General features: G+C 72.1%; 50 protein-coding genes (1 of these 50 cut by a window edge). 23 read left to right on the plus strand and 27 right to left on the minus strand.

All coding sequences use genetic code 11. The annotated features are described in order from the left end of the window. Nucleotides 1-1,113 carry the 3' portion of a long-chain fatty acid--CoA ligase gene (locus tag BMZ92_RS14095; protein WP_245783050.1) on the plus strand. 528 nt of this gene lie to the left of the window's left edge, so 1,113 of the gene's 1,641 nt are visible here — the last part of the coding sequence; its start codon lies beyond the left edge, outside the window; the stop codon is at nt 1,111-1,113. 12 nt (nt 1,114-1,125) lie between these two features. Here the strand turns inward: BMZ92_RS14095 and BMZ92_RS14100 are convergent, their stop codons facing one another. Then, nucleotides 1,126-2,874 carry a helix-turn-helix domain-containing protein gene (locus tag BMZ92_RS14100; protein ID WP_245783051.1) on the minus strand — a complete coding sequence of 583 codons (1,749 nt, stop codon included), beginning with the start codon at nt 2,872-2,874 and terminating at the stop codon, nt 1,126-1,128. 137 nt (nt 2,875-3,011) lie between these two features. Between BMZ92_RS14100 and BMZ92_RS14105 the strand changes: the two genes are divergently transcribed. Next, nucleotides 3,012-4,415: an MFS transporter gene (locus BMZ92_RS14105; RefSeq protein ID WP_091507222.1), complete on the plus strand. Its 1,404-nt coding sequence runs from the start codon at nt 3,012-3,014 to the stop codon at nt 4,413-4,415. Nucleotides 4,416-4,426: 11 nt separating this feature from the next. Further along, a complete protein-coding gene (locus BMZ92_RS14110; protein WP_091507750.1) occupies nt 4,427-6,052 on the plus strand; it encodes a tannase/feruloyl esterase family alpha/beta hydrolase in 1,626 nt (541 codons plus the stop codon). Nucleotides 6,053-6,063: 11 nt separating this feature from the next. On the opposite strand, the gene BMZ92_RS14115 is transcribed toward BMZ92_RS14110, so the two are convergent. The 15 genes from BMZ92_RS14115 to BMZ92_RS14185 form a co-directional block, all read right to left on the minus strand. After that, nucleotides 6,064-7,521 carry an FAD-dependent oxidoreductase gene (locus tag BMZ92_RS14115; RefSeq protein ID WP_091507224.1) on the minus strand — a complete coding sequence of 486 codons (1,458 nt, stop codon included), beginning with the start codon at nt 7,519-7,521 and terminating at the stop codon, nt 6,064-6,066. Nucleotides 7,522-7,728: 207 nt separating this feature from the next. After that, nucleotides 7,729-8,589 (minus strand): SDR family oxidoreductase, encoded by an 861-nt coding sequence (locus BMZ92_RS14120; RefSeq protein ID WP_091507226.1) that lies wholly within the window; start codon nt 8,587-8,589, stop codon nt 7,729-7,731. Between the two features lie 139 nt (nt 8,590-8,728). Further along, entirely contained in the window at nt 8,729-9,508 is a 780-nt protein-coding gene (locus tag BMZ92_RS14125; protein WP_091507228.1) for an IclR family transcriptional regulator, read from the minus strand. 50 nt (nt 9,509-9,558) lie between these two features. Beyond that, complete coding sequence (locus BMZ92_RS14130) at nt 9,559-10,503, minus strand: DUF6282 family protein (protein WP_091507230.1); 945 nt, start codon at nt 10,501-10,503, stop codon at nt 9,559-9,561. Between the two features lie 22 nt (nt 10,504-10,525). Continuing rightward, nucleotides 10,526-11,518 carry a cyclase family protein gene (locus BMZ92_RS14135; RefSeq protein ID WP_091507232.1) on the minus strand — a complete coding sequence of 331 codons (993 nt, stop codon included), beginning with the start codon at nt 11,516-11,518 and terminating at the stop codon, nt 10,526-10,528. After that, nucleotides 11,490-12,686, minus strand: a complete 1,197-nt coding sequence (locus BMZ92_RS14140; RefSeq protein ID WP_091507234.1) for an MFS transporter — start codon at nt 12,684-12,686, stop codon at nt 11,490-11,492. Before BMZ92_RS14140 ends, BMZ92_RS14135 begins: the two co-directional genes overlap by 29 nt. A gap of 21 nt (nt 12,687-12,707) precedes the next feature. Continuing rightward, nucleotides 12,708-14,063 (minus strand): MFS transporter, encoded by a 1,356-nt coding sequence (locus tag BMZ92_RS14145; protein WP_091507236.1) that lies wholly within the window; start codon nt 14,061-14,063, stop codon nt 12,708-12,710. A gap of 32 nt (nt 14,064-14,095) precedes the next feature. Continuing rightward, entirely contained in the window at nt 14,096-15,007 is a 912-nt protein-coding gene (locus BMZ92_RS14150) for a cupin domain-containing protein (protein ID WP_091507238.1), read from the minus strand. Continuing rightward, nucleotides 15,004-15,399, minus strand: coding sequence for a Zn-ribbon domain-containing OB-fold protein (locus BMZ92_RS14155; protein ID WP_091507241.1), 396 nt, complete (start codon nt 15,397-15,399; stop codon nt 15,004-15,006). Before BMZ92_RS14155 ends, BMZ92_RS14150 begins: the two co-directional genes overlap by 4 nt. Then, nucleotides 15,396-16,553 carry a thiolase domain-containing protein gene (locus BMZ92_RS14160; protein WP_091507244.1) on the minus strand — a complete coding sequence of 386 codons (1,158 nt, stop codon included), beginning with the start codon at nt 16,551-16,553 and terminating at the stop codon, nt 15,396-15,398. The genes BMZ92_RS14155 and BMZ92_RS14160 overlap by 4 nt, the downstream gene beginning before the upstream one ends. Further along, nucleotides 16,550-17,206 carry a 3-oxoacid CoA-transferase subunit B gene (locus BMZ92_RS14165; RefSeq protein ID WP_091507246.1) on the minus strand — a complete coding sequence of 219 codons (657 nt, stop codon included), beginning with the start codon at nt 17,204-17,206 and terminating at the stop codon, nt 16,550-16,552. Before BMZ92_RS14165 ends, BMZ92_RS14160 begins: the two co-directional genes overlap by 4 nt. Next, nucleotides 17,203-17,934 carry a 3-oxoacid CoA-transferase subunit A gene (locus tag BMZ92_RS14170; RefSeq protein WP_177228690.1) on the minus strand — a complete coding sequence of 244 codons (732 nt, stop codon included), beginning with the start codon at nt 17,932-17,934 and terminating at the stop codon, nt 17,203-17,205. The genes BMZ92_RS14165 and BMZ92_RS14170 overlap by 4 nt, the downstream gene beginning before the upstream one ends. Further along, the gene (locus BMZ92_RS14175; RefSeq protein ID WP_177228691.1) at nt 17,931-18,713 is read right to left on the minus strand and encodes an HpcH/HpaI aldolase family protein; all 783 of its coding nucleotides are present in this window, start codon (nt 18,711-18,713) and stop codon (nt 17,931-17,933) included. Before BMZ92_RS14175 ends, BMZ92_RS14170 begins: the two co-directional genes overlap by 4 nt. Nucleotides 18,714-18,866: 153 nt before the next feature. Beyond that, nucleotides 18,867-19,349: a hypothetical protein gene (locus BMZ92_RS14180; RefSeq protein WP_091507251.1), complete on the minus strand. Its 483-nt coding sequence runs from the start codon at nt 19,347-19,349 to the stop codon at nt 18,867-18,869. Continuing rightward, nucleotides 19,346-21,679, minus strand: a complete 2,334-nt coding sequence (locus BMZ92_RS14185) for a molybdopterin oxidoreductase family protein (RefSeq protein WP_091507754.1) — start codon at nt 21,677-21,679, stop codon at nt 19,346-19,348. Before BMZ92_RS14185 ends, BMZ92_RS14180 begins: the two co-directional genes overlap by 4 nt. Here BMZ92_RS14185 and BMZ92_RS38595 point away from each other — a divergent pair. Genes BMZ92_RS38595 through BMZ92_RS14195 form a run of 3 tightly spaced genes read left to right on the plus strand, consistent with a single transcriptional unit; the run spans nt 21,663 to nt 24,518 of the window. Beyond that, nucleotides 21,663-21,791, plus strand: coding sequence for a hypothetical protein (locus BMZ92_RS38595; RefSeq protein WP_281245173.1), 129 nt, complete (start codon nt 21,663-21,665; stop codon nt 21,789-21,791). The two genes, BMZ92_RS14185 and BMZ92_RS38595, sit on opposite strands and share 17 nt — an antisense overlap. 40 nt (nt 21,792-21,831) lie before the next feature. Beyond that, entirely contained in the window at nt 21,832-23,055 is a 1,224-nt protein-coding gene (locus BMZ92_RS14190) for an MFS transporter (RefSeq protein WP_245783053.1), read from the plus strand. Further along, nucleotides 23,052-24,518 (plus strand): amidohydrolase family protein, encoded by a 1,467-nt coding sequence (locus BMZ92_RS14195; protein WP_091507255.1) that lies wholly within the window; start codon nt 23,052-23,054, stop codon nt 24,516-24,518. The genes BMZ92_RS14190 and BMZ92_RS14195 overlap by 4 nt, the downstream gene beginning before the upstream one ends. Here the strand turns inward: BMZ92_RS14195 and BMZ92_RS14200 are convergent. Next, nucleotides 24,445-25,851: an amino acid permease gene (locus BMZ92_RS14200; RefSeq protein WP_091507256.1), complete on the minus strand. Its 1,407-nt coding sequence runs from the start codon at nt 25,849-25,851 to the stop codon at nt 24,445-24,447. The two genes, BMZ92_RS14195 and BMZ92_RS14200, sit on opposite strands and share 74 nt — an antisense overlap. Nucleotides 25,852-25,996: 145 nt before the next feature. Here BMZ92_RS14200 and BMZ92_RS14205 point away from each other — a divergent pair, with 145 nt between their 5' ends. Beyond that, complete coding sequence (locus tag BMZ92_RS14205) at nt 25,997-26,452, plus strand: Fur family transcriptional regulator (protein WP_091507259.1); 456 nt, start codon at nt 25,997-25,999, stop codon at nt 26,450-26,452. Beyond that, a complete protein-coding gene (gene katG, locus BMZ92_RS14210) occupies nt 26,449-28,725 on the plus strand; it encodes a catalase/peroxidase HPI (protein WP_091507261.1) in 2,277 nt (758 codons plus the stop codon). Before BMZ92_RS14205 ends, katG begins: the two co-directional genes overlap by 4 nt. A gap of 66 nt (nt 28,726-28,791) precedes the next feature. Here the strand turns inward: katG and BMZ92_RS14215 are convergent, their stop codons facing one another. Next, nucleotides 28,792-29,535: an AraC family transcriptional regulator gene (locus tag BMZ92_RS14215; RefSeq protein ID WP_245783054.1), complete on the minus strand. Its 744-nt coding sequence runs from the start codon at nt 29,533-29,535 to the stop codon at nt 28,792-28,794. 63 nt (nt 29,536-29,598) lie between these two features. Here BMZ92_RS14215 and BMZ92_RS14220 point away from each other — a divergent pair, with 63 nt between their 5' ends. Beyond that, nucleotides 29,599-30,150: a TIGR03086 family metal-binding protein gene (locus BMZ92_RS14220; RefSeq protein WP_091507263.1), complete on the plus strand. Its 552-nt coding sequence runs from the start codon at nt 29,599-29,601 to the stop codon at nt 30,148-30,150. Between the two features lie 2 nt (nt 30,151-30,152). Here the strand turns inward: BMZ92_RS14220 and BMZ92_RS14225 are convergent, their stop codons facing one another. Next, a complete protein-coding gene (locus tag BMZ92_RS14225; protein WP_091507266.1) occupies nt 30,153-32,375 on the minus strand; it encodes an FUSC family protein in 2,223 nt (740 codons plus the stop codon). Nucleotides 32,376-32,965: 590 nt separating this feature from the next. On the opposite strand from BMZ92_RS14225, the gene BMZ92_RS14230 reads away from it, so the two are divergent. Further along, nucleotides 32,966-36,544 carry a discoidin domain-containing protein gene (locus BMZ92_RS14230; RefSeq protein ID WP_177228692.1) on the plus strand — a complete coding sequence of 1,193 codons (3,579 nt, stop codon included), beginning with the start codon at nt 32,966-32,968 and terminating at the stop codon, nt 36,542-36,544. Here BMZ92_RS14230 and BMZ92_RS14235 read toward each other — a convergent pair. Next, nucleotides 36,525-37,337 carry an alpha/beta hydrolase family protein gene (locus tag BMZ92_RS14235; RefSeq protein WP_091507759.1) on the minus strand — a complete coding sequence of 271 codons (813 nt, stop codon included), beginning with the start codon at nt 37,335-37,337 and terminating at the stop codon, nt 36,525-36,527. The genes BMZ92_RS14230 and BMZ92_RS14235 overlap by 20 nt on opposite strands. A gap of 192 nt (nt 37,338-37,529) precedes the next feature. Next, nucleotides 37,530-38,279 (minus strand): IclR family transcriptional regulator, encoded by a 750-nt coding sequence (locus tag BMZ92_RS14240; protein ID WP_091507270.1) that lies wholly within the window; start codon nt 38,277-38,279, stop codon nt 37,530-37,532. A 167-nt stretch (nt 38,280-38,446) separates the two neighbouring features. On the opposite strand from BMZ92_RS14240, the gene BMZ92_RS14245 reads away from it, so the two are divergent. Genes BMZ92_RS14245 through BMZ92_RS14285 form a run of 9 tightly spaced genes read left to right on the plus strand, consistent with a single transcriptional unit; the run spans nt 38,447 to nt 46,629 of the window. Further along, complete coding sequence (locus tag BMZ92_RS14245) at nt 38,447-39,706, plus strand: MFS transporter (RefSeq protein WP_091507273.1); 1,260 nt, start codon at nt 38,447-38,449, stop codon at nt 39,704-39,706. Beyond that, a complete protein-coding gene (locus tag BMZ92_RS14250) occupies nt 39,703-40,404 on the plus strand; it encodes an alpha/beta fold hydrolase (RefSeq protein ID WP_091507274.1) in 702 nt (233 codons plus the stop codon). The genes BMZ92_RS14245 and BMZ92_RS14250 overlap by 4 nt, the downstream gene beginning before the upstream one ends. Then, nucleotides 40,401-41,147, plus strand: coding sequence for an SDR family NAD(P)-dependent oxidoreductase (locus tag BMZ92_RS14255; RefSeq protein WP_091507277.1), 747 nt, complete (start codon nt 40,401-40,403; stop codon nt 41,145-41,147). The genes BMZ92_RS14250 and BMZ92_RS14255 overlap by 4 nt, the downstream gene beginning before the upstream one ends. Before the next feature lie 23 nt (nt 41,148-41,170). Beyond that, on the plus strand, nt 41,171-41,758 hold the full coding sequence (locus BMZ92_RS14260) for a nuclear transport factor 2 family protein (protein WP_091507280.1): 588 nt from the start codon (nt 41,171-41,173) through the stop codon (nt 41,756-41,758). Further along, entirely contained in the window at nt 41,746-42,585 is an 840-nt protein-coding gene (locus tag BMZ92_RS14265; RefSeq protein ID WP_091507283.1) for a sugar phosphate isomerase/epimerase family protein, read from the plus strand. Before BMZ92_RS14260 ends, BMZ92_RS14265 begins: the two co-directional genes overlap by 13 nt. Next, nucleotides 42,582-43,451, plus strand: a complete 870-nt coding sequence (locus tag BMZ92_RS14270) for an intradiol ring-cleavage dioxygenase (protein WP_091507285.1) — start codon at nt 42,582-42,584, stop codon at nt 43,449-43,451. Before BMZ92_RS14265 ends, BMZ92_RS14270 begins: the two co-directional genes overlap by 4 nt. Next, entirely contained in the window at nt 43,448-44,509 is a 1,062-nt protein-coding gene (locus tag BMZ92_RS14275) for a maleylacetate reductase (RefSeq protein ID WP_091507287.1), read from the plus strand. The genes BMZ92_RS14270 and BMZ92_RS14275 overlap by 4 nt, the downstream gene beginning before the upstream one ends. 18 nt (nt 44,510-44,527) lie before the next feature. After that, on the plus strand, nt 44,528-45,874 hold the full coding sequence (locus BMZ92_RS14280) for an MFS transporter (RefSeq protein ID WP_091507289.1): 1,347 nt from the start codon (nt 44,528-44,530) through the stop codon (nt 45,872-45,874). A gap of 14 nt (nt 45,875-45,888) precedes the next feature. Then, on the plus strand, nt 45,889-46,629 hold the full coding sequence (locus BMZ92_RS14285) for an SDR family NAD(P)-dependent oxidoreductase (protein ID WP_091507292.1): 741 nt from the start codon (nt 45,889-45,891) through the stop codon (nt 46,627-46,629). On the opposite strand, the gene BMZ92_RS14290 is transcribed toward BMZ92_RS14285, so the two are convergent. Both BMZ92_RS14290 and BMZ92_RS14295 read right to left on the minus strand, forming a co-directional pair. Next, a complete protein-coding gene (locus BMZ92_RS14290) occupies nt 46,616-47,485 on the minus strand; it encodes an alpha/beta fold hydrolase (RefSeq protein WP_091507294.1) in 870 nt (289 codons plus the stop codon). The genes BMZ92_RS14285 and BMZ92_RS14290 overlap by 14 nt on opposite strands. A 51-nt stretch (nt 47,486-47,536) precedes the next feature. After that, a complete protein-coding gene (locus BMZ92_RS14295; protein ID WP_091507762.1) occupies nt 47,537-48,487 on the minus strand; it encodes a LysR family transcriptional regulator in 951 nt (316 codons plus the stop codon). Nucleotides 48,488-48,607: 120 nt separating this feature from the next. Here BMZ92_RS14295 and BMZ92_RS14300 point away from each other — a divergent pair, with 120 nt between their 5' ends. Further along, nucleotides 48,608-49,477, plus strand: a complete 870-nt coding sequence (locus BMZ92_RS14300) for an alpha/beta hydrolase (RefSeq protein WP_091507297.1) — start codon at nt 48,608-48,610, stop codon at nt 49,475-49,477. Beyond that, nucleotides 49,474-50,871 carry an MFS transporter gene (locus BMZ92_RS14305; RefSeq protein WP_091507300.1) on the plus strand — a complete coding sequence of 466 codons (1,398 nt, stop codon included), beginning with the start codon at nt 49,474-49,476 and terminating at the stop codon, nt 50,869-50,871. Before BMZ92_RS14300 ends, BMZ92_RS14305 begins: the two co-directional genes overlap by 4 nt. Here the strand turns inward: BMZ92_RS14305 and BMZ92_RS14310 are convergent. Then, the gene (locus tag BMZ92_RS14310) at nt 50,825-51,655 is read right to left on the minus strand and encodes a helix-turn-helix transcriptional regulator (RefSeq protein ID WP_091507302.1); all 831 of its coding nucleotides are present in this window, start codon (nt 51,653-51,655) and stop codon (nt 50,825-50,827) included. The genes BMZ92_RS14305 and BMZ92_RS14310 overlap by 47 nt on opposite strands. 101 nt (nt 51,656-51,756) lie before the next feature. Between BMZ92_RS14310 and BMZ92_RS14315 the strand changes: the two genes are divergently transcribed. Next, on the plus strand, nt 51,757-52,509 hold the full coding sequence (locus BMZ92_RS14315; protein WP_177228693.1) for an SDR family NAD(P)-dependent oxidoreductase: 753 nt from the start codon (nt 51,757-51,759) through the stop codon (nt 52,507-52,509). A 4-nt stretch (nt 52,510-52,513) separates the two neighbouring features. On the opposite strand, the gene BMZ92_RS14320 is transcribed toward BMZ92_RS14315, so the two are convergent. The 3 genes from BMZ92_RS14320 to BMZ92_RS14330 all read right to left on the minus strand — a co-directional run bounded on the left by BMZ92_RS14320 (nt 52,514) and on the right by BMZ92_RS14330 (nt 56,604). After that, complete coding sequence (locus BMZ92_RS14320; RefSeq protein WP_091507306.1) at nt 52,514-55,264, minus strand: helix-turn-helix transcriptional regulator; 2,751 nt, start codon at nt 55,262-55,264, stop codon at nt 52,514-52,516. A gap of 135 nt (nt 55,265-55,399) precedes the next feature. Continuing rightward, on the minus strand, nt 55,400-56,155 hold the full coding sequence (locus tag BMZ92_RS14325) for an MBL fold metallo-hydrolase (RefSeq protein WP_091507308.1): 756 nt from the start codon (nt 56,153-56,155) through the stop codon (nt 55,400-55,402). A 20-nt stretch (nt 56,156-56,175) separates the two neighbouring features. Further along, the gene (locus BMZ92_RS14330) at nt 56,176-56,604 is read right to left on the minus strand and encodes a nuclear transport factor 2 family protein (RefSeq protein ID WP_091507310.1); all 429 of its coding nucleotides are present in this window, start codon (nt 56,602-56,604) and stop codon (nt 56,176-56,178) included. 93 nt (nt 56,605-56,697) lie between these two features. Here BMZ92_RS14330 and BMZ92_RS14335 point away from each other — a divergent pair, with 93 nt between their 5' ends. Next, nucleotides 56,698-57,306 (plus strand): TetR/AcrR family transcriptional regulator, encoded by a 609-nt coding sequence (locus BMZ92_RS14335; protein WP_091507765.1) that lies wholly within the window; start codon nt 56,698-56,700, stop codon nt 57,304-57,306. Nucleotides 57,307-57,318: the final 12 nt, after the last annotated feature.

Here is a 57,318-nt window from a genome sequence, read left to right on the forward strand (position 1 = left end):
TTCGAGGACGCTTTCACGCTCGCCGACGAGAACCTCGCCGCCGGGCTCTGCTACACCTCCGGCACGACCGGCTCCCCCAAGGGCGTCCTCTACAGCCACCGTTCGACGGTCCTGCACTGCCTCGGCACCCTCGCCGCCGGCTTCATCGGCCTCTGCGAAAGCGACGTCGTGATGCCGATCGTGCCCATGTTCCACGCCAACGCCTGGGGCCTGCCCTACGGCGCGATGATGACGGGCGCCGCCCTGGTCCTCCCCGGCCCGTCGGCGGAGCCCGCGCACCTGCTGGGCCTGATGGAGGCCGAGCGCGTCACCGTCGCGGGTGCGGTACCGACCGTGTGGACGAGCCTGGCGCCGCACCTGCGGGCACACGACTTGAGCGCCACGCGGTTCCTGCTCGGCGGCGGTTCCGCCGTTCCCACGGCGCTGTCCGAGACCTACCGCGCCGCGATCGGCGTGCCCATCACGCATTCCTGGGGGATGACGGAGGTCAGTCCCGTCGGGGTCATCGGCGGCACGCGCACCCAGCACCGCGACGCGACGGAGGAGGAGCGGGTGGCGGTGCGGTCCGCGCAGGGCCAGCCCCTGCCGCTCGTCAACATCCGCATCGTCGACGTCGAGACGGGCGCCGAGCTGCCGCGCGACGGGAAGGCGGTCGGCGAGCTGCAGGTGGCGGGCCCGTGGGTGGCGGGCGGCTACTTCCGGGTGGACACCCCGGAAAGCTTCACCGAGGACGGCTGGCTGCGCACGGGCGACCTGGCCACCATCGACGCCGACGGGTACCTGCGGCTGGTGGACCGGATGAAGGACCTGATCAAGTCCGGCGGCGAGTGGATCTCCTCGGTCGAACTCGAGGCCGCCATCTCGTCGCACCCCGACGTCGTCGAGGTCGCCGTGATCGCCCGCCCCGACCCGCGGTGGATGGAGCGCCCCGTCGCCTACGTCGTGCTCCGCGACGGGAGCACCGCCACGGCCGGCGAACTGCGGGCGCACATCGAGCCGATGGTCGCGAAGTGGTGGCTGCCGGACGACTTCGTGTTCATGGCCAAGCTGCCCAAGACCGGGACCGGCAAGCTGTCGAAGGCCAGCCTGCGGGACGCGCAACGCATCGCTTGAGCGACAGTCCACTCAGGACTGTGTGCTAGTCCTGAGCTGGTGGAGCCGGAGCCCCAGCCGCAGCTCCAGGTCGTTGCCCTGGCGCCAGTCGGGACCGAGCACCGCGCCGACGCGGTCCAGCCGCTTCAGCAGCGTGTTGACGTGGACGTGCAGGGCGCGGGCGGTCGCCGCGACGTTGGTCTGGTTGGCGTAGTAGGCGCTCAGCGTGTCGACGAGGTTGGTGCCCCGGCGCCGGTCGTAGTCGAGGAGCGCACCGATCGTGTCGGTGAGGAAACGGTCGAGCTCCCCCACCCGGTCGGGGTCGAAAACCATGGCGTACAAGGCATAGCGTCCGGTGGCAGCACCGACGTCGGTGTGCCCGACCGCCCGCATCACCGCCGCGCAGCGACTGGCCAGCGAGAACGCGCGCGCCCAGTCGTGGCCGGACGTCCGCTGCCCGGCGACGACGACGGGCGCGCCCAGTGTGCGGCGGAGCCGTTGGTGCACCTCCCCGGCGGTCCGGTCGGCGTCGTCGCCGGGGAGGATCATCGTGGCCCTGCCGAGGTGTTCGCCGGCCAGCCCCGCGCGGTCGCGGGCGATGTCGTGCAGGTGGCGCGCGAGGTCGGTCGACGGCACCGCCGGGCAGTCGGCGACCAGGACGAGGTCCAGCCGGTCGACGTCGATGTTGCGCGCCCTCGCGCGGGCGCGCTGAGCCGGGCTGATCCCGGGGCTGCCGAGCATGAGCTCGGTCAGGAGCTCCCCGCTCAGCCGCTCACTGGCCTCGGCCACCGCCTGTTCCTTGAGGATGAGCAACCCGAGGATGTGCGTGGCGCGTTCGACCGTGCGCAGGTCCATGCCGTCCGGGGCGTCACCCGTCGCCTTGCGGCACCACACCAGCGCGCCGAGGTAACTGTCGCCGGCCTGGATCGAAGCCACACTGCGGGCGATGCCCGCGCCGTCGACCGCGGTGGTGCAGCGGCCCGTGCGCCGCGCGTCGCGCACCAGATCGGTCAGGTCGGCTCCCGTTGGGGTGCAAGGGTTCGACACGGAATTCCGGCGGGCGACGGCGGCACCGGCGCGGTCCAGGAGCGTGACGTCACCGCCGAGCTGGTCAGCGAGGAGCTGCGCGACGTCGCCCGGTGACCCGCCCTCCAGCACCACGCCGGTCAGCGCTTCGTGCAGCGCCTGCGCCCGCTCCATGACGGCCATGTGGTCCTCGATCCGCCGGTACGCGATCTGCAGGTCCCGCAAGGCTTTCCGGCTTTCCTCGTAGAGCCGGGCGTTGTCGAGCGCGACCGCGGCGTGGTCGGCGAACGCGGTCAGCAACGCGATCTCGTCCGCGCGGAACGAACGCTCGGAGCGGTCCGCGGCGAACAAGGCGCCCACCGCCTCGCCCCGGATGACCAGCGGCACGCCGAGCAACGCGACGAGCCCCTCGGTGGTGACCAGGCGGTCGAAGTCCGGGTCGTGGTCGATGATCGTCGCGGCCGCGTAGTCCCGCACCCAGTGCGGGCTCCGCGAGGCCAGCACCTTGCCGCCCAGCCCCACCCCCGCCGGGATGCACGCGGCGAGGAAGGACGCGGAGATCGTGCCTTCCGAGGCCCTGGCCGACAGCCTGCCGTCCTCGCCGACCAGCGACAGGTAGGTGAAGTCCGTGCCGATCAGCTCGTGGGCGTGGTGCACGATCGACTGCAGGACCTCGTCGAGCTCGCCCAGCGCGGTGAGCGACTTGGCCGTCGCGTACAACGACGCCAGTTCACGCTGCCGCCGGTCGTCGGCCACGATGCCTCCTTCTGGAGGTGGGCGAAAAGCCCACCGGAACGCCGGGAGTTGTGGATGGTCCACACCTCAACCGCAGCCTAGCGGCGCCATACCATGACCGCCATCACTTGCCTGCGCTACCAACGAAGGCGGCACCCATGGCATCCCCACGCACGCAACCCGAAGGCCAGTCAGGCCAGGCCGAAACCGGTCCTCCGCCGGTCCGGCGCCGGGCCTCCCGCAAACTGCTCGCGGCAGGACTGGTCGGCAGTTCGATCGAGTGGTACGACTTCTTCCTCTACGGCACCGCGGCCGCGCTGGTGTTCCCCAAGGTCTTCTTCCCGCACTCCTCCGCACTGACCGGCACGCTCCTCGCCTTCAGCACGTTCTGGGCGGGGTTCGTGGCGCGCCCGGTCGGCGGCGTGCTCGCCGGGCACCTCGGCGACAAGTACGGCCGGAAACCCGTCGTGGTCGCCTGCCTGGCGCTGATGGGGGCGGCGACCTTCCTGATCGGCTGCCTGCCCAGCGCGGCGGCGGTCGGCGCGCTCGCCCCGTCGCTGCTGGTCACGCTCCGCTTCGTGCAGGGCCTCGCGGCAGGCGGCCAGTGGGGCGGCATCGTGCTCCTGCTGACGGAGTCCGCGAGCCCGAAACAGCGGGGCTTCGCCGGCACGTTCGGGCAGACCAGCGTGCCCGTCGCCGTGATCATCTCGAACCTCGTGTTCGTCGCCGCCAGCGGTCTCATGCCGGACAGCGCGTTCCTCAGCTGGGGCTGGCGCATCCCGTTCCTGCTCAGCGTCGTGATGTTCGCGGTGGTGCTCTACATCCAGACCAAGGTGGAGGACACCCCCGAGTTCCGCGAGCTGCAGCGGGAGGTCGCCAAGCCCGACGCACCGGTGGTGCGGGCGCCGCTGGCGCAGGTCATCCGCCGCAAGGGCGGCACCATCCTCCTCGGCTGCGGGCTGCTCTCGGCGACCAACAGCCTTTTCTACGTCAGCATTTCCGGGCTGCTGAGCTACGGCACGGGCAAGCTCGGCCTGCAGCGCAACCCGTTGCTCGCGGTCGTGCTGGCCGCTTCCGTGGCGATGCTCGTGACGATCCCGTGGTCGGGGCACCTCTCGGACAAGCTGGGCCGCCGGCCGCTGATCCTGATCGGTGGCCTCGGGGTCGCCGCGTGGGCCTTCCCGTACTTCGGGCTCGTCAACACCAAGTCGCTGCCGCTGATCTTCGTCGCGGTGGCGGTGGGTTTCGTGTTCCAGTGCCTCACCTACGGCCCGATCGCGAGCTTCCTCGGCGAGCTGTTCGCCCCGAACGTCCGCTACTCGGGCGCGTCGCTGTCGTACCAGCTCTCGGCCATCATCGTCAGCGGTGGCACGCCGTTCCTGATGACGGCGCTCATCGCCGAGACCGGGAGCACGGTGGCGGTCGCCGCGTACATCATGGCGATGGGGCTGATCACCTTCGTCAGCGCGTGGTTCCTGCCCGAGACGAACCCCGCCGAGGTGCGCGCCGATCCGCTGGCCGTGCCCGGCACCCACCTCTACGACGGGAAGGGGCTGGCGTGAGCGGCACCAGGATGCGCCGCCTCGGCGTGGTGGCGGCCGTGGTCCTGTCGGCGGCCGCCGTCGTCCCCGGCGCGGACGCCACGACGGCTTCGGCGACACCGGTCTGCGGAGGTCTGGACCACCTACGGATCCCGGCGTCGGTGATGAGCCTGCCGACGACCGGCGGCCAGGTCGAAGCGGTTTCGGTCAAGACGAGCGTCGTCAGCGGCCAGACCGTCCAGTACTGCCAGGTCGACGCGGACCTCTTCCCCGTCGATCCGGCCGCGCCGCACATCAAGATGCGCGTCGCCCTGCCCTACGGGTGGAACCACAAGGCGCTGATGTTCGGCGGTGGCGGGTACAACGGCACCATCCCCGACCTGGCGTCGAACGTCCCGTTCGGGCCGGCGGACCAGCCCGCCCCGCTCGCCCGCCGCTACGCGACCTTCGCCAGCGACTCCGGGCACCAGCAGAACCCGGCGGTCCCGCCGTCTCTGGATGGTTCGTTCGGCGTGAACGACGAGGCGGTGCGCAACTTCTCCGCCGGGGACGCGCTCAAGAAGACGCGTGACGCGAGCCTGTTCCTCATCCGGCACGCCTACCACGCGACGCCCCACGAGATCTACTTCGCGGGCGGCTCGACCGGCGGCCGCGAAGCCCTCAACGTCGCGCAACGGTGGCCGGACGCCTTCGACGGCGTCATTTCCGGGTATCCCGCATGGAACAACCTCGCCGAGGTCCTCGATCTCGGCTACCTGACGCAGGTCCTGTCCCGGCCGGGCGCCTTCCCCGGTCCCGAAAAGCAGACCCTCCTCTACAACAAGGTGATCGACGCGTGTGACGGTCTCGACGGGCTCAAGGACCGGGTCGTCTCCAACCCCGACGCCTGCCGGTTCAACCCGCGCACGCTCCGGTGCCCGGGCGGCGCCGACACCGGACCGGGCTGCCTTTCGGACCCGCAGATCGACGCCGTGATCGCCATGTCTACGCCGTTCCGGTGGCCGTACCGGGTCGCCAGCGGCGAAACGCAGTACCCGGGCTTCCCGTTCCTGTCCGGGGCGGACATGAGGACCCCGTTCCTCGGCTTCGGCACGACCGCGCCGGCGAACCCGATGCCGGTGACGAGCGGCTACGGCATGCAGTACTGGGATCAGTGGGTCAAGTACTTCCTGACCAGGGACCCGCAGTACAACTCGCTTGACCTGGATCCCCGTAATCCCGGGAAGTGGCTCGGCCGGATCAGCTACCTGTCCACGATCCAGGACCGCAACAACGCCGACCTGCGCCCGTTCGCCCGCGCGGGCGGGAAACTGCTGCTGCTCCACGGCGCCGCGGACGAGCTGGTCTCCCCCTTCGCCACGAACGACTACTACGAGCGCGTGCGTGACGTGGTGGGCCCGGGGCAGACCCGCGGGTTCCTGCGGTACTACGTCGTGCCCGGGGCGAACCACGCCAACTTCGGCACCCCGGCGTTCGCGGCGGGCTGGGACTCGCTCACCGCACTGGAACGGTGGGTCGAAAAAGGACAGTCACCGGTGAACCCGGTGGTGACCGACCTGGCCCACAACCGCACCCGTCCGCTGTGCGAGTTCCCGGCCTGGCCGCGCTACCGCGGCGGAAACCCGGACAGCGCCGCGAGTTTCACCTGCGCCCGCTGAAGAACCGGAGATCAGGAGCCGACCTGCGCGGGCTCACGCTCGTGCAGGAAGGCGCCCTGTTCGCGGAGTTCCTGGCGGATCTCGCCGACGTCGAGCGCCCGGGGCGCGACCCCCGACCGCGCGGCGAGACCCGCCGCGGTGCCCGCCGCGTGCCCGGTCATCCAGCACTGCGGGATCTCCCGCATGAACGCCTGGGTGGTGGCGTCGCTGGCGACCACACCGTCGAGGCGTTCCGGCACGAGCGCGCGGTAGGGCACGGAGATCGTCGGGAACTTCTGCGAAGGCGACGGTGACACGCCGATCTCGTCGGGGTGCCGCACCCCCGCCCGCCATTCCTCGGCGGTCATGGGGTGCAGCCCGGCGAGGCGGCGGGTCATCCGCACGCCGATCTGCGGTGCGGCGAGCATGATCCAGGCGTTCTCGAACCCGGGTGCCTCCCGGCGGAAGAAGTCCAGGTGCGCCACCATGCGGCGGCGCGATTCCAGCTCGACCGTGCTGAGGTCCTCGACGTCGAGCCCGCTGTAGCCGGACATGCGCGGGCCCATGAACACCACGACGTCGTCACGCCAGCCGACGTGCGGGGTGTCGAGGTAGCCGAGCAGCTCGCGGCCGCGGTTCATCAGGTCCTGGTGCGCGGAGGGGTTGTCGCGCTTGAACTCCAGCCACCGCTGGAAGTCCACCCCGGTCCAGGTGAAGGCGGTGTTGATGCAGTGCTGGACGTTGCCGCCCGTGCCGTCCTTCCGCGCGTCGGTGACGAAGGCGCCGCCGGCCTGGGCGACCACGTCGAGGTCGCCGGTCGCGTCCACGACGACCTTGGCGAGGATCGCGCGGCGGCCCTGCTTGCTCTCGAAGATCATGCCCCGGACGGCGCCGTCCTCGGTGATCGCGGCGACGGCCCAGGAGTGCAGCAGCACCCGCACCCCCTCGCCGACGAGCAGCTCGTGGGACACGATCTTGAGCCACTCGGGGTCGATCATCGGCGAGCGGCAGACGGTGTCGCGGAACGCGGAGAGCCGCTCGCGCCAGTGCGCGACGTGGCCGGGGTCGGTGGAGCCCCACAGCTCCGGCCCGGGCCCGGCGACGGCTCCCTCGGGCAGCCGGTCGAGCAGCTCGGCGCCGATGCCCGCGATGACGGGGGTGCCGCTCCAGTCGGTCATCCGGTCGATCCAGATGACCAGCCCGCCCGCGGAGAGGCCGCCGAGGTCGCCGTACCGCTCGACGAGGGTCACCCGCTGCCCGAGCCGCGCGGCCGCCACCGCCGCCGCCGTACCGGCCGGTCCCCCGCCGACGACGAGGACGTCGGTCTCCTCGTGCACCGGGATCTCCCGCGCGGGCTCGGTGATCGTGGCGACGGAGGGCGCGGCCGGGGCCGGCGAATGCGGCCGGTCCGCCAGGCCGCCGTCGGTGAACAGGGGCCTGGTGGTGGAGAAGTAGCTCTCGGCGTCGCGTTCGCGCTGCGGCTGGTCCATTCCCCCTTCGTAACCAGCGGCGGGCAGCGGGGTCAACGGAATGTTTGCCGTGCGGAAGTATTTTTTTTCAGGGCGCGGTGGACGCCGCCGACCAATCGCGGCTCCGGCGATGGTGGATGGGGCGGCGCCCCAGGCCGCGAAGTCCGCGGCGCTCGCCGCCCGCCCCGGCGGCCCAGCCCGGGCTGCCGGGGACGGCGCCCCACCCCCTCAGGCCGCGAAGTCCGTGGCGCCCGCGGTCTCCGCGGTGGCGTCCAGGTTCTCCCGCAGGGCTTCGACCTTCGCGGTGGCGTAGGCGTGGGCGTCCGAGCCGAGCAGCTGGCGCAGCGGGCCGCCGCCACCACCGACGACGCGCCCGATGATCGCCTCCGCGCCCTTCACCGGGTCGCCCAGCTGGGTGCCCTGCAGCTTCAGGTGGTTCTCCGTCATCTCCCGCAGGGCCGGGTACGCGTCCGTCGTCTCGGTGGGCAGCGCGAGGGAGTCCCTGGTGAGGAAGTCCGTGCGGAAGTAGCCGGGCTCCACGAGGGTCACGCCCACCCCGAAGCCGCCGACCTCCCCGGCGAGCGCCTCGGTGAGGCCCTCCAGCGCGAACTTGCCCGCGCAGTACAGCCCCCACCCGGGCATGGCCGTCAACCCGAGCACCGAGGACACGTTCACGACGTGCCCGCCGCGCTGCCGCCGCAGGATCGGCAGCGTCGCGCGCAGCACGTTCCACACGCCCACGACCTGCACGTCGAGCATGTCACGGACATCGCGGGCAGTCGTCTCCTCCACCGCCGCGAGGAAGCCGTAGCCCGCGTTGTTCACCACCACGTCGAGACCGCCGAAGCGCTCGGTGGTGCGCTGGACGGCCTGCCGCACCTCCTCCTCGTCACGCAGGTCCACCCGAAGCGGCAGCAGCCGCCCGGTGTCCACCCCGTCGCCGAGGGCCGACACCAGCCGCTCGGTGGACCGGGTCGTCGCGGCGACCTGGTCACCCCGCCGCAGCAGCTGCCGCACCAGCTCCAGGCCGAGGCCACGGGAGGTGCCCGTCACGAACCAGGTCGCGGGTCGATCCGCCGGAAAGCTCATGGTCGTCCTTCGCTCACGATTTCGCTGACACGCCACCGGGTTCTCCGCGGTGACGTGCTTCCAGCTTGATCGACCACGACTCGCCGCGGGGCCGCATCTCGCGCCCTCCGCTGCCTAGGACTCGCAGGTCCAGGCGGGCTCAGTCCGGTTCGGTGAGCGCCGCGCGGCGGGTGTCCCCGCCACCCAGTTCCTCGGTGATCGCCCTGGCGGCGCGCAGCAGCGCCTCCTCGGTGTCCACCGCCTGCTCCGGCAGGGACGACGTGGTGCCCACCAGGGCCACCGTGGCGGCCACGTCGTGCTCGTCGAAGACGGCCGCCGCCAGCACCACCCCGTCGATCGCGGGCACCGCGATCCGGCTCAGCCCGCGGGCCCGGCACGCCTCCAGCTGGCCTTCGAGCTTCGCCCGCGCCTCGGCCGGGATCCCGCCGAGGTACCGCTTGACCCGCTCCTCGTCCCTGAACAACGCCATGAACAGCCGCGTCTGCGCCGAGTCGGGGCCGAGCGTCGACCCGATCCGCACGGTGATCAGGATCGGGTGCGTGCCGGCCTCGGACACCAGCGACACCACCGGACCGGACGCACCCCACAGCGACAGCACCACCGACAGGCCGGTCTCGACCGACAGCGCGTCCATGTGCCGCGGGGCGACGTCCAGCACCCGGCGCTGCCCCTGCGCGACGGCGCCGAGCTGCAGCAGCAGCCTGCCCGGCATGTACGCCGTCGCGTCCCCGGGCGCGCGCTCGAGGATCTCGTCCAGCACCATCGAGCTGAAGTAGCGGTGCAGCGTGGTCCGGTTGAGGCCGATGCTGGCGGCCGCCTCCGCGACCGTGACCTGGGGCTTGTTGAGCGTGAACAACCGCAGGATCTCGGCGAGGCGGTGCACCGCCTGGATGTCCCCGGTGCCGCCCCCGCTCGTCACAAGCCCACTCCCTCACGTCGGTCCACGCGAGTCGGACTATACCGAGCGGGTCAGCGCTCCAGCAGCTGACCGGCGTTGCCCCCCGTCATCGCCTTGATGTCGTCGTGCCCGACGCCCTCGTCCAGCAGCGCGCGCACCATCCGCCGGTAGGCGGTGACCGGCAGCGGGTTGCCGCGCTGCCCCAGGTCGGAGGAGAAGATCGTGTGCGCGGGGCCGGCCTCCCGGTAGAACTCCGCGATCCTCGCGAAGGGCCGTTCCTGCGGCTCCCGCCCGGTCAGCATCGCCAGGCAGTGCTCGACGAAGGCGCCCTGACGGCACCACTTCCCGATCCGCTCCGGCTCGGCGCCGAGCACGAAATCGGGGTGGCTGATCACGATCCGGCTCACGCCCGCTTCGAGCGCGGCCGGGATGAGCACGTCGATCTCGGCGGCGGGCAGGTGCCCGCAGTTGAGGATCGCGGACTCGGCGGCGATCACGTCGAGGATGTCGCGCGCGGCGGCGTTGAGCCCACCTTCCTCGTCGACGACCGTGATCGGTTCGTTCTCCCGCAGCGGGACCCCGGCGACCGGGAACCCGCTGTGGTTGTGCGCGTGGAACTCCAGGTGCGCCCGCGACGCGATGGTCGGGAACCACACCACGCGCCCGCCCATCCGCAGTGCCAGTTCGACGGCGTAGGGGTTGAGCCCGCCGACGGTGCGGTTGAGCGCGATCCCGCCGTACACCTTCACCGGCACGTCCGCCAGCCCGGCCTGCTCCAGCGCCAGGATGTCGGTGACCATGCTGTGGTGGTGCGATTTCGCCACCAGCGCGCGGAATCCGGCCGTCGCCGCGTCCCTCGCGGCGTCCAGGATGGACATCCGGCGCGGGAAGGGGCTGGGGCCGGGGTGGGTGTGCAGGTCCACGGCGCCGGTGAGCAGCTCGTCCACCTCCGGGTCGGGCCGCAGCCGGTCCGCGTCCAGCTGCGGGTCCAGGAGTTCGCTCACGGTCTGGGTCATCGGTTGTCCTCGTTTCGATCGGTCATTTGACGGCCAGTGCGTTGGGCGGGGAACCGACCCCGCCCACCAGGTTCAGGGGTTTGGCGGTGAGCAGGAACTCGTACGCGCCGTCGGCGGCGCAGTCCTCCGCCAGCTCGTCGAGCTTCCACAGCTCGCCGATGACCATGCCGAGCAGCGCGATGAGCGGGCGGTGCATCATGCCGTTGTGCGAGGGCCCGCGGGGCGGCGGCGGTTCGTCCGGGTCCACCCAGCCCGAGCCGGGGTCCACCGGGAAGGCCTCCAGCCCGCCGTTGTCCGCGGCGGCCAGCGAGATCCGGTGGTCCCACAGCCAGGCGAGCATCTCCTCGGACTGGTGCAGGCCGGGGCTGCCGGAGCGCGCGGCCCGCCGTTCCGGCGTGCTCGCGAGCCAGTGCTCGGCGAAACCGGTGCGCAGCAACAGGATGTCACCGGGCCGCACAGCCACGCCGAAGTGCTCCGCCATCGAGTCCAGTTCGGACGGTGTGATGCCACGCGGGGCGTCGGGCGCCAGCGGTTCGCCGAGGTGGTCGAAGTACCGCACGGCGTCGAGCAGGATGCCGCGGCCCACGAGGCCCTTCTCCGCGAGCAGCTGGATGCCCAGCGCGGGCGTGCCCACGTCGATCTCGCTGTCCGCGACGCCGCCGTAGAAGCCGTGGCGCGGGTGGCGGATGTGCCGCAGACCGTCCACTTGGGACGTTGACTGCAGGTAGAACGAATCCAGCCAGTCGTCGCGGTGGTTGGGGTTGTTGGAGAAGATGTGGTGCTCGGTGGGCGGGCGCGTGCCCGCGAGGCTGGGCACGAAGGTGTTCAGCGGGTAGTCGAGGTTGAACACCCGGCCGCGTTTGACCAAGGCCGCCGCGGCGCGTGCCGTCTCGGGCGTGAGGAAGTTGAGCGTGCCGAGCTGGTCGTCCCGCCCGAACACGTGCCAGGACGAGCCGGGTGGCGCGTCGGTGCGGGCGCGGAGCTGCTCATACCGGGGAGCGTTCTCGGGTTTCATCGGCCCTCCTGGTGCGGGCCCCGCGTGCCCACGGCAGCAGCAGCGGGACGGCGACGGCGTTGAGCACGAACAGCGCCAGGTACGCCAGCGGGTAGTCGTGCGAGACCGAGTACAGCTGCCCGAGCACCAGCGGCCCGGCGGCGGACCCCAGGCTGGTCCACGTCTGGAAGCGCGCGAACTTGCCCGCGAACTCGCCGATCCCGAACAGCTCCACGATCACCTGCGAGCGGATGAGGATCGTGTTGCCCAGGCTCTGCCCGATCAGCACGGCCCCGAGGAACAGCACCCAGCCCGCCGGCGCGAGCCCGACGAGGGCGACCCCGGCGGCCTGCGCGCAGAAGCTGGTCATCGTCCAGCGGTGCAGGCCCAGCCGCCGGATCCCGGCGCTGCCGAGCCAGCGCGAGGCCACCGCGGCCGCGGTGGCGACGGAAACCGCCAGCCGCGCGCCGGTGAAGTCCCGCGACATCCCGGTCGCCACGAGGTACGAGGTCGCGCCCAGCTGCGAGGCGCTGACCAGGCTGAACGCCAGCACCAGGGGCCAGTGGGCGGACAACCTGCCCGGCGGCGGGGCGGGCCTCGCGGTGGGCGGCTGCCATCCGGCCGTCGCCCACCCGTTGAGCACGAGCGCCCCGCAGGTGATCACGAGGAACCCCGCCGCGATCACCAGGAACGACGAGGCCACGACCGCCTGCGTGGTCAGCAGCAGGGCCAGCACCGGGGACACCAGGATGCCGCCCGCGGAGGAGCCGGACGTCGCCAGCGCCATCCCCGCCGAAGGCCTGCCCTCGAAGACCCGCACCAGCACGGTGGTGCCCACCACGACGAGGCCGCCGTTGAAGATCGCGCCCAGCACCGCGAACGCGCCGATCACGACCGGGCCGCTGGGGGACAGCCCCATCGCCGCGATGGCCGCGGCCCCGCCCAGGACCGCACAGCACAGGACCAGGTTCGGCCGGTGCCGCCCGTAGCGGCTGAACACCGGCCCCGTCACCGCGCCCACCAGGAAGAACGCGGTGCTCGCGAGGGACAGCTGCGCCGCGCCCACCAGCCCCGAGCGCAGGAACGCCGCCAGGTAGATCGGGATGCCGTACACCGCCACCCCGCTGCCCGCGGTCTGCAGGACGAAGACGGCGATCGCCACGGGCGTGGTGTTCCGGTCGGAGCGCATACCTGGCCTTCACGGGAGACGTCACGACTGCGCCACGGCCTTCTCGCCCACCGTGTTCAGGTCGACCCCGCGGGTCTCCGGGCCGGACCGGACGGCCAGCAGGATGAGCAGGCCGCCGAAGGCCGACAGGATGCCCGCGGTGTAGGCGAAGGGCACGAGTTTCGACAGCCAGAGCTGGTAGTAGGAGAAGAACGCCGGGATGATGACGGCGGTGCTGTAGGCGACGCCCCAGCCCGAGGACCGGACGGCGGTGGCGAAGCGTTCGTTGATGTAGGCGGGCAGCACGCCCAGCGAGCCGACGATGAACACGTTGGTCAGCGAGGCCAGCACGGTCAGCTGGAGCCAGCCGTGCACGTGCCCGCCGCCCATCAGCGTGAGCGTGACCGGGGTGAGCACGACCGTCGTCGTGGCCGCGATGTAGAGCGCGCGCTTGCGGCCGATGCGGTCGCTCAGCCAGCCGTAGAACAGGTAGGTCGCCATACCGGGCCAGGCGTTGATCAGCTGCGTGTGCGCGAGGTCGGAGGCGGTGAACCCCTTGTTGGACAACAACAGTTGCGGCATGACGCTGCCGAGCATGTTCACCGCGAAGAAGACGCCGGTCATGATGACGTAGGACTGGACGAACGCGCGGCCGGAGGCGCCGCGGAGCATGTCCCGCAGCGGGGACTTCGTCGTCGCCGTCTCCTTCCACACGTCGGAGTCCTCGACCCGCCGCCGCAGGAACCACGCGACCAGCCAGGACAGGACGGCGCCGATGAGGAACGGGATGCGCCAGCCCCACTGCACGTAGGGCGAGTGCAGCCCGGCGTTCGGCGCGAACACCAGCACCAGCGTGGTGACCACGGCGACCACGAACGGGCCCCCGCTGGCCGAGCACTGGATGAGGGCGCCGGTGAACCCGCGGCGGCCCTTCGGCGCGTACTCCAGCGCCATCGGGGTCGCCGCGGTGTACTCGCCGCCGAGGAAGATGCCCTCGATGAACCGGAGCCCGATCAGCAGCGCGGTCGCCAGTCCCGCGCCGACCAGCTCGGCGCCCGGCAGCAGGGCGATGAGCAGGGAGATCGTGCCGAAGCCGTAGATGGTGATCGAGCCGACCTTCCGCCGGCCGATCCGGTCGGCGAAGTGGCCGAACAGCAGTGCCCCGACCGGCCGGCCGAGCAGGGTCGCGGCGAAGGTCATGCCGACGAACACCGACAGCTGGCTCGGGGACAGGTTGGCCTGGAAGTAGACCATCGCGGGCAGCAGCGAGGTCGAGGCCACGTAGATGGAGTAGGAGTCGATGGCGAAACCGGCCCAGGCGCTGGTGATGGCCCGTCGTCTGCGGGCCCGCAAGCCGGTGTCGGCGGTGGTGGCCGGGACGTCGGTGTTGGAGGACATGGCGGTTCCCTTCGGCGCTGAAGGACGCGGGGTCAGCCGCGGGGTGCGGGGTAGTCGTCGGCGTTGAGCACCCAGCCGAGCTGGGCGGAGAAGTCGGCACGCGGACCGGCGAAGATGTCGATCAGGTGGTTCGCCCCGGACCCGATCGCCTGGGACGTGTGCACGGTCGGCGGCGGGATGATCGTCACCGACGGGCTGCCGACGCGGACGTGGTCCTCGGGCCGCCAGGTCGTCGCGTCGGTGCCCCACGGGGTCTGGATGTGGTGGATGTACGTCCCGGCCACGACGAGGCTGCACTGCTCGAAGTCGTCGTGGAAGTGCGGCGACAGCTTGTGCGGGTCCCTGGGCCCGTGGCCGGGCTTGAAGAAGTTGACCATGAACGCGCGGGTGCGGAAGAGGCGGCCGAAACGCCCCGGCTGGTCGGGCACGTCGGCCATCCGGTAGGTGCGCCAGCGGTAGCCGCCGACGGGTTCGGGCCACGGTTCCAGCGGTGCGACGTGCGGGTGCGGCTCGGCGTAGGAGTCCGCATTGGACGCCCGCTTAGCCCACTCGTCCTCGTCGGACTGCAGCAGCTGGACGATCGGGCCGCTGCCCGTGCTGACGATTTCACTGCTCCCCGGCGGGATGACGACCAGCGCGGGTCCCGTCACCGCGTGTGTCTCACCCCCGGAAGCCCCACGCAGCGCGCTGTTCTCGTCGATCAGCAGCACGACCTGTTCACTGGCCAGGTCCGCGGACCAGATGAGGTCGCCCGGCGCCGGTTCGGTGTGGATGAGCACGAAGTTCTGGCCCCGCACGAGCCACTGCCTGCTGCCCGCTCCGGTGGTCACGTCGGGGAGCGTGACCGAGAAGTCGAGGAACTCGGGTGCGGCGACCGGGCCGCCGGGTTTGCCTCCGCTGCTCTGCGACAGCGCCGAACGCGGGTCGTCCTTGGCGTACGTCATGCTTCCTGCCCTTCGGGTTCGAACCTCAACCGCACTTTCCCGTCCTGCGCCAGCCCACCGCTGAACCGGACCGGATCGCCCACCCGCAGCGTCTCCGGGTCCTCGACGTCTACATGCGACAGAACGCGTGGGCCTTCCGCCAGCTCGATGTAGGCGATGACGAACGGATCCCGTGCGGCGTACTCGCCCTGGCCGCGGCGGTTGATGGTGTAGGAGTAGACCGTTCCTTCGCCGGAAAGCGCTTCCCAGGCGAGGTTCGCGGACATGCAGTGCGGGCACCGGGCCCGGGGGTACCAGATCAGCGTGCCGCAGTCCGCGCAGCGCGGGAGTTCCAGCCTGCGCTCAGCGAGACCGGCGGAAAACCGGTCGAGTACGGGGTCCTGGGTGCTCATGCGTCCTCCGCTCCCAGCAGCAGGGTGGCCGCGGCGGTGCGGAACCCGAGGTTGCCGCCGTGGCCCTGGACCAGCCCGATCCGGCAGTCCGGCACCTGGACCTCCGGCGCCGCCTCGCCCCGCAGCTGGCGGACCGCTTCGATGGTGCGGATCATGCCGCCCCGGAAGTCCGGGTGGTTGTTGCACAACCCGCCGCCGTCGGTGTTGAACGGCAGCAGGCCGTCCGGCCCCTGGAGCGTGCCGCCGGTGACGAAGGCACCGCCCTTGCCCTTCTCGCAGAACCCGAGGTCCTCCAGGCTCATCAGGACCGTGATGGTGAAGGAGTCGTAGATCGACACGTAGTCCACGTCGCGCGGGGTCAGCCGGGCCTCGGCGAAGGCCCGCGGACCGGACGCCGCCGCCCCGGTGTACGTGAGGTCGATCCGGCCCGTTTCGCTGTGCTTCACGGTTTCCCCGTGCCCCAGCACCTTGACGGTCCGGCCCGGCAGGCTCCGCGCGACGTCCTCGGACACGACGACGAGCGCGCCGCCGCCGTCGGTCGTGATGCAGCAGTCCAGGCGGTGCAACGGGTCGGAGATCAACGGCGAGCCGACCACGTCCTCGATCGTGACGGGCTTGCGCAGCACGGCGTTCGGGTTGTACTGCGCGTGGTGGGCGGCCGCGACCTTGATCTCCGCGAGCTGCTCGGACGTGGTGCCGTACTCGTGCATGTGCCGCCGCGCTGCGAGCGCGTACCCGGCGGGCACGGTCACGCCGTAACCCGACTCGTAGGGGTGCTCGGGTCCGGGTGCGCCACCGGAGGTGCCTCCGCCGGACAGGGGCAGCCCTGCCATCGCCACCAGCGCGACGCGGCACTTGCCCGCCGCGACCGCGGCGACGGCGTGGCCCACGTGCATCAGGTAGGACGCGCCACCACCCTCGGTCACGTCCACATAGGACAAGCCCGTGAGCCCGAGGTAGTCGGCCATCGCGACCGAGCCGAGCCCGGGCACCTCGGAGCAGAAGAAGCCGTCCACGTCCGCGATGCCCAGCCCGGCGTCGGCGAGCGCGCCGTAGGCGACCTCGGCGAGCACCTGGGGCACGGTCCGGTCGGGGATCTTGCGTCGCGGATGTTCGTAGGCACCGGCTATCCGCGCCGTCGCCGCTCTGGTCATGCGGGTACTCCTCGGGTCTGCAGGTCGATCCGGTAGGTGGCTTCGGTCAGGGGGACGAGGTCCTCCGGGGTCACGCCGGGAGCGCATTCGCGCAGGGTCAGGACGCCATCGACGAACTCGAAGACGGCCAGGTCGGTGTAGACGCGGTCGACCACTCCACGCCCGGTGAGGGGGAACGTGCACCGCTTGCGCAGCTTGGGATTTCCGCGTTTGTCGAGGTGGGTCATCATCACCCAGACGCGGCGGGCGCCGACCGCGAGGTCCATCGCCCCGCCGACACCGGGGTTGCCACCGGGCACCAGCCAGTTCGCCAGGTCACCGTTCTCCCCCACCTGCAACGCGCCGAGGACGCACAGGTCCAGCCGCCCGCCACGGGCGATGGCGAAGGACAGCGACGAGTCGAACGACGCGGCGCCGTCGAGCAGGGTCACCGGGTTCTTGCCGGCGTCCGTGACGTCCGGGTCCGGCTCCCCGGCCGGTGCCGGGCCGACGCCGAGGAGCCCGTGCTCGCAGTGGTACAGGATCTCCTTGCCGGGCGTCGGTTGTTCCGGCAGCAGCAGGGGCGCGCCGATGCCGACGTTGACGCACCAGCCGTCCTCCAGGTCGTCCGCCACGCGACGGGCGAGTTGCGCCCTGCTCAGCCCGGCGGTCATCGGGCGAGCTCCAGCGCGGTCGCGACCACGTGGTCGACGAACGGACCGGGCAGGTGGACGTCGTCGGGGTCGAGCGTGCCGGTGTGGTCGACGTGATCGGCCTGCGCGATGGTCGTGCGTGCGGCCATCGCGGCGAGCGGGTTGAAGTTGCGGGCGCCGAACCGGAACCTGAGGTTGCCGTAGCGGTCCGCCCGGTGTGCCTTCACCAACGCGAAATCCGGGCGCAGCGGGGACTCGAAAACGTAGGTGCGGCCGTCGATCACCCGGCTTTCCTTGCGGGGCAGCAGTTTCTCCGGCTCACCGTGCTCGCGGTAGCGGACCACGAAACCGCCGTCGGCCAGCAGCGTCCCCGCCGCGGTCGGCGTGTAGAACCCGCCCAGCCCGGCACCGCCCGCCCGCAGACGCTCCGCGAGCGTGCCCTGCGGCACCAGCTCGATCTCGACCTCGCCGGAAAAGTACCGTTCGAAGAAGGCAGGGTTGACCGGGAACGAACAGGAAAAACGGCGCACGCGGTTCTCCCGCAGCAGCCTGCCGATGCCCCGCTCACCCGGCAGGCCCTGTCCCCCGTTGTTCGCGATGACGTGCAGATCGCGCACGTCCCGCTCGCACAGCGCGTCGATCAGGTCGACGGGTACCCCGGCCTGGCCGAAGCCGCCGATCGCCACCACGGCACCGTCGTGCACACCGTCCACAGTGGCCGCCGCGTCCGGGCGGATCTTGTCGATCACCGGACGCCCGCCGGCTCGGCGACGGCTTCGCGGGCCTGCGCGAGGGTGCGGCGCGCGGCACCCGAGAGCATCCCGGTGTCGTTGCCCACCAAGAGGAACCGGCACCCCTGTGCCGCCCGCAGACGCAACTGCTCCTCGCCCTGGACCACCGTGCCGACCGGGACCCCGGCGCGGACCGCCGCCTCGATCGACCTGGTCACGGCCTCGTGCACCGGAGGCGAACCGCCGGGCACGCCCATGCTCAGCGAAAGGTCGCCGGGGCCGATGAACGCGGCGTCCACCCCGGGCGCGGCGAGGATCCCGTCGATGTCCTCGACGGCTTCCCGCTCCTCGATCATCGCGACGCGCGCGACGTCCTCCTGCCCCGTGCGCACGTACTCGGCCGGTCCGCCGTCGAGGCTGCCCCACAGCCCGGCCCGTGCCGCGTAGCCCATCCCCCGCGTTCCGGCGGGCGGGAACAGGAACTGCTTCATGGTCGCTTCCGCCTGCGCCGCGTTGGAGACGTGCGGCACGAGGATCCCGGCGGCGCCCGCGTCGAGGTAGCGCTGACCGTCGCCGTAGCCGTGGTCGGTGATGCGCACCAGCGGCGCGACGTTCAGCCGGGAGTAGACGACCACCAGCGAGTACACGTCGCGGACCGAGAGCAGGGCGTGCTCGGTGTCGATCACGACGAAGTCGAAACCCGCGGCGCCGATGATCTCGGCGACCTCGAGGGCGGGGAGCTTGACGAAGGTGCCGATCAGGGGCGGTCCGGGCGACTTCAGCAGCTGCTGGAACACGATCATCTCCCTTGATGCGCCAGTTCGTTATACGAACAGGCTGTTCGCGATATGAGGAGGATCGCATGAATCACCCCGCCAGGCAAGGACGGGTGCGGGTGCCGGACAGGCACGAACTACGGAGGTGTCAGGGAAATGTCCGACCGGGTGCGGTCAGCTCGTCAGCACCTGCGGGGACAGCTGCTTGAGCATCGCGTTGGTCCACTTGAGCTGCCGCAGGGTCTGCGGGTGGCAGCGGCTCGCGAGCGCCAGCAGGTCGCCGTCCTTGGCGGCCTGCGCGCCCTGGGCGAGCAGCTCCCAGTCGAGCGAGACGCCCGCGCACGCCCGGTGCAGCCGCCGTAGGTCGGCCAGCAGCAGGAGCCCCGGCTCGGCCCGGGAGCTGAGCAGGTCGCTCACGGCGGTGCGCACCGGCGCGAGCGGGCCGGACGTCTGCCGCACCTCCGCCGACAGCTCCACGTCGTACGAGCGGGCCGCGTCCGCCAGTGCGCGCACGTGGTCGCGGGACCAGGCGGCGAGGTCACGGGCGACCTGGGAGACCTCCGGCTCCGCGTGGTGCCGGTCGGAGACCTTGAGCAGGTCCCGCACCAGCGCCTTCTCCGCGCGGTGCAGCTCCCGCAGCGCGAGCCCGAGCTTCATCGCTCTCCCCCGTCCGCACTGGCGATCGCCGCGGCGGCCGTCTTGAACAGCGGCTGCTTCGACACCGGGTCCCAGTCGGTCCTGGTCAGCTCGTTGGCGGCGCGGTGCCCATCCTGACCGGCCGGGTCGCCGGTGTCCCAGTAGCCGTAGTGGAACGGCAGGAACAGCACGCCTTCGCGGATTCCGCCGATCCGCACCCGCGCCCGCACCACACCGCGTGGAGTCGTGATCTCGGCGAGTTCGCCTTCGGTGAGATCGTGCTTCGCGGCGTCCACTTCAGACACTTCGACCCATGATTCCGGAGCCGCGTCACGGAGTTCGGGCGTGCGACCGGTCTTGGTGCGGGTGTGGAACTGGTAGATGGTCCGGCCCGTGATCAACGCGAAGGGGTATTCGGCGGACGGCGTTTCGTGCGGCTCGACGTATTCGGCGGCCTTGAGCATCGCCTTGCCGTCGGGGTTGGCCGCGCGGTACTCCTCGGGCTCCGCGGGCGCACCGGTGATCAGGTCCCGGCCGTAGGCCTCGCAGTAGTCGGGGTGGGCGAAGAACTTCCCGTCCGTGTACAGCCGTTCAGTCCCCTCGGGACGCTCGGGCGTGCACGGCCACTGAACCCCGCCTTGGCGGAGCTTCTCGTACGACAGTCCACTGTAGTCACACGGCCGTCCGGCGCTCGCGCGTTTCCAGGCTTCGAAAGCGGATTCCGCGTCGTGCCACGCGGGGAACGGCTGCCCGTCCTTGTCACGGAAGTCCATGCGGCGGGCGTAGTCGAGCCAGATGTCCAGGTCGGGTTTGGCTTCCCCTGGCGGTTCCACGGCCTTGTCCGACAGGTGCACGGTGCGGTCGGCGTTGGTGAACACGCCGGTCTTCTCACCCCACATCGCGGCGGGCAGCACGACGTCGGCCAGCTCGGCGGTTTCGGTGCGGAACGCGTCCTGCACCACGAGGAACAGCCGCTCCTGTGACAGCACGGAGCGGATCCGCCGCAGCTCGGGCAGGGACACCGCCGGGTTCGTCGCCGACACCCACAGCATCCGCAGCGTGCCGTTCTCGGCGTAGCGGAAGATCTGCATCGCGTGCGTGGGCGAGGAGTAGTGCGGGATCTGCAGCGGATCGAGGTTCCACAGCTCCGCCAGTTCGGCCACGTGGGCGTCGTTGGCCCAGTTGCGGAAGCCGGTGAGATCCCCGTCCGCGCCGCATTCCCGGGTGTTCTCGGCGGTGGGCTGCCCGTTCATCTGCAGCACCCCGCACCCGGGCTTGCCGAGCATCCCCCGCAGCAGGTTCACGTTGTTGACCTGCACGGCGGCCGCGGTCGCCTGCGCGGACTGGTAGAAGCCCTGCAACACCGTGCACAGCAAGCGCTCGGCCCGGCCGAGGAGGGCGGCCGCCTCGCGGATCCGCTCCGGGGCGACACCGCAGATCTCCGCGACGCGCTCGGGCGGGTAGTCCGCCACCAGCGCGGCGAGGTCGTCGTAGCCGACGGTGTGCTCGCGGACGTAGTCGTGGTCGACCCATTCGTGGGCGATGATCTCGTGCAGCAACCCGTTCATCAGGGCGACGTTCGTGCCCGGCAGCGGGGCGAGGTGGACGGTCGCCGCACGCGCGACCGGGGTGTCCCGAGGGTCCACGCACAGCAGCGCGGGCGGCTCGGGCCCGGCCAGCCGGTCGAGGATGCGCATCCACAGCACGCTCTGCGTCTCCGCGACGTTGTGCCCGAACAACGCGATGACGTCGGCGTGGTCCACATCGGTGTAGGAGGCGGGCTGCCCGTCGCAGCCGAAGGTCTCCTTCAGCGCGGCCGCGGCTGTCGCGGTGCACAGGCGTGTGTTCCCGTCGAGGTGGTTCGTCCCGATCGCCCCGTGTGCGATCGCGGCGAGGGTGTAGTACTCCTCGCAGAACAGCTGGCCGCTGGTGTAGAAACCGAGCGCGCCGGGCCCCTGCTCGGCCAGCAACCGCTTGCTGCGCTCGACGACCAGCCCCATCGCCTCGTCCCAGCTCGCCTCGGTGAGGCGGCCGTCGCGCCGCACCAGCGGCACGGTCAGCCGGTCGCCCGCGTTGTTCGCCTGCCAGCCGAAAAGGTCCTTCACGTCGAGCCGGCCGTGGTTCACCCGGTCATCGGCCCGGCCGCGGACTCCGACGATCCGGCCGTCCTTGACGGCCAGCTCCATGCCGTCGCCGTTGGAGTGCAGGACCGCCGCCGTCGGCACCCACCGGTCGACGTCCTCCTCGGACAGTCCCTCCGCGAGGTGCGAGTCGACGCGCACGGGCCACCGCTCCCCCGGCCCGTAAGGCGTACGGCGCCCCCACGGTTCGGCGATGACGTCCCGGCTCACGTCGGTGTCGTACCCGCGCGAACGGCTTCCGAAACCGGACGGCTTCGTCCGCACGACCGAAAACCCGCCGATCTCCGGTGACGACCGGACGAACCACGGGCACGGTTCCTGATCGGACAATGCTTCGATCCCCTGCGGCGGAAGGAGTGCCTTTGAGCCCCGACAACACCGTCCGGCGGACGGGCCGGACCACGGTCGCCCTGCTCGCGGGTGTCTACATCATCGACTACATCGACCGCGTGATGATCGCGATCGCGCTGCCGCTGATCGGCGCCGAGTTCGGGCTGAGCCACACCGGGCAGGGGCTCGTCGTGTCGGCGTTCGCGATCGCCTACCTGCTCGGCCAGCTGCCGGGCGGCCTGCTCGCCGACCGGGCCGGTGCCCGCCCGCTGCTGGTGATCTCGCTGCTGGCGTGGTCGGTGTTCACCGCCGCGACCGGGCTCGCCCCCGGCCTGGTGGTGCTGCTCGTGCTGCGGGCGCTGTTCGGGCTCGCCCAGGCCCTGTTCCCGGCGGCGTCGTTCAAGGCGCTGGCCGAACGCACCACCCGCGAGGCACGCAGCGGGGCCGCTGGGCTGATCCTGGCGTCGAACAACGTCGGCGCGGGGCTCGGGCCCCTCGTCGTCGCGCCACTGGTGGTGCTCGCCGGGTGGCGGCACACCTTCTGGATCGTCGCGGCGGCCGGCCTGGTCGTCGGGCTCGCGCTGTGGAAGCTGCTGCCCCCACCGCTGCCCCGTGAGCTGACGGAGCCGGACGACGCGCCCGCCGCCTCGGTCGGGGTGTCGGTGGCCCTGCGCGACGGGCTCGTGCTGCGCTGCGCGCTGATGTTCGCCTGCTACAACATGCTGAACTACGGCATGATCACCTGGGTGCCGTCCTACCTCGTCGAAGCGAAGGGGATGTCCCTGGTCTCGGCGGGCGTGTCGTCGGCGATCCCGTTGCTGGTCAACGCCGTCGGGGTGATTGTGGGCGGCTGGCTGATGAGCCGCTGGTTCGACCGCAGCGCCCGGCGGCTCGTGGTGCCCGCGCTCGTGGTCTCGGCCGTCCTGCTCGTCCTGATGCTGCGAGCCGGGTCCACGACGGCCTTCACCACGTTGCAGACGCTGGCGATGTTCGTCAACGGGCTCGCGGCGATCGGCATCGTCGGCCTGCCGCTGCGGGTGCTGCCACGGGCCGTCGTCGGCTCGGGCATGGGGGCGGTCAACACGGGCGGCCAGCTCGCCGGGGTGCTCGCCCCGCTCGTGATGGGCTGGCTCGCGGACCGCTTCGGGTTCGGGGCGGCGTTCGGTTTCCTCGCCGCGACCACGCTCGCGGCGGCGCTGATCTCGCTGGTCACGCGCCAGCGGCAGGCACGGCAGGTGAAGGAGGCGGTTTCGTGACCACGCACGATCTGGTCATCAGGGGCGGCAGGGTGATCGATCCCGCCTCGGGCACCGACGCCGTGCTCGACGTCGGGATCACCGGCGGAACGATCTCCGCCGTAGCGTCCGGTTTGGACGGTGCGACGGTGCTCGACGCCCGCGACCGCGTGGTGGCCCCGGGTTTCGTCGACCTGCACAGCCACTGCGACGACATCCCCGGGCTGCGGCTGCAGGCGCTCGACGGCGTGACCACGGCGCTCGAACTGGAGGTCGGCAGGCACCCGGTCGCGGCGGCGTACTCCCGGGCCGCGGCTGCGGGACGCCCGGTGAACTACGGGTTCTCGGCGAGCTGGGGCGCCGCACGGCTGGAAGTCGTCGGCGGGGTACCGGCGACGAGCACGCTGCGAGACGTCGCGATCGCGATGAACGTGCCGGAATGGCAACGGGAAGCGCCTCCGGCACTCGTCGGCCGCGTCATCGCCCTCGTCGAGGAGGACCTCGCGGCGGGTGCGCTGGGCATCGGCATCCCGATCGGCTACGCACCCCGCGTCGCGCCCGCCGAGTACGTCGCCGTCGCCGCGGCGGCGGCCCGGGCGGGCCGCCCGACCTACACGCACGCACGCGACCTCGTGGAGCAGGACCCGGAAACACCGATCGACGGCGCCGAGGAGGTCGTCCGCGCCGCGGGCGAGACCGGGGCGCACATGCACTACTGCCACGTCAACAGCACCTCCGGGTGGCACCTGGACCGCGTGCACGCCACGATTTCCCGCGCGGTCGCGGCCGGGGCGCCGGTGTCCACCGAGGCCTACCCGTACGGCACCGGGATGACCGGGATCGGCGCCGCCTTCCTCGCGCCGGAACTGTTGCCGCGCCGCGGGATGACGCCGTCGTCGATCCAGCTCCTCACCACCGGACGCCGGATGGCCGACGCGGAAGAACTGCGCCGCGCCAGGGCGGAACACGGCGACGAGTGGGCGTTCGTGCACTTCCTCGACGAGTCCGACCCCGCCGCCCACGAACTCCGGATGAAGGCCATGGTGTTCGGCGACACGGCGGTGGCGTCCGACTCGCTGGAGCCGGTGTGGCGGGGCGGTGCACGGGACCCGCTGACGTGGCCGCTGCCGCCGGAGGTGGTGAGCCACCCGCGGACCGCGGGCACGTTCGGGCGGACATTGCGGCTGCTGGTCAGGGAATCCGGCGCGCTGACCCTGTCCGAGGCGATCCGCCGGTGCAGTCTCGTCCCGGCGGAGATCGCGGCGCACGGGGTTCCTGCCATGGCGCGCAAGGGCCACCTCCAGCCGGGCGCGGACGCCGATGTGGTGGTGTTCGACCCCGCGACCGTCACCGACAACGCGACCTACACCGACACCGTGCGGCCCACCACCGGCTTCGACCACGTGCTCGTCAACGGGGAGCCGGTGGTGCGGAACGGTGTGCTCGACCCGGCGGCGCTGCCCGGCCGCCCCGTGCGCGCCTGACGAGCGGGTACAGCAGGAGGATCACCGCGAGGCTGAGCACGCTCAGGTACAGCTGGGACCGCGCGTCGGCCACGAACAGCATCGACACCACCACGGCGAGGGCTCCGGCGAGGGTGACCCACGTCAGCCACGGGTAGCCCCACATCCGCAGTGTGAGCCGCTCCGGGGCCTCCGCTTCGAGCCTGCGGCGCATCCGCAGCTGCGAGCCCGCGATGATGACGTACACGAACAACGCCACCGCGCCGGCCGAGTTGATGATGAAGTAGAAGACGGTGTCCGGCGCGACGTAGCTCATCACGACAGCGACGTAACCGACCACAGTGGACACGAGGATCGCCTTCCACGGCACGCCGCGCTTCGTGGTGTCGGCGATCCATCGCGGCGCCCACGCGTGCCGCCGCAACGCGAAGAGCATGCGTGAAGCCGTGTACAGGCCGGAGTTCAGCACGGACAACGCGGCGGTCAGCACCACGACGCTCACGATGGTTTCCGCGGCGGGGATGCCGAACCGCCCGAACGCGGCCGCGAACGGGCTCGTCCCGCTCGGCACGTCCCGCCACGGCGTGATCATCACGAGCAGCGCCACGGAACCGACGTAGAACAGGATCACCCGCCAGGCGGTGGTGGTCGTCGCCTTGGTCACGGCCTTCGCGGGCTCCTCGGACTCGGCGGCGGCGATCGTGACGATCTCCGTGCCGAAGTAGGAGAAGATCACGATGACCACGCCGTGCACGACGGAGAACCCGCCGGTGGCGAAGAACCCGTCGAGCGCGATGTTGCCCGCCGAGAACGTGCCGTGCGGCCACCAGCCCAGCACGAACAGCGTGCCCAGCACCAGGAACACCACGATGGTCGCGACCTTGACCGACGCCAGCCAGAATTCGGTCTCGCCGAACGAACGCGCCGAGACGAGGTTCGTGCCGGTCAGCAGCAGCATCAGCGCCAGGGAGAACACCCACTGCGGCACCGCGGGCAGCCAGCCCACGAGGATCTTCGCCCCCGCGACGGCCTCGAACGCCACCACGCCCACCCAGAAGTACCAGTACAGCCAGCCGATGGTGAACCCGGCCCAGCCGCCGAGCGATTCGCGCGCGTACTCCATGAACGAGCCCAGCGCCGGGGACGCGGCGGCCATCTCCCCCAGCATGCGCATCACCAGCACGACCAGCAGGCCGCCGAGGGCGTAGGACAGCACGGCCGCGGGGCCGACCGTGTGGATCACGGCACCGCTGCCGATGAACAGGCTCGCGCCGATGATGCCGCCGAGCGCGATCATGCGGACGTGCCGCTGGCGGAGACTCGAGCGGGGTGCCGCTCCGGCTTCCTGGCTCATCCGTCCGATGGTGGCAGGGTCGGCGACTACCGGGAAAGTCCTTGACACAAAGCCGCACTGAATACGTCGTTATACGCCGATAACGCGCCACCCGACCGCGTGGCGAAACTTGATTTGTTCCAGACAACTGGTCTAGGGTCGTGGCGTGACGGCGGACTTCGAGGAGCAGCTGCGGGCCGTCTCGTTGCGCGTGACACGGCCACGGCTGGCGGTGCTCGCGGCGCTGCGTGACCACCCGCACGTCGACACCGAAACGGTGATCGCGCTGGTGCGGGCCGAACTCCCGTCGGTGTCACACCAGGCGGTCTACGACGTCCTGCGGGCGCTCACCGACGCCGGGCTGGTGCGGCGCATCCAGCCCGCCGGCGCGAACGCCCGCTACGAGACGAGGGTGGGGGACAACCACCACCACGTCGTGTGCCGCTCGTGCGGCGCCATCGCGGACGTCGACTGCACCGTGGGGCACGCCCCCTGTCTCACCGCCTCGGACGACCACGGTTTCATGATCGACGAGGCGGAGGTCGTCTTCTGGGGCACCTGCCCCGACTGCGCGGCCGAAACCACCCCCAATGATCAGCGAGCTCGGAAGGCAAGCAGATGAGCGACTCCCAGGACAACACCCCCTCCAGCGCACAGGGGGTGGACAAGAAGGCCGCGGCGGGCTGCCCGGTCGCGCACGACTCCGTCACCTCGCACGGCAGCGAGAGCGAGAACCCGGCGATCAGCTCGCCGACGCCGAAGTCCGCGGGCCGCCCGCGCACGAACCGCGACTGGTGGCCCAACCAGCTGGACCTGACGGTGCTGCACGCGCACTCGTCGAAGTCCAACCCGCTGGGCGCGGACTTCGACTACGCCAAGGAGTTCGCCAAGCTCGACGTCGAGGCGCTCAAGCAGGACATCATCCAGGTCCTGACCACGTCGCAGGACTGGTGGCCCGCCGACTTCGGCCACTACGGCGGCCTGATGATCCGCATGAGCTGGCACTCCGCGGGCACCTACCGCATCCACGACGGCCGCGGCGGCGCGGGCGACGGCGCGCAGCGGTTCGCCCCGCTCAACAGCTGGCCCGACAACGCGAACCTGGACAAGGCGCGCCGGCTGCTGTGGCCGGTGAAGCAGAAGTACGGTCAGAAGATCTCGTGGGCCGACCTGCTCGTGTTCGCGGGCAACGTCGCGCTGGAGTCCATGGGCTTCAAGACCTTCGGCTTCGGCTTCGGCCGCGTGGACACCTGGGAGCCCGAGGAGATCTACTGGGGCCCCGAGGACGACTGGCTGGGTGACGAGCGCTACGTCACCGACTCGGAGATGGTGCCCGAGCTCGGCGCCACCGAGATGGGCCTGATCTACGTCAACCCCGAGGGTCCCCGCGGCAGCGCGGACTTCCTCGCGGCGGCGCACTTCATCCGCGAGACCTTCGGCCGGATGGCGATGAACGACGAGGAGACCGTCGCGCTGATCGCCGGTGGCCACACCTTCGGCAAGACGCACGGCGCGGCCGTCGCCGACGACCACGTCGGCCCCGAGCCCGAGGGCGCCCCGCTGGAGGCGCAGGGCCTCGGCTGGCTGAGCACGCACGGCAGCGGCAAGGGCCCGGACACGATCACCAGTGGCCTCGAGGTGACGTGGACCGACAAGCCGACCGAGTGGAGCAACCGCTTCTTCGAGATCCTGTTCGGCTACGAGTGGGAGCTCACCACGAGCCCCGGCGGCGCCAAGCAGTACGTCGCCAAGGACGCGCCGGAGATCATCCCGGACCCGTACGACCCGAACAAGAAGCACAAGCCGACCATGCTCACCACGGACCTGGCGCTGCGCTTCGACCCGACGTACGAGAAGATCTCCCGCCGGTTCCTGGAGAACCCGGACGAGTTCGCGCTGGCGTTCGCCAAGGCCTGGTACAAGCTGCTGCACCGTGACATGGGCCCGGTCAGCCGCTACCTGGGCCCGTGGGTCGCCGAGCCGCAGCTGTGGCAGGACCCGGTGCCGCCCGTCGAGGGCGAGCTGGTGAGCGAGTCCGACATCGCCGCCCTCAAGGCGAAGGTGCTCGACTCCGGCCTGACCACCGCACAGCTGGTGTCCACGGCGTGGGCGTCGGCCGCGAGCTTCCGGTCCACCGACAAGCGTGGTGGCGCCAACGGGGCCCGCATCCGCCTGGAGCCGCAGCGCAGCTGGGAGGTCAACCAGCCGGAGCAGCTGGCCCCGGTCCTGGAGAAGCTGGAGAGCATCCAGCGCGAGTTCAACGAGGCCGGCGGCGCGCAGATCTCGCTCGCCGACCTGATCGTGCTGGCGGGCTCGGCGGCCGTCGAGAAGGCCGCGCGGGACGCGGGCGTCGAGGTGACCGTGCCGTTCCACCCGGGCCGCACGGACGCCAGCCAGGAGCAGACCGACGTCGAGTCGTTCAAGGTCCTGGAGCCGCGTGCCGACGGGTTCCGCAACTACCTGCGGGCCGGCGAGAAGCTCCAGCCGGAGGTGCTGCTGGTCGACCGCGCCTACATGCTCGACTTGACCGCGCCGGAGATGACCGTCCTCGTCGGCGGCCTGCGGGCGCTCGGGACGAACCACGGCGGTACCCAGCACGGTGTCCTCACGGACAAGCCGGGCGTGCTCACCAACGACTTCTTCACCAACCTGCTCGCGCCGGGCACGCGGTGGAAGGCGTCGGAGACCGAGGAGAACGTCTACGAGATCCGTGACGCGGCGACGGACGAGCTGAAGTGGACCGCCACCCCGGTGGACCTCATCTTCGGCTCCAACTCGCAGCTGCGGGCGCTCTCGGAGGTCTACGCCAGTGACGACGCGCGTGAGAAGTTCGTGAACGACTTCGTCGCGGCCTGGACCAAGGTCATGGAGCTGGACCGCTTCGACCTCGCCTGATCGGGCACCACGGAGGCACGGGCCCGGCCGGTCCCCCGCGACCGGCCGGGCCCTTTCGCGTCCCCGTCAGTAGCGCCGGGCGTACCAGGTGGGCGGCTCGCCGAACAGCGAACGGAAGTCGCGGACGAAGTGGGCCTGGTCGGCGTAGCCGAGGTCGGCCGCGAGCGTGGCCCAGTCGACGTCGCCGCCCGCCGCCATGCGCTCGGTCACCTCGTGCAGGCGGTACCGGCGGATGACCCACTTCGGCCCGATGCCGACGTACTCGGCGAACAGCCGCTGCAACCCGCGCACGCTCAGGCCTGCCCGCTCGGCCAGCTCCTCCACGCGGGTGATGCCCGGCTGGTCCGCGACGAGCGCGACCGCGTCGGCGGCCGCCGTGGCCCGCGGATCCGGGGCGGGCAGGCGGGCCAGCAGGAACTCCTCGACCTCGCCGACGTCCGGATCACGCGGCAGGTCCGGGCCGAACACCTCCTCCGCCGGGACGACGCGGTCGGTCAGCGTCGAGACGGACGCGCCCAGCCACGGCCGGAAACAGCCGGGCCGGAACGCCACTCCGAGCACGTGCCCCACGCCTTCCAGCACCCGGACCTGGTGACCGCCGGCGACGCCGTTGACGTAGGCGCGGCCGTCGTGGAAGGACAGGTGCACGTTCGGGTAGGGCACGATCTTCTGCCGGTACGGCTCCTCGTAGTCCCAGTCCACCACCCAGTACCGAGCGATCCACGGCCGCAGCGCCGCGCACGGCTCGGGGTAGCCGAGCCGCTGGTACCTCGCCCACGCCCCGCCCAGCTCGCGGGCATCCCTTTCCACGGCAGCGGATTCTATGTCGCGTTCGTTCAATACGCGCCCGCCGCCGCGTCCTAACCTGCGGGCATGTCCGAAATCTCCACCGCGGCCGCTGCCCTGGCCACCGTCGTCAGGGGCATCCGGCCCGAGCAGCTGACCGGCCCGACGCCGTGCACCGAGTTCGACGTGCGTGCCCTCCTCGGTCACCTCGCCCACTGGGCCCCGTCGCTCGCCGGCGCGGGCCGCAAGCAGACCGTCGAACCCTCCGAAGTAGACGATGACGACCCGCGAAATGTCTTGCTGGACAGGGTTTCCGACATCGTCGCGGCCTGGGATACGCCCGGCTCACACGAGGGCAGCACCCACATGGGCGGGCCGACCGAGATGCCCGCCGCGCTGGTGGCCGACATGGTCCTCGGCGAGCTGGTCGTCCACGGCTGGGACCTCGCGCGGGCCACCGGCCAGCCCTTCGAGCTGCCCGAGGACCTGCTGAAGCGCCTGCACGACGGGGTGCTGGCGCACGCCGCCCAGGCCAGGGAGATGGGCGTCTACGGGCCCGAGGTCCCCGTCCCGGCCTCTGCGTCCACTTTGGACCGTATACTCGGCCTCACCGGGCGGAACCCGGACTGGGGCAGCTGATTTCACCGCCACCACGGCCGGTGGCGCAGGTCGGCGACGAGCATCGCGGGCGGGACGAGCTCCTCCAGGCGCCCCATCAGGTGCCGCAGGTGCTCCCCCACCCACAGCGCGCAGTGCAGGTCGTCCACCTCCGCCCCGGCCGCCCGCGGATCGCGGAACTCCGGCGGCGCCAGCACCGGCACCGCCCCGTGGTCGGTGCGGTCGAGCCGCGACGCGAGGTGGTCGTACCACGCCGCCAGCTGCCCCGCCTGCTCGGAGAGCTGGGTACGGAACCGGTCGGGCCCCGCCTCCGGGTTCGGCAGCCCCGCCAGGGAGTACGCCGTGAGCCGCGCCCGCATCGTGCCCGCGACGAGCCGCCACAGGTCGTCCTTCGGCAGGCGTTTCGAGCCCTGTTCGGCCAGGAACCCGCGCAGCGCGTCGTCGAGCCGGACCCCCGCCGCGATCGCCGGCCCCGGCTGCGGTTCCGCGGTGCGCAGGCCCAGCGCCCAGTCCACCGACTCCGCCAGGTACGCCCCGCCCGCGCGCAGGGCGTCGGCCAGGTCGTCGGCCACCACCGAGGCCGCGCCGCGGGGCCAGAACACCATCCCGACGACGAAGCTCACCGCGCAGCCCAGCGCGACGTCCTCGATGCGCACCACGCCGATCTCCCACCCCGCCGGGGCGAGGAGGTTGAACAGCACCGACACCACGACGGTGAACGCCGCCTGCCCGGCCGCGAACGGCAGGGCACCCGGTGCGTAGGACGCCACGAGCACCGCGATCGGCAGCGCGATCCACAGCGCGCCGGGGCCGGTGCCGATGACCAGCAGCAGCACCGCACCGACGACGAACCCGACCACCGTGCCGAGGAGCGCGCGCAGGGCCGTCGCTCCCGTCGCCGCGGCACTCGTGCGCAGGACCGACAGGGTGCCCAGCACCACCCAGAACCCGTGCTCGACGCCCGTCAGGTCCGCGACGGCGACCGCTGCCGCCAGCGCGAGCGCGCCCCGCACGCTGTTGAGGAACCACACCGACCGCAGGCTCGCGTGCCGCGAAACCACACCCGCCGCGGCCACCAGCCCCGCCAGCCGCCGCTCGCCGAGCGCCTCGGTTTCGAAGGTCTCGCCGTACCAGCGGCGCCGCGAACCCGGCACCGCCGACGGATCGGCGCGGTGGGCCGCGATGAGCGCGTCCGTCATCGCGGAGTGCGCCGCCACCGCCGCCGTGCGGGCGTGGAAGGACAGGTGCACCGCGTCGGCGTAACCGTCCCCGTCGCTGTTCAGGCGCCGCAGGTATTCGACGCTCTCGCCGAGCTGCCGCTCCAGTGGTTGGAGGTCGACCCGCACGACACCGTCGTCCAGCAACCCGCCGATCTCACGCAGCACCGTCGCCGTTTCGGCGAGCAGTTTCCGTTCCACGCCGGGAATCGCGCTCAGGTCGCGGTACTCGCCGACGCTGTCGATGATCACGTAAGCGCACCATTCGAGGAGCCCGACGAGGCTGTCCATGGCCTGGTCCGGGGTCGCGAGGCCGGTGGGGCGGTACGGCGTCGAGGTGAACGTCGTCTGCAGCTCGTGCTTGGCTTCCACCACGGCCGTGCGGACCGCGGGATCGCTGTCGCCGGCCAGCGCCGCGTCGAGCTGGTCCGCCAGCGCCCGCGCGCACCGCGCCGCCGCTTCCCGCAGCGCGAAACCCGGTGCGCGGGGCGAGAACAGCAGCACCGCGGCGGTGCCCGCGACCGACGCCAGCCACCACCCGCCGAGCCGCGCGGGAACCTCGGCGAGCGTGCCGGGAGAGGCCGCGGGCAGCACGTACGCCAGCAGCGCCGCCGTCGCGCCCGAGGCGGCGTTCGGCCCGGCGACCCCGGCGAACAGCACCGCGAACGCCACCGGGACGGTCATCAGGGAGGCGAGCAGGACCGACCCGTTCACGGCCGTGCCGATCACGATCAGCACGCTGCTCGCGAGCGCGAGACCGAGGTGCGCGCGCAGCTTGTCCTGCCACCGCCCGCCGAACGACGCCAGCACCAGCGTGGCGAAGCCACCGAACGCGGCGAACGTCGCGACCTGCAGATCGCCGAGGACGAGGTAGCCGAACGCGAACAGCCCCGGCACGACAAGGGTCGACCGGACCGCGCGCATCGCCGCCGGGCGGGACCACCCCGGCAGCCACGAGGGCCTGCCCCTGCCCCCCACCGCCAACGGAAGTCGCCGCCGGAGCACCACCGTCGCCGAGCCGCGAGTCATCGCCTGATGATAGGGCGGCGCAGCACGCGCGTCACCGCCTCAGCGCGCACCCGGGTCTGGTCCGGATGCCGTGCCCGGCCGGATCTCGCCCCCGTCGCGCCCGGATCTCGACCGCCCTCGGCGCCCGGCCTTCGCGCCCGCCTCCCGTGCCCGGCCCCGTGCCCGGCCGGATCTGGCCCGCCTCCCGCCTGGCCGCATCTCGCCCGCCTCTCGCGCCCGGATTTCACCCGCCCTCAGCGCACGGCCTTCGCCCACGACCTTCGCGCCTGCCTCCCGTGCCCGGCCGGATCTGGCCCGCCTCCCGCACCACCCGCATCCCGCCCCGCCTTCGCGCCCGCGCCCGTCCCGCCCGGATCCCGCCCGCCTTCCGTGCCCGGCCGGATCTTGTCCGCCCTCCGCGCCCGCTCCCACCCGGATCTCGCCCGGCCTCCGCACCCGCCCACATCTCACCCGCCCACATCTCGCCCGCCCGCCCCGCCCGGATCTTGTCCGGATTCCTGTCCTGCTCCGCCCGTTGACCTTCCGGGCGCGAACGCAGAAGCTTCCTGTCAACGTTGTCAGTGGCTTGTCGATGGGGACAGGAGTTGTCGATGACGCAGGACTCCAGCGGAATTTCGCGGCGGAACGTGTTGTCCGCGGGCACCGGGCTGCTCGCCGGGTTCGGGGTGCTCGGGCTGGTGCCGGAAGCGGCGGCGGCCGCCCCGGCACCCGGGGGCGCGAAGACCGATCTCGCGTTGTTCCGCCCGGTCACCGTGTCCTCCACCGACTACGCCGCCACCCCCGCCGAGTTCGCCGTGGACGGCCTGGCGCAGGTCGGCGTGCGGGGCTCAGGCTGGCGGGCCGCGCCGGGGGACGGCCAGTGGATCGTCGTGGACCTGCAGGGCCGGTGCTTGATCAGTTCGGTCGTGCTCACGTTCGAGGCCCAGCCGGGCGACCCGGCGATCGACCTGAGCGCGTCCCGCAGCCACAGCACCGGTTTCGAGGTGCTGTCCAGCTACGCCGTGTCGTTCGACCTCGACGTTTCCCCCGACGGCCGCACGTGGCGGACGGTCCACCACACCGACAACGGCACCGGGGGCGTGGTCACGATCCCGCTGACCCCGGCCGTGCCCGCCCGCTGGGTGCGCCTGTCGGCCTCCCGCCGCTCGACGACGAACCCGTTGGGGATCAACGGCTTCCAGGTGTACGGCACCAGCACGGAGGCCCGGCCCGCGGTACGCGGCTGGACCAGCTGGCCGGTGCGGCAGCGGGACGACGCCCCGGACCTCTCGGTCGCCGACGACGGCACCGTGCCGCTGGAGTCCGGCTGGGTGCTGACCATGGCGGACTGGGCGCCCAGCGACGACGGCGCCGTGCTGTCCGGCACCCCGGTCGACACGCGCGGCTGGCTGCCCGCCACGGTGCCGGGCACGGTACTCGCGTCGCTCGTGGAGCAGGGCCAGCTGCCCGACCCCGTGTCGGGGATGAACAACATGCACGTCCCGGAAGCGCTTTCCCGGCACGACTGGTGGTACCGGCGCGCGTTCCGCCTGCCGCGCGGACTGGACACCTCGCCGGGCCGCCACGTGTGGCTGGAGTTCGACGGCGTCAACCACGAAGCCGAGATCTGGCTCAACGGAGCCCATGTGGGCGATCTCGCGCACCCGTTCGGCCGCGCCGCGCTCGACGTGACCGCCGCCCTGCGCCGCACCGGTGACCAGGCCCTCGCGGTGAAGATCTCGCCCCCGCCACACCCCGGCAGCCCCAGCGACAAGGGGCCCGACGGCAGCGCGTGGAAGGACGCGGGCGGCACGATGTTCGAGAACTCGCCCACGTACCTCGCGGTGTCCGGCTGGGACTGGATGCCCGCCGTGCGCGACCGCGCGTCGGGGATCTGGAACCACGTGCGGCTGCGCTCGACCGGCGCGATCGTCCTCGGCGACGCGCGGGTGGACACCGTGCTGCCGAAGCTGCCGGACACGAGCGTCGCCGAGGTGACGGTCACGGTGCCGGTGCGCAACGCGGGAACCGTGACGCAGCGCGTGAACGTCACCGCGGCCTTCGCGGGCAAGTCGCTGACCAGCACCGTCACCGTCGCGGCAGGCCAGCGGACGGAGGCAGTCTTCTCCCGGGTCCGGATCGACCGGCCACAGCTGTGGTGGCCCAACGGGTACGGCGATCCCACACTGCACGACCTCGTGCTGACCGCCGCGATCGGGCGGACCGTGAGCGACCGGCGGACCCTGCGGATCGGGCTGCGGCAGATCGGCTACACCTACGACCTGCCCGTGGTGATCTCCGACAGCCGCGCGGAGCAGACCGTGGACTTTCCGCGGCAGCAGGCCCGGTACGTCCGCATGCAGGGCGACCGGCGGGCGACCAACTGGGGTTTCTCGCTCTGGACGATGTCCGTTGTGGACAGTGCGGCACCCGGGACGGACCTGGCGCAGGGCAAGACCGCCACGGCCTCGTCGGTGGGAGACGGCAACCCGCCGGAGAACGCTGTGGACGGCAACCCGTCGACTCGGTGGTCGTCGCAGTACCAGGACGGCCAGTGGCTCCAGGTGGACCTCGGCGAGGCCGTCGGGTTCGACCGGGTCGTGCTGACGTGGGAGACGGCGTACGCGCAGACCTACCGCATCCAGGTGTCGCAGGACGGCAACACGTGGACGGACGTCGCGTCGGTCGACAACACGCCGAAGCCGCTGACGATCTTCGTCAACGGGGTCAAGGTGTTCTGCCGCGGCGGCAGCTGGGGCTGGGACGAGCTGCTGCGCCGCATGCCGCCCGAGCGCGTGGACGCCGTCGTCGCGATGCACCGCGACATGAACTTCACGATGATCCGCAACTGGGTCGGCTCCTCCTACCGCGAGGAGCTGTTCGAGGCGTGCGACCGGTACGGGATCCTGCTGTGGAACGAGTTCTGGGACGGCTGGTCGACGGATCCGGCCAACCACGACGTGTTCCTCGCGCAGGCCGAGGACACCGTGCTGCGGTACCGGCACCACCCGTGTGCCACGGTCTGGTTCGGCTGCAACGAGGGCACGCCGCCCACGGTGCTCGACAACGGGCTGCGGGACATCGTCACGCGGAACACGGACCTGCTCTACCAGGGCAACTCGGCGAGCGGCGTGATCACCGGTGACGGGCCGTACTTCTGGCTGGATCCGAGGATGTACTTCACCGGCCAGGCCACCGGCGGCAAGGCCGGGTTCTGGAGCGAGATCGGGCTGCCGACCGTGTCCGTGGTCGAGAGCATGCGCAACCTCGTCGGCGAGGGCGACCCCGGCTGGCCGATCGGCGGCCCGTGGTTCCTGCACGACTGGTCCACGCAGGGCAACCAGGGCGTGCAGGGCTACCAGGGGGCGATCGACGCGCGGCTCGCGCCGTCGACGAGCCTGGACGAGTTCTGCCGGAAGGCGCAGTTCGTCAACTACGAGAGCATGCGGGCGATCTTCGAGGCGTGGAACGCCAAGCTGTGGCAGGACGCGACCGGGGTGCTGCTGTGGATGTCGCACCCGGCGTGGCACAGCACGGTGTGGCAGACCTACGACTACGACCTGGACGTCAACGGCAGCTACTACGGGGCGCGGAAGGGCTGCGAGTCCCGGCACGTGCAGGCGGACCTGTCCACGTGGCAGGTCAAGGCCGTCAACCACACCCCGCAGGCGCTGACCGGCGTGACCGTCACCGCGCAACTGTACGGTTTGGACGGAGCACCGATCGGTGCCCCGTCGCGCCAGGTCCTCGATGTCGCCCCGATTTCGACGACCGCCGCGTTCACGGTGCCGTTCACCGACGCCCAGCCCGACCTGCACCTGCTGCGCCTGACGATGACCGACGGGCGCGGGACGGTGCTTTCGGAGAACACCTACTGGCGGTACCGCGCGGACACGGCGATGCGGGCGCTGAACCAGCTCGCGCGGACGAGCCTGTCGGTGGACTTCCGGTCCACAAGGGACGGTCACGTGGCCACGATCCGCAACACCGGCCGCACCGTCGCGGCGATGGTGCGCCTGTCCCTGCGGGAGCGCAACGGCGTCGACCGCGTGCTGCCGACCCTCTACGGGGACAACTACTTCTGGCTCCTGCCGGGGGAAAGCCGCGTGGTCACGGTGTCGCCGCGCCGCCCGGTCGACCACCCGAAGCTGCGCGTGGAGGCGTACAACGTCACGGCGAAGGTGGTGTGAACCACCGCGTGAGGATCTCGTCCACCGCCTTGGCCGTGGGCAGCTGAGGAGCCGGTTCCAGTCCCGGCTCCTCGGCCAGCGGGTGGGCGAGATCCGGCACCGTGACGAGTTCGACGGTCTCCGGGTTCGCGTACCGCGCGCGCAGGGCGCCGACCAGCGCGGCGGCGTCCGCCCGGAGGCCGGGGTGGTCCTGTTCCCCGCTCACGAGCAGCAGGGGCGGCTCCCCCGGGAACTCCCCCGCGGCGAAGTCCAGTTCCCGCGCGACCTCTTCGGCTTCGGCCGTCCACTCGTACGGCTTCCCGGCGATACCCTGTGTCATGGCCACGGCTGTGCGGACTCGCACGGCGGGGTTGACGAGGGCGACGGCGCTCACCGGGATCTCCCCCGTGGCCAGCACCCGCAGCGCGACGGTCCCGCCGAGTGAGGCGCCGAGGATCGCGATGGGCCCGTCGTCGACGGGAAGTTGCCGGCGCAGCGCGGAAAGCGCGGCGGGGAACTCGGCGGCCGCCTGCCGCGCGACGGGGGCGAGGAAGGCGAGGAGCGCGTCCCGGCGGACGAGGTCGAAGACGGCGTCGAACCCGCCTGCGGGAGTGCGCGCCCCGGACATCGGCATGCCGAGGTGCACCCGCCACGCCGGCACCCCGGTCATGGGCAGCGCGGCCGCGAAGGCGGCGTCCGTGCGTGGCGCGGACAGCATGTGCCAGGTGACGAGCAGCGGCGCGGGTCCGTCGGCGCGCCCGGGTGGGAGCGCGGTGAACGGAACCCCCGCGGCGGTACCGGTGATCGTGTCCACGGGCTCACGGTAACCGGCGGACCGGCTCGCGCGGCCCCACTTTCGCCGACGGCGGAACGGGATCGCGCCGCACTGCCGCCGCAACCGCTCCACCGGCAGCCGAACCACCCCACACCGCGCCACCGACGCACCCCACCACCGCGAACCGCCTCACCCGCCCCAGCGCGCGAACCCCGCGACCGCGGCGCGCCCTCACCCCGTCCACCGCGCGATGCCCAGCGCCGCTGCCCGCACGGCCGGGGCGAGCCGGTCCACCGCGGCCCGGGAGTGCGCCACGATGCCGAGCGCGGCGCGGACCTTGCCGTCCAGCCCGAGCACCGGGGCCGCAACGGACACCGCGCCCAGCGTCATCTCCTCGTAGCAGTACGCGACCCCCGTCTTCCGCACCTCGGCGAGCGCGGCGGCGAGCCGTCCCGGCTGGGTGATCGTGTGCGGGGTCATCCGCGCCAGCCCGGCGTCCGCGACCGACCGGAGGAGTTCCTTGTCCGAAAAGGCCAGGATGGCCTTGCCGACCCCGGTCGCGTGCAGGGGCAGGCGGCCGCCGATGTGCGTCATCGTCGGCACGGCCTTCGAGCTGGAGATCTTGTCGATGCACAACGCCTGCGTGCCCTCCAGCACGGTCAGCTGGATGTTCTCCTGCGTGGCCTGGAACAGGTCGTGCATGAACGGCAGCGCCGCCTCCCGCAACCCCCGCTGCCGCGGCGCGAGCGAGCCGATCGTCCACAGGCGCATCCCCACGCGGTAGCGGCCGTCGTCGAGGCGTTCCAGGCCGCCCCACGCGCACAACTCGCCGATGAGCCGCCGAGCCGTCGACACAGGCAGACCGCTGCGGGTCGCGACCTCCGTGAGCGACAACGCCGGGTGCGCCACGTCGAAGCAGTCGAGAACGCTCAGCAACCGCCGGGAAACCGTCTGCCCAGGGGTGTTCGTCCGGCCCGCCACCTCCGCAATGTAGCCGCGATTGCCACTGGATGGCAACGAGCGCTGGTGCGGGCCGGTGATCGCCCCGCAGGATCGGGGCCCGGCAGGGAAAACTCAGCGGAACAAGGAGGTTCTGGGATGTCGGCACGTCAGGCAGGCCGCGAAACTGCCACTGGGCGGGAAAGCCGGTGAGCGGGTTCTGGGCCCGGCAGGGCATCGTCCCTCACCTCCGCTGGGGGTTCGTGGCGCTCACCCTGTTCATGATCGGTGACGGGATCGAATCCGGGTTCCTCTCGCCGTACCTGGCCGAGCACGGTTTCGGCGCCGGGCAGACGTCGCTGCTGTGGAGCGTCTACGGGTTCGTCGTCGCGGTCGCGGCGTGGCTGTCGGGCGCGCTCGCGGAGGCCTTCGGACCTCGCCACGTGATGCTCGCGGGGTTCGCGATCTGGGTCGTCTTCGAGGTCGCGTTCCTCGTCGCGCTCGCACAGGGGAACTTCACGGTCATGCTGCTCGCGTTCGGCGTCCGCGGCCTCGGTTACCCGTTGTTCTCCTACGGTTTCCTCGTCTGGGTCGCGACCGACACGCCGGAAGCCGCGCTGGGCAAGGCGGTCGGCTGGTACTGGTTCTTCTTCGTGCTCGGGCTCGGGGTGGTCAGCTCCTACTACGCGGGCGCGGTCCTCCCGGTGCTCGGGGAGTTCGGGACACTGGCCTCGTCGCTGGCGTTCATCGGAGTCGGCGGGCTCCTGCTGCTGTTCCTCGTGAAGGCCCGCAGGCCCGCCCCGGCCGGGCTGCGCAGCAGTCTGCGCTCCGTCCTCGGCGCGTTCACGATCGTCGTGGAACGGCCGAAGATCGGGCTCGCCGGCATCGTCCGGGTGATCAACACCCTGGGGTTCTACGCGTTCGTCGTGTTCCTGAGCACGTTCATGGTCCGGGACGTCGGGCTGTCCACGCCGCAGTGGCAGACGGCCTGGGGCACGCTGACGTTGACCAACATCCTCGCCAACGTGGTGTTCGGCTACGTCGCCGACCGCATCGGCCGGGTCCGCACCGTCGCGTGGTTCGGCGGGCTGCTGTGCGCGCTGAGCGTGCCCGCCTTCTACTACGTCCCGCAGCTGGCGGGCCCGAACTTCTGGGCGATCCTCCTGGTGGCGGTCGTCTACGGCGCCGGGCTGTCGGGTTTCGTCCCGCTGTCGGCGATCGCGCCCGCACTGGCGCCACACCGCGTCGGCGCGGCCATCGCGATCCTCAACCTCGGCGCGGGGGTGAGCCAGTTCCTGGGCCCGGTCTCGGCCGGGCTCGTCGGGCCCCTGGGCGTGGCCGGCACGCTGTGGCTCATCGCCGGGCTCTACGTCGTCGGCATCGTCCTCACCCACTGCCTGCGGGAACGACGTGCCACAGAGGATCACTCCACATCGGACAAGACTCTGACCGGAAGGACGGCAGCATGACCACCTTCGTCCTCGTGCACGGGATGTGGCACGGCGGCTGGGCCTGGGAGCGCGTCGCGTCGCTGCTGGAAGCGGACGGCCACCCGTGCGTGGCGGTCACGTTGCCCGGCAAGGACCGCGCCCCGGGTGACCCGACGTTCCGCGGGCACTGCGACCACCTCACGGGTGTCCTCACCGGGATCGACGGTGACGTCGTCCTCGTCGGGCACTCGTATTCCGGGGCGCTGCTCACCGAGGTCGGTGCCGCGCCGAACGTACGCGCGATGGTCTACGTGAGCGCGTTCTGCCTCGAACCCGGGGAGTCGGTCGCGTCCGTCAACGACGCCGAAGCCGGTTCCGAGGCCGGGAAGGACGACATCCGCCAGGTCGGCGACTACCTGGTGATCGACCCGGACACCGCGCGCAACGCCTTCTACCACGACTGCGCGCCGGAGGACGCGGCTTACGCCGTCGAACGCCTCACGCCCGAGCACGCCGGCACACGGGTGGCGGTGGTCTCGCGGGCGGCGTGGCGGACCGTTCCCTCGCATTTCGTCGTGTGCACGCTGGACCGCGCCTGTACACCCGAGGTCCAGCGGATGATGGCGGCGAGGACGCACTCGTGGAGCGAACTGGAGGCGAGCCACTCGCCGATGCTGTCCATGCCCGACGCGGTGGCCCGCACGATCGTCAAGTTCGCCGGGGAGCACGTCGCATGAACGCCCCCGTCGCGATCGTGACCGGCGGGGCCGGAGCACTGGGCAAGGCGATCGCCTCCGTCCTGCTCGGCGACGGTTTCCGGGTCGCACTGCTGGACCGGCAAGGGACGGAGCACGCCGCGGCGGCGCTGGGCGGCGAGGCCCTGCCCGTCCAAGCCGACGTGACCGACGACGAGTCGGTGCGGGCCGCGGTCGAGCAGGTGAACCGGACGTGGGGCCGGGTCGACGCGCTCGTCAACAACGCAGGCATCGAGCCCGCGCACTCGCTGGCGGACGTGGCGCCGGACACCTGGCGCGCGACGCTGGAGGTCAACCTGACCGGGCCCGCGCTGATGATCAAGCACTGCGTGCCGTGCTGGCGGCGGCAGGGCGGCGGGCGCGTCGTTTCGATCGGCTCCCGGGTGTGGCTCGGCGGCGGCTGGACACCGGCGTACTCCGCGTCGAAAGCCGGCCTCGTCGGGCTGACGCGGGCCGCGTGCCAAGAACTCGGGCCGCTCGGGGTCACGGTCAACATCGTCGCGCCGAGCTTCATGCGCACCCCGTTCAACACGCAGAAGGCCGGCGACGGGCTCCTGGCGGAGCACGCCGGGCGGTTCGCCGCCGCCTCGCCGCTGGGCAGGCTGGTGGAACCGGCGGACGTGGCGAACGCCGTGGCGTTCCTCGTCTCCGACCGGGCCGCGGCCATCACCGGCGAGGTGCTGCACGTGGCCGCGGGCACCCAGCTCGCCCCGGCCGTCCATTGAGTACAGTGAGGAGATTTACCAAGGTGGGGAACAACTTCGAGGACAGGCTCGCCGTGCGCGAGCTGGTCGAGAACTGGGCGGTGTGGCGTGACGCCGGGGACTGGGAGCGGTTCGCCACCGTGTGGCACCCCGAGGGCTGGATGAGCGCGACGTGGTTTCACGGCCCGGCGGCGGAGTTCATCGCCGCCAGCAAGGCGGGGTTCGAGCGCGGCGTGAGCATCCTGCACTTCCTGGGCGGGCACACCGCGGACATCGAGGGCGACCGGGCCGTCGCCCAGACGAAGATGACGATCAGCCAGCGCGCCGCGGTCGACGGCGTCGAGGTCGATGTCGTGTGCACCGGCCGGTTCTACGACTTCTGCGCCCGGCACGAGGGGCGGTGGAAGATCGTGCGCAGGCAGCCGATCTACGAGAAGGACCGGCTCGACCCCGTCGATCCGGCCGCCGAACTGGTGCTCGACCAGGAGCTGCTGAACCGGTTCCCCGTCGGGTACCGGCACCTGGGCTACGTGCAGACCAAGGCCGGGTTCACGGTCAGGACCGGGCTGCCCGGTCTGACCGGTGAGGCGGTCGAGCGGCTTTACGACGAGGGTGCGAAATGGCTGGTGTGACGGAGAAGTTCCTCAACTGCAGCGCGAACACCCTGCGTGCGGCCGATCTGCCGACGCGGGTTTCGGCGGCGGCCTCGGCCGGATTCGCCGGGATCGGGCTGCGCGTGCGCGACTACCTCGAAGCGGACATGGCCGACGAGGAGATCCGCGACCTGCTGGACCGGCACGGGCTGCGGGTGCTCGAGTTCGAGCACAACTGGGACTGGGCCCTCGGCGTGGATCCCACGGAGGAGGCCATGCTGCGCTTCGCCGGGCGGATCGGGGTGCGCCACCTCAACGTCCCGATGTTCGCCGAGCACCCGCTGTCCGATCTCGTCGAGCCGTTCGGGGCGCTGTGTGACCGCGCGGCGGAGCACGGCGTGCTGGTGGGGTTCGAATTCCTGCCCTACAGCCACGTGCGCACGATCGGCGAGGTGTGGGAGGTGGTCACGGCGGCGGGCCGCCCCAATGCCGGGATCACGCTGGACCTGTGGCACTGGTTCCGCTCCGGCGCCCGTGTCGAGGACCTGGCCGGTATCCCCGCTTCGGCGATCACCACGGTGCAGCTGTGCGACGTGCGTGCCGAACCCGGGCCCGACCTGACCGAGGAGGCGCGGCACCGCCGCCTGCTCCCCGGGCGGGGTGCCGGGAACACGCGGGAAGTGCTGACCGCACTGCGGGAGCACGGGGTCCGCGCGCCGGTGTCGGTCGAGGTGTTCTCCGACGACCTGGACGCGCTCCCACCGGCCGAAGCGGCGCGGCTCGCGTTCGACGCGGGCGCCGAGGTCCTCGACGCCACCGGTCTGCCCGCCCCGTCCTGGACCACGAACCTGGAGGGTGCCCGGTGACCGGCTTCTCCGAGGAGAACTCGGCGCAGGTCGTCGCCGAGAGCTTCGCCGCCACCCCCGATCCACGGCTGAAGCAGGTGTTGACGAGCCTCGTCGAGCACCTGCACGCGTTCGTCAAGGACGTCGAGCCCAGCGAAGCGGAATGGCAGCAGGCGATCGACTTCCTCACCGCCACCGGGCACAAGTGCGACGACACGCGGCAGGAGTTCGTCCTGCTCTCCGACGTGCTCGGCGTGTCGATGCTGGTCGACGCGATCAACAACCGGAAGTCCCCCGCCGCCACGGACACCACCGTGCTCGGCCCGTTCCACCTGGTCGACTCCCCGCCGCGGGAGCTGGGCGCGAACATCTCCCTGGACCACAACGGCGAACCGTGCGTGTTCGCCGGGCAGGTCCGCTCCTCCGACGGGACGCCGCTGCCTGGGGCACGCGTCGACGTGTGGCAGGCCAACGGGGCCGGGTACTACGACGTCCAGCAGCCCGGGGTCCAGCCCGAGCGCAACCTGCGGGGGTTGTTCACCACGGACGAGCACGGCCGGTTCTGGTTGCGGACCGTCGTGCCGCGCTACTACCCCATTCCCGACGACGGCCCGGTCGGCCGCCTGCTCGCCGCGACCCGGCGGCACCCGAACCGGCCGGCGCACATCCACGTCATCGCCGAAGCCGCCGGGCACGCCCCGCTGACCACCCACGTGTTCGTCGAAGGCAGCCCGTACCTGGACTCCGACACGGTGTTCGGGGTGAAGGAGTCGCTGATCCGGCCGGTCACGACCGTCGACGACCCCGGACGCGCGCGGCACTACGGGACCGCGAACCCGTTCCGGCTCATCGAGTTCGACGTGGTCCTGGACAGGGTGGCGTCGTGAGCCTCGACTTCGTCCACGAAACCCGGCCCGGCCGGGTCGTCTTCGCGGTCGGCGCGCGGCACCGGCTGCCCGAGGAGGTCGATCGCCTCGGCCTGCGCCGCCTGCTCGTCGTGTCCACCCCGGAACAGGCCGCGCTCGCCGCCGAGCTGACCGCCCCGCTCGGGGGCCGGGTCGCCGAACCCCACCCGCACGCCACCATGCACGTGCCGGTCGCGGTCGCGGAGCGGGCCGTCGCGCGTGCCCGGGAAGCCGGTGCCGACGGCTGCCTCGCCGTGGGCGGGGGCTCGGCGATCGGGCTGGCGAAGGCGGTCGCGAAGGAGACCGGGCTGCCGATCGTCGCGGTGCCCACGACGTACGCCGGGTCCGAGATGACGCCGATCTGGGGCCTGACCGGCGCCGACCGCAAGACCACCGGCCGTGATCCGCGCGTGCTTCCGTCCACAGTGGTCTACGACCCCGAGCTGACCGTGACGCTCCCGCCCGGGCTGTCGGTCACCAGCGGGATGAACGCCCTCGCGCACTCCGCCGAGGCGCTCTACGCGCCCGACTGTTCGCCGGTCACGGCGCTCGCCGCGGCGGATTCGGTGCGGGCCCTCGCCGCCGCCCTGCCGCGCGTGGCCGCCGATCCCGGTGACCTGGAGGCCCGCTCGGACGCCCTCTACGGGGCGTGGCTCGCGGGCACCGCGCTGGGCTCGACGACGATGTCCCTGCACCACAAGCTCTGCCACATCCTCGGCGGCACCTTCGACCTCCCGCACGCCCAGACCCACACCGCGGTACTCCCCCACGTCCTCGCCCTCAACCTGCCCGCCGCGCCCCGGGCGCGGGCCGCGCTGGAGCACGCGCTGGGCACGGAGAACCCCGCCGCACACCTGTTCCGGCTCGCACGGGACCTGGGCGCGGAGATGTCGCTCAAGGCAATGGGCATGCCGGAGGACGGCGTGGAAACCGTTGTCACGCAAGCGTTCGCCGCACCCTACGCCAACCCGCGCCCGGTCACCCGAACCGATCTGCGGCGTCTGCTCGGCGACGCACTCGCCGGGACCGCACCCGCCTGACTGTCCAACGGAGGACACATGCCCACTCTCGACCTGCGCACCGTCATCGACCGGCACGGCGTCGGCGGCCTGCAACGCCGGGTCCTGCTGCTGTGCCTGGGAGTCACGACCCTCGACGGGATCGACGTCGCGATGGTCAGCTACCTCGGGCCTTCGCTCATCGCGGACTGGCACATCGGCAAGGCCCAGCTCGGGCCCGTCGTCACCAGCGGGCTCCTCGGCCTGGCGCTCGGTTCCCTGATCGCGGGGCCGCTGGCCGACCGGCTCGGCCGCCGCAAGGTCATCCTCGCCTCGCTCGTCTTCTTCGGGCTGATGAGCGCGGCGACCGCGCTGAGCACAAACATCCTGTGGTTCTCGGTCCTGCGCGTGCTCACGGGGTTCGGCCTCGGCGCCGCGCTGCCCAACGCCACAACGCTCGTGTCCGAATACGCCCCTTCCCGGCGGCGCAGCCACCTGATGGCGCTGACCTACTGCGGGATGACGCTGGGCGGGGCGGTCGCCGGGTACCTCACCAGCCTGTTCGTGCAGGTCGCGAGCTGGCACTGGGCACTGGTCGCGGGCGGGGTCCTCCCGCTCGCCTACGCCGTCGTCGTCGCCGCGGCCCTGCCCGAGTCACCGAAGTTCCTCGCCCGCCGGCCCGGACGCCAGGCGGAACTGGTCGCGCTGATGAACCGCGTGGTGCCCGAGCGGTTCGGCGCGGACACCCGGTTCTCGCTCGACGAACCCGCCGTCGCCGCGCGCGTCCCGGTCGCCGGGCTGGTCACGCGCCGGTTCCGGCTCGGCACCCTCACCATCTGGACCGGGTTCGTGTGCGCGTTCTTCATCGTGTACCTGATGAACAGCTGGCTGCCCATCCTGATGACCGACGTCGGTTTCTCGCTGACCGCCGCCGCGACGATGGGCCTGCTGCTGCAGGCGGGCGGCACGCTCGGGAACCTGGGCATCGGCTGGCTGATGGACCGCTTCGGGCTGCACCGCACCGTAGCCGTCGCGATGAGCTGCGCCGCCGTGATGCTCGTCCTCGTCGCACTCGCGCCCGCCCACGTGCTGGTCCTCGGCATCCTGATCTTCGTGCTGGGCATGTTCACCAACACCGTCGGCACGGCCTTCCCGATCCTGTCCGCCGCCTTCTACCCCACGTCCATCCGCGCCACGGGGACCAGCTGGGCCACCGGTATCGCGCGCTTCGGCGCCATCGGCGGCGCGGCCGCCGGCACGGTGCTCGTCGCCGCCGGACTGCACTACCGGCAGGTCTTCCTCGCCCTGCTCGTGCCCGCCGCGATCTGCGTCGTGGCGGTGGCGGTCAAGGGCAGGCACACGTCCACAATGGAGCGAGCCGCGGAACGCGCGCCCGTGATCCGGTGAAAGGAACCACATCCATGCGACTGCACGACAAGATCGCCCTCATCACCGGCGCCGCCGGTGGCATGGGCCGCGCCACGGCCGAGGCCTTCGCCCGCGAGGGCGCGACGGTGTTCATCGCCGACATCCTCGACGACGAGGGCACCACCACGGCCAAGGAGATCGGTGCCGCGGGCTACCTGCACCTCGACGTCACCGACGAGACGTCGTGGACGGCCGCGATCGAGGAGGTCACGAAACGGTCCGGGCGGCTCGACGTGCTGGTCAACAACGCGGGCATCAGCGGCACCTTCGACCCCGACCTCACCAGCACGGAGTTCTTCGACCGGCTCATGCTGGTCAACGCGCGTGGCGTGTTCCTCGGCATCAAGCACGGCACCGCCGCCATGGCCCGCACCGGTGGCGGCTCGATCGTCAACCTCTCGTCCATCTCCGCCTCGATCGGTCAGCCCGGCGTGCACCTCGGCTACGGCGCGTCCAAGGCCGCCGTGAGGTCCATGACGCGCACCGCCGCCGTGCACTACGCCGACGCCGGGATCCGGGTCAACGCCGTCGCCCCCGGCATGCTTCCGCCGATGCGCACCTCCCGCGGCTCGGCGGACCCGGTGTGGCGGGCGGAGCAGATCGACGGCGTGCCGATGAAGCGGGCCGGGGAGGTGCGCGAGGTCGCCGACGCCGTGTTGTTCCTGGCCAGCGACGAAGCCTCTTATGTGACGGGCGTGGAGCTCCTCGTCGACGGCGGCCTCACAGCTGCTTGAGGAACGCCTCGACGGCTTCGAGGGTTTCGCGAGGCGCTTCCTCGGGGACGTAGTGCCCGCCGGGTACGGCACGCCCCGACACCGCCGCGGGATCGGCGTGGTGCTCCTGCCAGATCCGCACTACGTCGCTCCCGGCGAGACCGCCTTCGGCGCCCCACAGCACCAGCAGCGGTGCCCGCACCCGCACCCCGCGCGCGTGATCGGCCTCGTCGCGTTCGAGGTCGACCGTGAAACCGGTGCGGTAGTCCTCAAAGGACGCCCGCAGGTGCGCGGGATCGCTGAAGGCGGTGACGTAGTGCTGGAAGGTCTCCTCGTCGACGGCCCCGGATTCCCGTACCCGCGCGAAGAAGTGCCCCAGGTACGCCTCGACGTTGCCCGACACCAGCCGCTGGGCCAGATCGGGATCGCGGTGGAAGAACCAGTGCCACATCGCGCTCGCCGAGTCGCGGTCGAACGAGTTCATCACCACCCGGGTCGGCAGGATGTCGAGCAGCACGAGCGCGTCCACTTCGGACGGACGGTCGAGCGCCCAGCGGTGTGCCACCCGGGCCCCGCGGTCGTGCCCGACCACCGTGGCGGAGGTGAACCCCAGGTGCCGGATCAGCCCGCCCAGGTCGGCGGCGGTGGCGCGCTTGTCGTACGCGCCCGACCGCGCCAGCCCCGAAGCGCCGTACCCGCGTAGGTCCGGGACGACGACGGTGCGCCCCTCGCTCAGCGGGCCGGCGAGGTGGCGCCAGCACTCGCCGGTCTGCGGCCAGCCGTGCAGCAGGACGACGAGCTCCGGCCCGTCACCGGCGACGCGGTAGGCCAGCTCGACGTCGTCGAGGCGCACCGATTCGAGCGGTTGGCGAGGCATGGTTCTCCCTTGTGGTGTAGGCGGTTTCCGTGACCACAGTGGACCGGCGGCTCAGGACGCGCCAAGGGCCGGTTGCCGCTCAGTGGCAGCCGGGTGCCGGGCGAGCAGGGCGTCGAGGCGGCTGCCGACCTCCGCGCAGTTCTCCCGCACCACGGACAGGAACGCCGCGAGCACCGGCGAGGAATCGGCCGCCCGGAACGACATCCGCAGGTCCGGCAACCGGAAACGGGGCGTGACGTCGCAGAACCGGACGTCCTCGCGGGCGATCAGCCGCATCCGGGACGGGCCGAGCCCGACCCCGGCGCAGCACGCGGCGAGACCCGCGATCGTGTGCACGTCACGGGCCTTCGCGGCCGCGTCGAGCACGGACGGATCCGCGCCGAACAACGGCCTGAGGTACGAACTCGCCGCCTCCGGGCTGACGATGAGCGGCTCGTGCGCGAGCTGGTCGACGGAGACCGCCGGGCGCCCGGCGAAGGGGTGCACCACGGACACCACGGCCACCAGGTGGTCCGCCCCGATCGGCACGCTCACCAGGTCCTCGGCACCGGCACCTCGCGGGCCGCCCCGCCCGACTGCCACGTCCAGCTCGCCCGCGAGCAGTGCGGCGTCGGCGTTGTCCAGTTCCTGCAAGGAAAGCCGGACCTCCGGGCGGCTCCGGCGGAACTTCCCCAGCACGCCGGGCAGCGGGTCGAGGAGCGAGGAACCGATGAACCCGATGCGCAGGCGCCCGGTCTCCCCGCGTGCCGCCCGGGCGGCGTCGACGCGCGCGAGGTCCATCTCCGCGAGTGCCGCGCGTGCCCTGGCGAGGAAGGCGTCGCCCGCCGCCGTCGGGAACACGCCGCGTGGCGTGCGGTCGAACAACCGCTCGCCGACCTCGCGCTCGAGCGCGGCGATCTGGGTCGACAGCGGCGGCTGGGCGATCCCGAGCGACGCCGCGGCGCGGCCGAAGTGCTGGTGCTCGGCGAGGGCGAGCGCGTAGCGCAGATGACGGGCCTCCACGCGGACCACGATACGTGTGGGATATCGCGAGAGCCATGGTGAGATATGCCGGTGGATGACGGCCGGGCCGTCCGGTGAGCTGGAGGAGTCGTTGACCAGCTCTACCGGAAGGAAATTCCCGTGCACCGTCCGTCCTCGTCCGAGACCGTCGTGCTGCTCGTCCACGGCGCCTGGCACTCCTCCGTGCACTGGGCGCCGACGCAGCGCGCACTGGCGCGTCACGGCCTCGCGAGCGTGGCGATCGACCTGCCGGGCAGCGGGCTCGGCGCACCGCTGCCCCGCGGGTTCCACCTGCCGGGCCAGCCCGGCCTCGACGGCGAGAAGTCCGCGCTGCACGACGTCACGATGGGGCAGCTGACCGAGGTGGTGCTCGACGCGCTCGCCGAGGCCCGCACCCGGTACCGCCACGTCGTCCTCGTCGGGCACAGCGCCGGTGGCGGCCCGTGCTCGGCCGCCGCGGAACAGGCCCCGGAACTGCTCGACCACCTCGTGTACCTGTCCGCGTTCGTCCCGGCGGGCCGCCCGCGGTTCGCCGACTACATCGCCGCCGAGGAGAACGCGGACGCCGTCCGGATCCCGATGCTGGGCGATCCCGCCGAGCTGGGTGCCTTCCGGATCAACCCGCTCTCCCCCGACCCGGCCGAGATCGGCCTGCTGCGCCGCGCCTTCCTCAACGACCTGCCGGCGGACGCCCCGGACTCGTGGCGCCAGTTCCTCCACCCCGACCACCCGTACGCGAGCTTCAGCACCCCGGTACCGGTTTCGCCGGGGCGCTGGGGCAGCGTCGACCGCACCTTCATCCGGCTGACCGACGACCAGTCGCTGCCACCCGCCACCCAGGACCTGATGATCGCCGAGGCCGACGCCGTCGCGCCGGAGCGGCCGTTCCACGTGCACTCCCTGCCCGGCGGCCACTCGCCGTTCGTGACGCGGCCCGCGGAGCTGGCGAAGGTGCTCGCCGCGACCGCACTGCGGCGGACGTCCCGATGACGGTCCCGGGCCCGCCGGGGCGGCTCCTGCTGCCGATCGTCCTGTCGGGCACGTTCGTGCAGCTGTTCAGCGTGACGGTCATGCAGGTGGCCGTGCTCGACGTGCAGCGCGATCTCGGCGCGGGCGCCGGTGCGGGCCAGCTCGTGCTCGCCGGGTACACCCTCACCTACGCCTGCTCGCTGCTCGTCTCGGCACGGCTGGGCGACCGCTACGGCTACCGCCGGATGTTCGTCGCCGGCATGGCGTTGTTCACCGCGGCCTCACTCGGCGCGGCCGCGGCGCCGGACGCCACCGTGCTCGTCGCGGGCCGCCTGCTGCAGGGTTTCGGCAGCGGGCTGATGGCACCGCAGATCCTCTCGCTCATCCAGTCGGCGCTGCCCGCGCACCGCAGGCCCGCCGCGCTGAGCGCCTACGGGGCCACGATGGCGGCGGCCTCGCTCGCGGGACCGGTGCTCGGCGGCGTGCTGATCCAGCTCGACCCGCTGGGCCTGGGCTGGCGCGCCGCGATGCTGCTGACGGTGCCCGTGGGGATCGCCGCGATCGTGTTGTCGCCGTCGCTCCCGTCCGTCCACTCAGGACACGAAGGGCAGCGCGTCGACCCGGTGGGTGCCGGGCTGAGCCTGCTGGGCTTGGCACTGCTAGTACTGCCGCTGACGGCGGGGCGAGACGCGGGCTGGCCACTGTGGACCTGGCTCAGCCTCGGGTCGGCCGTGGTGCTGCTCGCGGCTTTCGTGGTGTCCCAGCGCAGGGTGGCGGCTCCGCTCGTGCACCCGGCCACGCTCACCGAACCGGCGACGCGCTGGGGGCTGGCCGTCGTCCTGGTGTTCAACGCCGGGGTGCCCTCGTTCACGCTGCTGCTGTCCACGCACCTGCAGGGCGCGCTCGGCTGGAGTCCACTTCGGACCGGACTGGCCATCACGCCGTACGCCGTGGGCGCGCTGGCGGGCAGCGCGGTCGTGCGTGTCGCGGGCCGCCGGTTCGGCCCGTGGACGCTGGCCGCGTCCGCCGTCGCGATGGGGCTCGTCTCCGTGGCGGTCGCGGCGGTGCTGGGCGGCGGGGGTGCCGGGTGGCCGCTGTGGCTCGCGCTGTTCACCGGCGGCGCCGCTTTCGGGGTGTTCACCGCGTCGGCGTTCACGCAGGTCCTCGCCAGGGTCCGGGCGGAGGCGGCAACTTCGGTCTCGGGCCTGCTCCCCACGGCACAACAGCTGGGCGGGACACTGGGTGTCACGTTCGCGGGCATCGCCTACTCGGCGCCCGCCGCCGCGGACGCGCTGTGGCACGCGATGACCTACGAAGCCGTGGCGTTCGCGCTGGCCGCCGTCTGCGCGGGTGGTCTCGCAGGGCGCTTCACGCCTGTTGACGCGTGCCGGCCGCCAGCGAGCCGAGCAGCCTGAGCGCGTCGGCGCTCGGCGAGCCCGGTTCGGCGTGGTAGACGACCAGTTCCTGGCCGGGGCTCGACCGGACGTCGAACGTCTGCATGGTCAGGGTCAGCGGGCCGACGCCGTCGTGCTGCAAGCGCTTCCGCTCCAGCGACTTGCCGCGCGCGTCGTGCCGGGCCCACAGCTCGGTGAACTCCCGGCTCTGCGCCAGCAGCTCACCCAGCACCTGGCGCAGCCGGGGGTCGCCGGGCGCCTCGCCGTAGCCGAGCCGGAAACCGGCCACCGAGTTCCGCGCGACCTCCTCCCAGTCCCGGTAGAACACGCGGGCCCGCGGATCGGTGAACACGACGTGCATCAGGTTGTGCGAATGGGACCAGGCCCCGAACAACGCGTCGGCGATCGCGTTGGACGCCAGCACGTCGTACGCCCGGTTGTAGACCAACGCCGGGTTGTCCGGCCACGCCGACATCAGCTGCAGCAGGCTCGGGTCGACGTGGTTGCTCACCCCGGCGGCCCGGGGGCGGGGGCTGAGCCCCGCCACGCGGAACAGGTGCGCCCTGCCGTCGTCGTCGAGGCGCAGCGCGGCGGCCAGCGCGTCCACCACCTGGGCCGACGGGGTGCGTTCGCGGCCCTGCTCCAGACGGACGTAGTAGTCCACGCTCACGCCGGTCAGCATCGCCACCTCTTCGCGGCGCAGGCCGGGGACGCGGCGCCTGCCGGTGGTGGGCAGGTTCACGTCCTCGGGACCGAGCTGGGCGCGGCGGGCGCTGAGGTAGGCACCCAGTTCCGTTTGAGCCATATGGCCAGGTTAAGCGCGCCACGCCGACTCATCCTGGGTGCGTTCCACCCAGGAAAACCGCGCCCTCCCACGCCGGGCGCCGGGCCACGACCGTGGACCCCATGACCTCCTCCTGGGACCTCACCGGCCGCGTCGCGGTCGTCACCGGTGCCGCCCGCGGCATCGGCCACGCCACCGCCACGCTGCTTCGGGAACGCGGCGCCCGGCTCGTCGTCACCGACCGGTCGGACGCCGTGGAAAAGCTCGCCGCGGACCACCCGGACACCGTCGCCGCGCTCGTGGGCGACGTCGCCGACGAGGAGCTCGCCCGCGCGACGATGCGGCTGGCCACCGACCGGTTCGGCCGGCTGGACATCCTCGTCAACAACGCCGGGCGCACCCTCAACAAGCCGGTCACCGAGACGACCGTCGAGGACTTCGAAGGCATCATGCGCGTCAACGCCCGCGGCAACTTCGTGCAGGCGCGCGAAGCGTTCCGGGTGATGGAGGACCACGGCGGCGGCGCCATCGTGTCGATCGCCTCGGTCTCGTCGGTCGTCGCCTTCGAGACCCAGACCGCCTACGCCGCCTCCAAGGGCGCACTCGCCCAGCTGACCCGCGTCCTCGCGATCGAGGGCGGCGCCAAGGGGATCCGGTCCAACGCCGTGCTGCCCGGCGTGATCGACACCGACATCATGGAGGGCGTCGTGGAGAACGGGCGCGAGATGCTCGCCTCCTTCGGCGACGCCCACCCGCTCCGGCGGATCGGGCAGCCCCGCGAAGTGGCCGAAGCCGTCGCCTTCCTCTGCTCCGACGCCGCGAGCTTCGTCACCGGGGCGCTCCTCGCCGTCGACGGCGGGTGGACCGCCCAGTGACGCCTCACTCGGACGCGATCAGCTTCCCGGCGGGCAGCGCCGACCGGAGCTGACGCCGCGAGCTGATCCCGAGCTTGGCGAACACCTTGCGCAGGTGCCATTCGACGGTCCGCGCGCTGAGGAACAGCTGCGCGCCGATCTCCGGGTTGGAGAACCCGCTCCGCGCCAGCCGCGCGATCTGGGCCTCCTGGGCGGTCAGGGACACGGTGGCCCCGCCGTACCGTTCACGGGCCGCGACACCCGTCGCGGCCAGCTCCCGTCGCGCGCGCTCGGCGAACCCCGCCGCCCCCATCGCGGTGAACGCCTCGTGGGCCGTGCGCAGCTGGGCGCGGGCGTCGGTCCGGCGGCCCGCCCGGCGCAGCCACTCGCCGTACAACAACCGCGCCCTGGCCAGCTCCAGCCGCATCCGGCCGCGCCCGAGGTGCTCGATCGCCTCCCGGTACGAGCGCTCGGCCTCGTCCCCCTCGGCGAGCAGGGCGCGGCACCGGGCCTCGATCCCCGATGCCCACGCGGTACCGCTCGCCCGCGTACTGCCGACAAGCCGGTCGAACGCGTCCGCGGCCCGCTCCGGGCGGCCACTCCTGACCGCCGCCTCGACGAGCTGGACCAGCGAGTAGTTCGCGAACGCGAGTTCGTCGGGGTTGGCGGCGCCGTCGGCCGCGGCCTCGAACGCTTCGCCGTAGCGGCAGAGTCCGTTGTGGAGCACCGCCTGCGCGTGGCGCACGACCGTCAGCCCCATCCCATCACCCCGCCGGACGGCGTTGTCCACAATGGATTCCGCGAGCGTGCCCAGCCTGGTTTCGTCGCCCCGGTAGGCCGCGAGGGCCAGCTCCCCGTAGGCGGGCAGGCCGCTGCCGGTCGCCTCCGTGACCGCCGCGACCTCCCCCACCAGCGTCGCGGCGGCGTCCAGCTCCCCGGCGAACAGGTGCAGCCCGATCCGGGCGGTCAGCGCGATCGGCAGGATCGCGAGCGCGCCCGCCTCCCTGGCCAGCCGGACGTGCCGGTCGCCCAGCACCTGCCAGGAGTCGTCGTCCCACAGGTCGTGCGCGGCGTGGGTGGCGAGCCACAGCCGGCGGATCGCCTCCGCCTGCGGCAGCTCCGCGGTCCGGAATGCGGCCACGGCCCGTTTCAGCGCGGGGCCGCCGGCCTCGTAGCCGCCGGTCACGACGGCCGCCAGGCCCGCCGCGAGCGAGCCGGCCGACCCCGCACCGGGCGGCATCGCCTCGCACACCTGCCGCAGTCCGGTTTCGCCGGCGAGGCGGCCGACGTACAGCCCCGCCGCGAGCGCCTCGAGATACGCCTCGCGCGCGAGCGCCGGGTCGAGCGGCGCGAGCTTTTCCGCCGCGGCCAGCAACAACGGCGGGGCGTCGCGGCCGTGGCTCGACGTGAAGGCCAGCCGCGCTCGCAGGAGGTCCACCCGTGCCCGGGTCAGCTCACCGGGCGTGCTCGCCGAGGCCAGCGCGAGCAGGGTGCGCGCCTCGTCCGGCGCCCCCGCCTGGTGTTTCGCCTGCGCCGCCGCCAGCGCCCTGGCGGCCACCCGCCCGGGTTCGGCGGTGACCGCCGCGGCGCGTTCGAGCAACGCGGCCGCCGCCGCGAACCCGCCGCGGGCCTGCGCCCGCCCCGCCGACCGCTCCAGCTCGACCGCGACCTCCTCGTCCGGCCCGGACACGGCCCTGGCCCGGTGCCACGCGCGCCGGTCCGGATCAGCCGCCGGGTCGGTGACCTCGGCCAGCGCCCCGTGTGCCGCGCGCCGGTCCGCCGCCGGGGCCGACCGGTAGACCGCCGAGCGCACCAGCGGGTGCCGGAAGCGGACCCTGGTCCCGAATTCGACCAGCTCCGCGAAGTCCGCGCCGGACGCCGGGGCGGGCTCGATGCCCTGCGCCCGCGCGGCACGCCACAGCAGCGCGACGTCCCCGGCGGGCTCGGCCGCGGCGGTGACCAGCAGCCTGCGGGCCTGTCTGGGGAGCGACCGGAACCGGCGCGCGTACCCCGCTTCGAGCCGCCGGTCCAGCGGGAGGCCGGGCAGGCCGAAGCCACCGGCCAGCTCCGCCGGGGTGAACGCGCGCGGCAGCTCCAGCAACGCCAGCGGGTTGCCCCGGCTCTCCGCGACGATCTGGTCGCGCACCGACGCGTCGAGCGGGCCGGCCAGCGCGCCCATCAGCAGGGCGCGCGCGTCGGCGTCACCGAGCCCGGCGAGCGCGAGCTCGGGCAGCCCGCGGAACCCGTGCTCGCCGTCCGCCGCCCGCACGGCCGCGACCAGCACGACCGGTTCGGCGAGCAGCCTGCGGGCCACGAACGCGAGCACCCGCGCCGAAGCGCTGTCGAGCTCCTGCACGTCGTCGACGAGGCAGAGCAGCGGCTGGTGCCCGGCGGCCTCGGACAGCAGGCTCAGCACCGCGAGCCCGACCAGGAACCGGTCGGGCGCCGGACCGGTGCTCAGCCCGAAGGCCGTCGCGAGCGCGGCGCGCTGCGGGGCGGGCAGGCGGTCGAGGTGGCCGAGCAGCGGCGCGCACAGCTGGTGCAGGCCCGCGAACGCGAGCTCCGCCTCCGGCTCCAGCCCCGCCGCGCGCACCACGCGGTAGCCGGGAGCCTGCGCGGACAGGTGGTCGAGCAGCGCGCTCTTGCCGATGCCCGCCTCGCCCCGCAGCACGAGCACCCGGCTCGTCCCGCCGCGCGCCTGGGCCAGCAGCTGGTCCAGGCGCCGCAGTTCGCCGTCGCGGCCCCGCAGGTCCGGCCCGGAAGCGCCAGCAGTCATGACTCCCCACCGAGGTTCGATGCGGTTCGCCCGCCGGGGTGAAGCTCCATCGTGGCACACCCCGGGCCGGATTCCCCCCGCGGAAACCAGGGAGTCGCACTGGCGCGACCGGTGCCTGCCCGGCCGCACGTGGACTCAGGGGGACACGGTCAGCGGTTCTCCAGGGTTGATGACCGTGACCGGGACATCGGGGACGAGGCGGCGGGCGGCCTCGACGAAACGAGCGGGGTCCTTGTCGCTCTTGAGGAACAGCCTGTCGCCGATCGGGCCGCCGGTGAAGGCGTAGTGCTGCGGCACCGCCAGTTTCGGGCGCAGCACGGCGGTGAGTTCGGCCGCCTCTTCGGCGTTCATGACGACCTGCTTGTTGCCCGCCATCCGGATGTGCAGGCCGTTGACGGGAAGCAGCGCCACGTCCAGCGGGCCGTACCGGTCGGTCAGGGTGCGCAGTTCCGGGACGAGCAGCGTGTCCCCGGCGAAGTAGACGCGGCGCCCGCCGGCGCTGAGCACATAGGTGACCTCGTAGCAGCCGTGCTTGCCGGGCGCCGCGGCGATGGTCAGGTCGCCGACCCGGGCGGACTGCCACGGTTCCAGCGCGCGGACGTTGGTGAACCCCGCCTTGCGGGCCGGCCCGACCACCGGTCCGGCGACGAGGAGGGGCACGTCCTTGTCGCGGTAGCGGCGGAAGGCGCCGAGGTCGCAGTGGTCGTAGTGCTCGTGGCTGATCACGACCGCGTCCAGGTGGGGCAGGGTCTCCGGCTGGAAGGCGACGGGCTCGCCCGGGTGGTAGAAGAGCTTCTGGCTGAACCAGGGGTCGGTGAGCACGGTCAGGTCGCCGAACTGGATCAGGTGGCAGCTGTGGGTCACCCGGGTGATGACGAGCGGCTCGGTCATGGCTGTTCCCTCGTTTCGTGTCACCGGTTGCCCGCGTCGGCGGGGCTGGCTCCGCCCAGAGGTGCGCGCTGCGGGGAGATGACCCGGCGGCTGATGCGCCAGGCATCGTCGTGGCGTCGCAGGCTGTCGAGGTGCGTCACGCTGGCGAGTGTCCCGTCGGCCAGGATGACGAGGCCCTTGGAGCGTGCGGTCGCCCGGCCTTCCTCCTCGCCGGTGATGACGATGTTCGTCAGGTGGTGGGCGATGGGGTTGTCCGCGCCGAGGTGCAGGGCGGCGCTCCTGACCGCCTCGATCCCCTCGAAGGTTCCGACGCCGAGAGCGCTCATGTCGTAGACGACGTCCGGTGTGAAGACCTCCCCGAGCCGGTCCAGGTGGCCTTCGTCGAACAGGTGCCCGTGCAGGGACAGGGTCTCGCTGATCGCCTGGCGGTCTTCCGCGCGCAGTTCCACTATCACTGTGTACTCCGTTCTTGTTGGTACCCAGTACCAGACTGTACGCAGTTCCTCATGGAACGGCAAGCCACTCTTGCTATGCTGGTGGTCATGACCTCGCCTCGTCCGCTCGTGGAGCGCAAGCGACGCCAGGCGCGAGCGCGCATCATCGAGGCCGCCCAGGAGCTGTTCCACGAGCGGGGCTTCGACGGCGTCTCGGTCGGCGACATCGCCGAGCGCGCCGAAGTCGGCCGCACCACGTTCTTCCGCCACTTCGTGGACAAGCAGGAGGTCGTGTTCGCCAGGGAGCAGGAGCTGCTCGAGGTGGTCGACGCGACGGCCCGGGCGGACGACGTCCCGGCCGCACGGAGCGCGACCGAAGCCATCGAGCAACTCCGCCCGGTCGTGCTCGCGATCTGCGCCCAGGCGGCCGCCGACCCGGAGGGCTACACCCGCCACTTCCAGCTCATCGAGCAGCACCCGGAACTCCGCGCCCGCGACGCCGTGAAGGTGCAGGAGATCGCCGACAAACTGGGCGATCTGCTCATCGGCCGCGGATCCGACGAGGCCACCGCCCGCTTCGCCGCGCACATCGCCATCGCCTGCTACCAGACCGCCAAACGCCTGGGCAACGACCCCCGCACCCTGGTGGACGACGTGCGGGCCGCCTTCGAACGAGTGCTCACGCTGGGCGCAGGCCCCACCGAACCCCGGTCGTAGCCCGATCCAGGA

Source organism: Amycolatopsis sacchari (genome assembly GCF_900114035.1).
GTDB lineage: Bacteria > Actinomycetota > Actinomycetes > Mycobacteriales > Pseudonocardiaceae > Amycolatopsis_E > Amycolatopsis_E sacchari.

Coding starts and splice junctions, on each gene's coding strand:
- BMZ92_RS14105 (WP_091507222.1), top strand. CDS start 3,012: ATGGCATCCCCACGCACGCAACCCGAAGGCCAGTCAGGCCAGGCCGAA.
- BMZ92_RS14110 (WP_091507750.1), top strand. CDS start 4,427: ATGCGCCGCCTCGGCGTGGTGGCGGCCGTGGTCCTGTCGGCGGCCGCC.
- BMZ92_RS14115 (WP_091507224.1), bottom strand. CDS start 7,521: ATGGACCAGCCGCAGCGCGAACGCGACGCCGAGAGCTACTTCTCCACC.
- BMZ92_RS14120 (WP_091507226.1), bottom strand. CDS start 8,589: ATGAGCTTTCCGGCGGATCGACCCGCGACCTGGTTCGTGACGGGCACC.
- BMZ92_RS14130 (WP_091507230.1), bottom strand. CDS start 10,503: ATGACCCAGACCGTGAGCGAACTCCTGGACCCGCAGCTGGACGCGGAC.
- BMZ92_RS14135 (WP_091507232.1), bottom strand. CDS start 11,518: ATGAAACCCGAGAACGCTCCCCGGTATGAGCAGCTCCGCGCCCGCACC.
- BMZ92_RS14140 (WP_091507234.1), bottom strand. CDS start 12,686: ATGCGCTCCGACCGGAACACCACGCCCGTGGCGATCGCCGTCTTCGTC.
- BMZ92_RS14145 (WP_091507236.1), bottom strand. CDS start 14,063: ATGTCCTCCAACACCGACGTCCCGGCCACCACCGCCGACACCGGCTTG.
- BMZ92_RS14150 (WP_091507238.1), bottom strand. CDS start 15,007: ATGACGTACGCCAAGGACGACCCGCGTTCGGCGCTGTCGCAGAGCAGC.
- BMZ92_RS14155 (WP_091507241.1), bottom strand. CDS start 15,399: ATGAGCACCCAGGACCCCGTACTCGACCGGTTTTCCGCCGGTCTCGCT.
- BMZ92_RS14160 (WP_091507244.1), bottom strand. CDS start 16,553: ATGACCAGAGCGGCGACGGCGCGGATAGCCGGTGCCTACGAACATCCG.
- BMZ92_RS14165 (WP_091507246.1), bottom strand. CDS start 17,206: ATGACCGCCGGGCTGAGCAGGGCGCAACTCGCCCGTCGCGTGGCGGAC.
- BMZ92_RS14180 (WP_091507251.1), bottom strand. CDS start 19,349: ATGAAGCTCGGGCTCGCGCTGCGGGAGCTGCACCGCGCGGAGAAGGCG.
- BMZ92_RS38595 (WP_281245173.1), top strand. CDS start 21,663: ATGACGTCCCGGCTCACGTCGGTGTCGTACCCGCGCGAACGGCTTCCG.
- BMZ92_RS14200 (WP_091507256.1), bottom strand. CDS start 25,851: ATGAGCCAGGAAGCCGGAGCGGCACCCCGCTCGAGTCTCCGCCAGCGG.
- katG (WP_091507261.1), top strand. CDS start 26,449: ATGAGCGACTCCCAGGACAACACCCCCTCCAGCGCACAGGGGGTGGAC.
- BMZ92_RS14220 (WP_091507263.1), top strand. CDS start 29,599: ATGTCCGAAATCTCCACCGCGGCCGCTGCCCTGGCCACCGTCGTCAGG.
- BMZ92_RS14225 (WP_091507266.1), bottom strand. CDS start 32,375: ATGACTCGCGGCTCGGCGACGGTGGTGCTCCGGCGGCGACTTCCGTTG.
- BMZ92_RS14230 (WP_177228692.1), top strand. CDS start 32,966: ATGACGCAGGACTCCAGCGGAATTTCGCGGCGGAACGTGTTGTCCGCG.
- BMZ92_RS14250 (WP_091507274.1), top strand. CDS start 39,703: ATGACCACCTTCGTCCTCGTGCACGGGATGTGGCACGGCGGCTGGGCC.
- BMZ92_RS14255 (WP_091507277.1), top strand. CDS start 40,401: ATGAACGCCCCCGTCGCGATCGTGACCGGCGGGGCCGGAGCACTGGGC.
- BMZ92_RS14265 (WP_091507283.1), top strand. CDS start 41,746: ATGGCTGGTGTGACGGAGAAGTTCCTCAACTGCAGCGCGAACACCCTG.
- BMZ92_RS14280 (WP_091507289.1), top strand. CDS start 44,528: ATGCCCACTCTCGACCTGCGCACCGTCATCGACCGGCACGGCGTCGGC.
- BMZ92_RS14285 (WP_091507292.1), top strand. CDS start 45,889: ATGCGACTGCACGACAAGATCGCCCTCATCACCGGCGCCGCCGGTGGC.
- BMZ92_RS14290 (WP_091507294.1), bottom strand. CDS start 47,485: ATGCCTCGCCAACCGCTCGAATCGGTGCGCCTCGACGACGTCGAGCTG.
- BMZ92_RS14305 (WP_091507300.1), top strand. CDS start 49,474: ATGACGGTCCCGGGCCCGCCGGGGCGGCTCCTGCTGCCGATCGTCCTG.
- BMZ92_RS14310 (WP_091507302.1), bottom strand. CDS start 51,655: ATGGCTCAAACGGAACTGGGTGCCTACCTCAGCGCCCGCCGCGCCCAG.
- BMZ92_RS14315 (WP_177228693.1), top strand. CDS start 51,757: ATGACCTCCTCCTGGGACCTCACCGGCCGCGTCGCGGTCGTCACCGGT.
- BMZ92_RS14320 (WP_091507306.1), bottom strand. CDS start 55,264: ATGACTGCTGGCGCTTCCGGGCCGGACCTGCGGGGCCGCGACGGCGAA.
- BMZ92_RS14325 (WP_091507308.1), bottom strand. CDS start 56,155: ATGACCGAGCCGCTCGTCATCACCCGGGTGACCCACAGCTGCCACCTG.
- BMZ92_RS14335 (WP_091507765.1), top strand. CDS start 56,698: ATGACCTCGCCTCGTCCGCTCGTGGAGCGCAAGCGACGCCAGGCGCGA.